This is a genomic window from Myxacorys sp. (assembly GCF_059501405.1).
Genome location: NZ_JCACCM010000069.1, coordinates 1 through 42,110, shown reverse-complemented (window position 1 = coordinate 42,110; position 42,110 = coordinate 1). Strand labels below are relative to the sequence as shown.

General features: G+C 47.5%; 36 protein-coding genes. 19 read left to right on the top strand and 17 right to left on the bottom strand.

The window, feature by feature from the left end; genetic code table 11:
* Together AC5I6P_RS06900 and AC5I6P_RS06895 are read left to right on the top strand one after the other, a co-directional pair.
* Positions 1–384 (top strand): DUF4870 domain-containing protein (locus tag AC5I6P_RS06900; RefSeq protein ID WP_495693012.1); only part of this gene is annotated, 384 nt, incomplete at its 5' end.
* Between the two features lie 64 nt (positions 385–448).
* Complete coding sequence (locus tag AC5I6P_RS06895; RefSeq protein ID WP_495693011.1) at positions 449–1,531, top strand: Gfo/Idh/MocA family protein; 1,083 nt, start codon at positions 449–451, stop codon at positions 1,529–1,531.
* A gap of 73 nt (positions 1,532–1,604) precedes the next feature.
* Here the strand turns inward: AC5I6P_RS06895 and AC5I6P_RS06890 are convergent, their stop codons facing one another.
* The 5 genes from AC5I6P_RS06890 to nei all read right to left on the bottom strand — a co-directional run bounded on the left by AC5I6P_RS06890 (position 1,605) and on the right by nei (position 8,388).
* On the bottom strand, positions 1,605–2,438 hold the full coding sequence (locus AC5I6P_RS06890) for a nitrate ABC transporter ATP-binding protein (RefSeq protein WP_495693010.1): 834 nt from the start codon (positions 2,436–2,438) through the stop codon (positions 1,605–1,607).
* Positions 2,439–2,521: 83 nt separating this feature from the next.
* Positions 2,522–4,678, bottom strand: coding sequence for an ABC transporter ATP-binding/substrate-binding protein (locus tag AC5I6P_RS06885; protein WP_495693009.1), 2,157 nt, complete (start codon positions 4,676–4,678; stop codon positions 2,522–2,524).
* Positions 4,639–5,472, bottom strand: coding sequence for a nitrate ABC transporter permease (gene ntrB / locus AC5I6P_RS06880; protein ID WP_495693008.1), 834 nt, complete (start codon positions 5,470–5,472; stop codon positions 4,639–4,641). Before ntrB ends, AC5I6P_RS06885 begins: the two co-directional genes overlap by 40 nt.
* 130 nt (positions 5,473–5,602) lie before the next feature.
* Positions 5,603–6,964 carry a CmpA/NrtA family ABC transporter substrate-binding protein gene (locus AC5I6P_RS06875; RefSeq protein ID WP_495693007.1) on the bottom strand — a complete coding sequence of 454 codons (1,362 nt, stop codon included), beginning with the start codon at positions 6,962–6,964 and terminating at the stop codon, positions 5,603–5,605.
* A 593-nt stretch (positions 6,965–7,557) separates the two neighbouring features.
* Complete coding sequence (gene nei / locus AC5I6P_RS06870; RefSeq protein ID WP_495693006.1) at positions 7,558–8,388, bottom strand: endonuclease VIII; 831 nt, start codon at positions 8,386–8,388, stop codon at positions 7,558–7,560.
* A 151-nt stretch (positions 8,389–8,539) separates the two neighbouring features.
* On the opposite strand from nei, the gene AC5I6P_RS06865 reads away from it, so the two are divergent.
* Positions 8,540–9,415, top strand: a complete 876-nt coding sequence (locus AC5I6P_RS06865) for a PHP domain-containing protein (RefSeq protein ID WP_495693005.1) — start codon at positions 8,540–8,542, stop codon at positions 9,413–9,415.
* A gap of 168 nt (positions 9,416–9,583) precedes the next feature.
* Positions 9,584–10,339, top strand: coding sequence for a class I SAM-dependent methyltransferase (locus AC5I6P_RS06860; RefSeq protein WP_495693004.1), 756 nt, complete (start codon positions 9,584–9,586; stop codon positions 10,337–10,339).
* Between the two features lie 359 nt (positions 10,340–10,698).
* On the opposite strand, the gene AC5I6P_RS06855 is transcribed toward AC5I6P_RS06860, so the two are convergent.
* The 3 genes from AC5I6P_RS06855 to AC5I6P_RS06845 all read right to left on the bottom strand — a co-directional run bounded on the left by AC5I6P_RS06855 (position 10,699) and on the right by AC5I6P_RS06845 (position 12,811).
* Positions 10,699–10,971: a MoaD/ThiS family protein gene (locus AC5I6P_RS06855; RefSeq protein ID WP_495693003.1), complete on the bottom strand. Its 273-nt coding sequence runs from the start codon at positions 10,969–10,971 to the stop codon at positions 10,699–10,701.
* A gap of 82 nt (positions 10,972–11,053) precedes the next feature.
* Positions 11,054–12,361, bottom strand: a complete 1,308-nt coding sequence (thrC, locus tag AC5I6P_RS06850; protein WP_495693002.1) for a threonine synthase — start codon at positions 12,359–12,361, stop codon at positions 11,054–11,056.
* Between the two features lie 195 nt (positions 12,362–12,556).
* Positions 12,557–12,811 carry a MoaD/ThiS family protein gene (locus AC5I6P_RS06845; protein WP_495693001.1) on the bottom strand — a complete coding sequence of 85 codons (255 nt, stop codon included), beginning with the start codon at positions 12,809–12,811 and terminating at the stop codon, positions 12,557–12,559.
* A gap of 296 nt (positions 12,812–13,107) precedes the next feature.
* Between AC5I6P_RS06845 and AC5I6P_RS06840 the strand changes: the two genes are divergently transcribed.
* Positions 13,108–13,386 carry a hypothetical protein gene (locus tag AC5I6P_RS06840; protein ID WP_495693000.1) on the top strand — a complete coding sequence of 93 codons (279 nt, stop codon included), beginning with the start codon at positions 13,108–13,110 and terminating at the stop codon, positions 13,384–13,386.
* 162 nt (positions 13,387–13,548) lie between these two features.
* Here AC5I6P_RS06840 and AC5I6P_RS06835 read toward each other — a convergent pair whose 3' ends face one another.
* Positions 13,549–14,187, bottom strand: a complete 639-nt coding sequence (locus tag AC5I6P_RS06835) for a Uma2 family endonuclease (protein ID WP_495692999.1) — start codon at positions 14,185–14,187, stop codon at positions 13,549–13,551.
* Between the two features lie 299 nt (positions 14,188–14,486).
* On the opposite strand from AC5I6P_RS06835, the gene sir reads away from it, so the two are divergent.
* The 4 genes from sir (at position 14,487) to AC5I6P_RS06815 (ending at position 18,905) form a co-directional block, all read left to right on the top strand.
* Positions 14,487–16,244: a sulfite reductase, ferredoxin dependent gene (gene sir / locus AC5I6P_RS06830; protein WP_495692998.1), complete on the top strand. Its 1,758-nt coding sequence runs from the start codon at positions 14,487–14,489 to the stop codon at positions 16,242–16,244.
* 86 nt (positions 16,245–16,330) lie between these two features.
* Positions 16,331–16,969 (top strand): Uma2 family endonuclease, encoded by a 639-nt coding sequence (locus AC5I6P_RS06825; protein ID WP_495692997.1) that lies wholly within the window; start codon positions 16,331–16,333, stop codon positions 16,967–16,969.
* A 14-nt stretch (positions 16,970–16,983) separates the two neighbouring features.
* A complete protein-coding gene (locus AC5I6P_RS06820) occupies positions 16,984–17,703 on the top strand; it encodes a 16S rRNA (uracil(1498)-N(3))-methyltransferase (RefSeq protein ID WP_495692996.1) in 720 nt (239 codons plus the stop codon).
* Between the two features lie 107 nt (positions 17,704–17,810).
* Positions 17,811–18,905: a tetratricopeptide repeat protein gene (locus AC5I6P_RS06815; protein ID WP_495692995.1), complete on the top strand. Its 1,095-nt coding sequence runs from the start codon at positions 17,811–17,813 to the stop codon at positions 18,903–18,905.
* Between the two features lie 467 nt (positions 18,906–19,372).
* On the opposite strand, the gene AC5I6P_RS06810 is transcribed toward AC5I6P_RS06815, so the two are convergent.
* Positions 19,373–20,044: a peptidoglycan-binding domain-containing protein gene (locus AC5I6P_RS06810; protein WP_495692994.1), complete on the bottom strand. Its 672-nt coding sequence runs from the start codon at positions 20,042–20,044 to the stop codon at positions 19,373–19,375.
* 260 nt (positions 20,045–20,304) lie between these two features.
* Here AC5I6P_RS06810 and AC5I6P_RS06805 point away from each other — a divergent pair, with 260 nt between their 5' ends.
* The 3 genes from AC5I6P_RS06805 (at position 20,305) to AC5I6P_RS06795 (ending at position 25,811) form a co-directional block, all read left to right on the top strand.
* The gene (locus AC5I6P_RS06805; RefSeq protein WP_495692993.1) at positions 20,305–21,234 is read left to right on the top strand and encodes an ADP-ribosylglycohydrolase family protein; all 930 of its coding nucleotides are present in this window, start codon (positions 20,305–20,307) and stop codon (positions 21,232–21,234) included.
* 292 nt (positions 21,235–21,526) lie between these two features.
* Complete coding sequence (locus AC5I6P_RS06800) at positions 21,527–23,941, top strand: HD family phosphohydrolase (protein WP_495692992.1); 2,415 nt, start codon at positions 21,527–21,529, stop codon at positions 23,939–23,941.
* Between the two features lie 211 nt (positions 23,942–24,152).
* The gene (locus AC5I6P_RS06795) at positions 24,153–25,811 is read left to right on the top strand and encodes an alpha-amylase family glycosyl hydrolase (protein WP_495692991.1); all 1,659 of its coding nucleotides are present in this window, start codon (positions 24,153–24,155) and stop codon (positions 25,809–25,811) included.
* Positions 25,812–26,009: 198 nt separating this feature from the next.
* Here AC5I6P_RS06795 and AC5I6P_RS06790 read toward each other — a convergent pair whose 3' ends face one another.
* The 4 genes from AC5I6P_RS06790 to AC5I6P_RS06775 all read right to left on the bottom strand — a co-directional run bounded on the left by AC5I6P_RS06790 (position 26,010) and on the right by AC5I6P_RS06775 (position 31,770).
* Complete coding sequence (locus AC5I6P_RS06790; RefSeq protein WP_495692990.1) at positions 26,010–27,461, bottom strand: glycosyltransferase family 4 protein; 1,452 nt, start codon at positions 27,459–27,461, stop codon at positions 26,010–26,012.
* 267 nt (positions 27,462–27,728) lie between these two features.
* The gene (locus AC5I6P_RS06785) at positions 27,729–28,814 is read right to left on the bottom strand and encodes a glycosyltransferase family 4 protein (RefSeq protein ID WP_495692989.1); all 1,086 of its coding nucleotides are present in this window, start codon (positions 28,812–28,814) and stop codon (positions 27,729–27,731) included.
* Between the two features lie 755 nt (positions 28,815–29,569).
* Positions 29,570–30,154 (bottom strand): PEP-CTERM sorting domain-containing protein, encoded by a 585-nt coding sequence (locus AC5I6P_RS06780; RefSeq protein ID WP_495692988.1) that lies wholly within the window; start codon positions 30,152–30,154, stop codon positions 29,570–29,572.
* 329 nt (positions 30,155–30,483) lie between these two features.
* Positions 30,484–31,770 carry a sensor histidine kinase gene (locus AC5I6P_RS06775; protein WP_495692987.1) on the bottom strand — a complete coding sequence of 429 codons (1,287 nt, stop codon included), beginning with the start codon at positions 31,768–31,770 and terminating at the stop codon, positions 30,484–30,486.
* A gap of 281 nt (positions 31,771–32,051) precedes the next feature.
* On the opposite strand from AC5I6P_RS06775, the gene AC5I6P_RS06770 reads away from it, so the two are divergent.
* Both AC5I6P_RS06770 and AC5I6P_RS06765 read left to right on the top strand, forming a co-directional pair.
* Positions 32,052–33,392 (top strand): TrkH family potassium uptake protein, encoded by a 1,341-nt coding sequence (locus tag AC5I6P_RS06770; RefSeq protein WP_495692986.1) that lies wholly within the window; start codon positions 32,052–32,054, stop codon positions 33,390–33,392.
* Positions 33,393–33,496: 104 nt separating this feature from the next.
* Positions 33,497–34,198 carry a potassium channel family protein gene (locus tag AC5I6P_RS06765; RefSeq protein WP_495692985.1) on the top strand — a complete coding sequence of 234 codons (702 nt, stop codon included), beginning with the start codon at positions 33,497–33,499 and terminating at the stop codon, positions 34,196–34,198.
* Between the two features lie 62 nt (positions 34,199–34,260).
* Here the strand turns inward: AC5I6P_RS06765 and AC5I6P_RS06760 are convergent, their stop codons facing one another.
* The 3 genes from AC5I6P_RS06760 to AC5I6P_RS06750 all read right to left on the bottom strand — a co-directional run bounded on the left by AC5I6P_RS06760 (position 34,261) and on the right by AC5I6P_RS06750 (position 36,904).
* Positions 34,261–34,539: a hypothetical protein gene (locus AC5I6P_RS06760; RefSeq protein WP_495692984.1), complete on the bottom strand. Its 279-nt coding sequence runs from the start codon at positions 34,537–34,539 to the stop codon at positions 34,261–34,263.
* Positions 34,540–34,902: 363 nt separating this feature from the next.
* Positions 34,903–36,252: a DUF3370 domain-containing protein gene (locus AC5I6P_RS06755; protein ID WP_495692983.1), complete on the bottom strand. Its 1,350-nt coding sequence runs from the start codon at positions 36,250–36,252 to the stop codon at positions 34,903–34,905.
* A 97-nt stretch (positions 36,253–36,349) separates the two neighbouring features.
* Entirely contained in the window at positions 36,350–36,904 is a 555-nt protein-coding gene (locus AC5I6P_RS06750) for a pyroglutamyl-peptidase I family protein (protein ID WP_495692982.1), read from the bottom strand.
* A 71-nt stretch (positions 36,905–36,975) separates the two neighbouring features.
* On the opposite strand from AC5I6P_RS06750, the gene hisH reads away from it, so the two are divergent.
* From hisH to tftA, 5 genes are all read left to right on the top strand, one after another.
* Positions 36,976–37,617 (top strand): imidazole glycerol phosphate synthase subunit HisH, encoded by a 642-nt coding sequence (gene hisH / locus AC5I6P_RS06745; protein ID WP_495692981.1) that lies wholly within the window; start codon positions 36,976–36,978, stop codon positions 37,615–37,617.
* Positions 37,618–37,699: 82 nt separating this feature from the next.
* Positions 37,700–38,062, top strand: coding sequence for a Spx/MgsR family RNA polymerase-binding regulatory protein (locus AC5I6P_RS06740; protein ID WP_495692980.1), 363 nt, complete (start codon positions 37,700–37,702; stop codon positions 38,060–38,062).
* A 35-nt stretch (positions 38,063–38,097) separates the two neighbouring features.
* Entirely contained in the window at positions 38,098–38,460 is a 363-nt protein-coding gene (locus AC5I6P_RS06735; protein WP_495692979.1) for a DUF2237 family protein, read from the top strand.
* Between the two features lie 572 nt (positions 38,461–39,032).
* Positions 39,033–40,259, top strand: a complete 1,227-nt coding sequence (locus AC5I6P_RS06730; protein WP_495692978.1) for a class I SAM-dependent methyltransferase — start codon at positions 39,033–39,035, stop codon at positions 40,257–40,259.
* Between the two features lie 248 nt (positions 40,260–40,507).
* On the top strand, positions 40,508–42,010 hold the full coding sequence (gene tftA / locus AC5I6P_RS06725) for a hormogonium tapered terminus morphoprotein TftA (RefSeq protein WP_495692977.1): 1,503 nt from the start codon (positions 40,508–40,510) through the stop codon (positions 42,008–42,010).
* Positions 42,011–42,110 lie beyond the last annotated feature (100 nt).

Below are 42,110 nucleotides of genomic sequence, written 5' to 3'. Positions count from 1 at the left end.
GAAAGCCTCTTGTTGTCTGGCTTCGACTACTGCCTATTTCCGATTAAGTCTATTGTGTGGCGTAGCGGGCGCGATCGCCATCCATTTATTGATCAGCAGGGACGCGAAATAATGAATTTTCTGATTTCAATGACGCTCTATGGCATTGCTGCTGGTGTTTTACCCGCGTTCTTGTTTTTTGCAACATGTAGTGTATTTATTTACACAAATGCTAATGCCACTAATACATTTGAGAACGCGTTGATATGGATAGGTTATACATTCTTAATTGGTGTTGCCATATTCGTTGTCTTTCAGGTTGTTATTACTATCTTCGCTGCGATTAAAGCGTCCAGAGGGCAGTCTTACCGCTATCCTTTCTCGCTAAGATTTCTAGGCAGTTAATCAGTATAATAAACCTAACTTAATTCAACCCGTCTTCCACACCAGTCTTCCACACTATTGATTTATGTCTGACATTCGAGTTGCGATCGCAGGAACAGGGTTCGGTCAAAAAGTCCACATTCCAGGCTTTCAAGCCCAGTCGCGGACGCGTGTAGTAGCGGTCTACCATCGGGATTTAGAGAAGGCGAAGGCGATCGCTCAAACACACAATATTGCTTATGCTAGTCAAACGCTAGAAGACATGGTTGCGCGATCGGATGTCGATGCGGTCAGTATCTCAACGCCGCCATTTTTGCATTATGAGATGGCGAAAACAGTATTGAATGCTGGAAAGCACTTGTTATTAGAGAAACCGACAACGCTAAACTACACAGAGGCAAAAGAGCTTTATAACTTGGCGCTCAAGCAGCGAATAGCGACCAGCATGACCTTTGAGTTTCGCTTTGTTCCGGCATGGCAGCATTTAGCAGAGCTTCTGTCTCAAGGATATGTCGGACAAAAACGACTGATCAAAATTGATTGGCTGGTGTCAAGTCGAGCCGATGCCAGCCGCCCGTGGAATTGGTATGCTCGCAAGGATCAAGGTGGTGGTGCGCTGGGCGCGATCGGGTCTCATGCATTTGACTATGTTGCGTGGCTATTCGGTTCGGTGAGGCGGCTCTCAGCCCACCTCAGCACCTCGATTTCAGCCCGCCCTGATCCAACGACTGGAGAACTGAAACCCGTCGATTCGGACGATACCTGCACCATCATGCTGGAATTAGCAGATGGAACGCCCTGTCAAATTTGCCTCAGTTCTGTCACAACCCAAGGGCGCGGGCATTGGGTCGAAGTGTATGGCGATCGCGGCGCGCTTGTTTTGGGCAGCGACAATCAGAAAGACTATGTTCACGGTTTTAAGCTGTGGGGAAGTCAAGGCGGAAAAGAGCTGACCGAACTCGACATTCCCAAGCGATTGGCATTTCCTCAAGTGTTTCCTGATGGACGCATTGCCCCATTCATTCGCGTGGTCGATCAGTGGGTGCTAAGCATTGACCGACAAGAAACGTTGCCGCCGTCGCTGAAAGAAGGCGTATACACTCAACTGCTCATGGATTTAGCGCACGAATCGAATGAAACGGGAACGTGGGTGACGGTTCCAAGCTAAATCCAAGTCAATTGCAAAGCCAATGTTTACAAGTGGCGTTCAGCAGTTGTGCGGCTATTTGCTCAAGATGACGCTATTCATCATCATGAGCAAAGCGATTGTAAAGGAAATCTAGAGCATGGTTGCGGAGTTTGTAATACTCCGGCGTTTCCATCATCCGGGTCCGATTGCGAGGACGTCGGAACGGAATTTCCATTACTTCTCCGATCGCGGCAGCAGGCCCGTTGGTCATCATGACTAATTTATCTGCCAGAAATAACGCCTCATCAATGTCGTGCGTGATCATCAACACGGTGCATTTGTGGGTGTTCCAAATTTTTAGCAGTTCTTCCTGTAATTCTTCTTTGGTAATCGCGTCTAATGCGCCGAAAGGCTCGTCTAAGATCAGAACTTCTGGACAGAGAGCCAGGGCACGGGCGATCGCCACCCGTTGCTTCATCCCACCCGAAATCTGAGGCGGCTTCTTCTCCATCGCGTCGGCTAGTCCCACCATTGCCAAAAACTCTTTGACGATTTGGGTTTTCTCGGATTTAGATTTTTGGGGATAAACAACATTAACGCCCAAGTAAACGTTCTCAAAAACGGTGAGCCAGGGCAGTAAGGCATAGCCTTGAAACACGACCATGCGATCGGGACCCGGTTTCTCAATTGGTTTACCTTGTAACAGAACCCTTCCGGTGGTGGGTTTTGCAAATCCGCTCACCATATTGAGCAGGGTAGATTTGCCACAGCCAGAGTGCCCAATGACGCAAATGAATTCCCCTTGATTAACCGCAAGATTCACGTCTTTAAGAACCGTGTAATCACCAGTTTTGGTCGGGTAAACTTTGGAAACTTGGTCTACGACTAGGAAAGGAGCGGCCTCGTGTGAAAAGGAACGTTCTGCAGACTTGAGCGATGTAACCATTTGCGTTTGAGGGGGTTTAGTAGTTTGCAGGAATGGATCAGAATCAGAAGGAGTGAGCAGTCATGAATCAAGCGCAAGTAATTCTAGGCAGCCTGTATTCCTGGCGCTTTTAACGGCACATCAGCCATGTAAATGTCATGCTTGATTTGTAAATGATTCAGATAGGCGATCGGATCATCTGCTGTAAAGGTAGTGCCATCAAAGAAGTGAATCGGACCTCGGCTGTAGGAAATATCCAACTCCAATTCACGAGCCGCAATGCTAAACACACTCACCTTACAAATGCGCTCCAAAATTTCAACCCAGTTTCGGGGGAATGGCACCTCTCCCCAGCGAGCGAGTTGGGTCATAATCCACAGATGCTCGGTGCGGCTAGGACGATTCACGCCTGCGCCAAAGAACTGATGGTGGGCATACTCGCGCGGCGAAGGATGCAGTCCACAGGTGTTATGACTGCCATCACCAAGGTCAATGTATTCCATCTCACAATCGAGATACTCTGGACGAGACAGAATCATCCGAACTTCTTCTTGATTCGCTGGATTGGCGCAGTACGCACAAGCTTCAAGCAGTGCTTTCACCAATGCAATGTGAGTATTCGGGTAGGCATTTGCCCAATCTTCGCGAACCCCCAAAACCTTGCCAGGATGACCATCCCAAATTTCCAGGTCGGTTGCGATCGTATATCCAATGTTGTCGATCGCAGCCCGCACATTCCAAGGTTCACCAATACAATAACCATCAATATTGCCAGCTTCCAAGTTTGCCACCATTTGAGCAGGCGGAATCGTGGAGACCGTGACATCTTTATTTGGGTCAATGCCGCCCGCCGCTAACCAATAGCGCAGCAACAGATTGTGCATCGAAGCCGGATGAACCGCCCCAAAAGTATGCTGACGATCGCGGCTTTCTAGGAGCATCCGTCTTAAGTCAGCCAGGGTGATAATTCCTTGTTCGTAGAACCGCTTGTCGAGTGTAATGGCGTTGCCGTTGCGGGTCATCGTTAAGGCACTGACAACCGGCAACGGTTCCCCATTTAAACCACCTGCGGTCAACCAAACTGGCATTCCAGAAGGCATTTGCGCTGCATCAAGGTAGCTGCCCGCAATCCCATCCTGAATTCCGCGCCAACTGGACTCTCGCACCAAATTCACAGCATCCAATCCGTGATGCTCAAAGAATCCCTTTTCCTTCGCGATCACGACCGGAGCCGCTGCCGTTAAGGGCACAAATCCGATTTCGAGATTGATTTTCTCTAAACCGTGGCGTGCAATCGCCGTAGTTTTTCTGGCTCTCAACTTCTTGATCTGCTTTTGTTGATTCAAGAAATAAATGATTTCACTTCGGTAACTGTAGTAATTAGGATGATTGATCACTTCCATGCGTTTTCGCGGACGCGGCAGATCGACGTCCATGATCTGCCCAATTTTAGATTGAGGTCCGTTCGTCAGCATGACGATGCGATCGCTGAGCAATAGGGCTTCATCCACATCGTGCGTCACCATAATTGCGGTGATATGGCTCTCTTCGCAGATTTTCATCAGTTGCTCTTGCAGGTTTCCGCGAGTGAGCGCATCCAATGCTCCAAAGGGTTCGTCTAACAGTAAGAGCTTGGGACGAGTAGCCAGGGCACGTGCGATCGCCACCCGCTGTTTCATTCCACCCGATAACTGATCCGGTGGTTTATCTACTGCATGGCGAAGCCCAACGAGATCAATATTGCGTTCAATAATCTCATTTCGTTCTGCCACTGATAGATTGCTCAACACATTATTTACAGCTAATGCAATGTTTTGGCGAACGGTCATCCAAGGGAGTAGAGAATAGTTTTGAAATACAACCATGCGATCGGGGCCTGGACGCAGGATTTCTTCACCTTGAAGCATCACTAATCCATCCGTGGGCAAATCCAATCCTGCAACCATATTTAGCAGGGTGGATTTACCGCAACCAGAGTGCCCAATCAGTGAAATGAATTCGCCTTTTTGAATTTGTAGATCAATTCCTTTGAGAGCAACATATTGCCCACCATTTTCTAAGGAGAAGGTCTTCTCAAGACTCTCAACTGTTACAAAAGAAGTCATGATGGATTGCCGAATGAAGAACAGAACAGGACGTAAATCAGTAATGACAATGTTGAGTGGAATGCCGATGTTGCGCGGGATGCCAATATTGAGTGAAATGGTGCTGAGTGAAATGATTATCGCTGGCTCTGCGGCAAAATCAAGGTCTGCACCCATGCCATCAGGCTATCGAGCAACCACCCGACTAAACCGATATAGACCAGGGACACGATAATCTCACTAATCTGACTGTTTTGATAGGCGTTCCAGATAAAGAACCCAATTCCGACAATTCCAGACATCACAATCTCTGCGGCAATAATCGCTAGCCATGACAACCCGATTGCAATCCGTAACCCTGTGAAAATATAAGGCAACGCGGACGGAATCAAAATTTTGAAGAAGTACTCCGTTCTCGGGAGTTGCAAAACTTGAGCCACGTTGTTGAAATCTTGGGGAATCTGCCGGACGCCAACTGCCGTGTTAATCAAAATCGGCCAAATCGCAGTAATGAAGATTACGAACAAAGCGGCAGGCTGATTCTGTTTTAATGCAGCAAGTGCGATCGGTACCCAGGCAAGCGGCGGAACGGTGCGTAAAATGTTGAAAATTGGATCAAGTCCTTTCGACAAGCGCTTGTTCAAGCCCACTAAGATTCCGAGCCCAATGCCCACAACAGCAGCAAACGAATAGCCGATCGCAACCCGTTGCAAACTGCTAAGAACTTGCCAAAATAAGCCCTTATTCGTGCCGCCGAAGTCGAAGAACGGATACAAAATCAAGACCCACGTTTCTTGAACAACTTTAATCGGTCCTGGCAAGTCGGTTGGCAAAATCATCGTCAGAAGTTGCCAAATTAACAGCAGAACTAAGATTGTTCCAAGCGGTGTTGCAATATCGTCAAGCCGTTGTTTTAGCTTCTTGTCGAGAATAAAGGACGGTTTGTTGAATTGCTTCCGAGCAATAGTCATGATTTTTTACTCCTATTAACTGCATAATCATGGATATGTTTGAGAGCGAATTGCAATAATTGCCAGATTTTCGCTTACCTTGCGTTAGTTTTCATGCTTCTTTATCTACTAACGTCTTATGCTCAAATCTCTAAGCTTTCTTGATCTTCAAACTATTTAGATAAGCTTGAGGATTTTCTGGATCAAACTTGACCCCATCAAAAAATTCTTCAACGCCACGAGAGGTGCTGCTTGGAATATCAGAAGCTGCAAGGCCCAACTCCTGTGCTGCTTGCTTCCAGAGGTCTTCTCGGTTGACTTGATCAATCAATCTCTTAGCATTGGTCAACGTTTCTTTGGGCAAGAAGTTCCAACGAACGCTCTCAGTCAAAAACCAAAGGTCATGGCTCTTATAAGGATAGGAAACACTGCCTTTGCTATCCTTCCAGTACAGTACCGCCATCGAGCGATCGTCGATCGTTCGTTCTCCTAGGTTGTACTTACCCATTAATGGCTCAGCTATAACTGCTTCTGGCATGTTGAAATATTCTCGTCCAGCCAAGATTTTAGCCATTTCTGCACGATTGTTAAAATCATCACACCACTGTTGTGCTTCCATGATTGCTTTCAGAATCGCTTTCGTAGCTTTGGGATGGCTATCTACCCAATCTTTTCGCATTGCAAAGTATTCTTCGGGATGCGCTTTCCAAATTTCAGCCGTGAGGGCTGCAACAAATCCTGTCTTATCTGCAACAATTCTGGCAGGCCAAGGATCGCCCGTGCTAAATGCATCCATTGCTCCCCGCTTCATATCGGCAACGGTTTGCGCTGTCGGAACGGTCAACAATTCCACATCGGTATCTGGGTCAATGCCTCCTGCTGCTAACCAATATCGAATCCAAAATTCTTGGTTGGCGCGAGGAAACGTATAGGCGGCTTTGAATTGTCCGCCTTGGGACTTTAGACCGCTAAAGAAGGCCGTTTGATCCGCTAGCTTTAACCCAATGTTTTTACCAATGTGCTTGCTTGCGATCGCAATTCCATTTCCTTGAGTATTCAATTGCGCTAACACAAACATGGGAATCTTAACGTTATCGGTAATGATTCCTTCCGAGATCAGATACGGCATTGGCATTTGCCACTGACCTCCATCAATTCCGCCTCCAGATGCACCAATTTTGACATTATCACGAGCAGCGCCCCAGTTCGCTTGCTTATCTAAAGCAATTTCTCCCATGCCATGTTTAGCAAAAAATCCTTTCTCTTTCGCAATGATTAAAGGAGCAGATTCCACGATGGGAAAATAGCCTAATTTAGCAGTTTTAACTTCCGGTTCTTGCCCTGCTTTTACACCAGAATCTGCATCTGCAACAGGAGCTGCTTGGGTTCTACCTCCCACTAGTTCAGCAGGCGGATTACCTAGACAACCTTTCAAGAAAATTGAAGATGCAGTGGTTGCACCTGCTGTATAGAGAAAGCGCCGCCGGGACATGGCAGACGAAAAGCGTTCCATTTCTAACTCCTAACTACAATATCGGTAGTGAACAGATTGATTGCTGATTAAAGACAATCAAATTTCGCTCAGCAAATCGCTTATAAAAACGCGTTTTCAAGCGGATTTGCTGAATGTGAAATATTTAAAACACGAAAGTCTGATTCGTCAGAGTAATGCATCTCAACGACGCTCACTCCAGCTCAAAATACCGGGCAGAAGATGACAAGAAGTTAATAGATTAAGGGAGTTAATAGATTAAGGATTAACGCCCTTAAATTTTGCAAAGAATAGACCAGCACTGGCAGTCATTGCTTGAGACTGTTAACACGTTCAGCTAATGAAATTAACTGATTTGTTAAAAATCAAGATACTCTGAATTTCTCTGAAAAGTCCAGCTATCTGGTGGTCGTTAAGACAAGATTTCTCAAATCCACTACATAGACTAAGCTCTATGAATATTTAGATTTGGATAGAAAACGTTGCCACAACAGCACTTTGCAGAAGCACCATAACACCGCTTTATAGAGGTCATCAATTAATTCTAAATCTGCGGGCAACTATATCTTCAGAGCCATTTAAGATTCACAGTATCTAATTTAGATGCGTTTACCCTACTGCCAGGTCAACATTTGACAGTGCGGACAGTAGTAGAGCCGTCGTCCCGCCAAGATCTCTTTTGCGATCGCAGTGCCACAAACAAAACAGGGTCTACCTTCACGATTAAAAACATAGTGACGGTAATCGCTTCGTTTATATCCCTGTGACTTTAACTGCAATGCTAATTCTAAATTATTAGTAATGCCTTTAGTTTGATAAGACTGATAAGTAACAGATAGCACAGCTGATGCTAACGCACGAATTTGTGCAACAGAACAATCAATCGGACGTAACATCGGATAAACTCTGGCAACAAACAAGATTTCGCTACGAAGATAATTGCCCAATCCACCTAAAAAATGCTGATCTAAGAGCAATGACGGCAACTGACGCCGATAAAACCGCTTCTCCAAAAACCGCAACTCAAGCTGTTCAATAGTCACTGCTTGATCCAGCACATCCACTTCGATTCGACTCAAAAATGAATGATGAGGTAAGTCTTCTTCCCGCAAAACCTCAATATCTGACGCGCTATATAGCAGTGCCGATTTTTTAGCGGTATGAATGGCAAGCCGAAGCTGCCGATTGGTCTTAGGGTAAGAGCGCAATCGCCGCACAAACCATTTTCCGTAAAGCTGGTTGTGGCTGTAAATGTAAAGCTGATTCGAGAAGCACATCAGCATTCCCTTACCGCGAGTCTTCACAGCCGTCACCCGCTCACCCACAAATGCTTCTTCATAAGGTTTGAGATGCTCAAACGCGAAAAATAGGTCTATGATGGGTTGATCGAGGAGTGCAATTGCGATCGTGTCTGCCGCCAGCCGAATTTCAGGACCTTCGGGCATAAATAGTAGGAGTGAGGGATGTAATAGAGAGCATTGCCCCACTTCCACGCAGGACGATTACGAGAACCCTACACAAAGATCAGCGCTCTCAAGATCATTATCCTATTTCATCCCTCATCTCTCATCCCTCGATTTGCGTTAGCCTATACCCATGTTAGAACTTCACTGTCACACAACCTTTTCCGATGGAACGCTAACGCCAACAGAGTTGGTAGACGCGGCGGTAAAAGCAGGTGTTAAGGCATTGGCAATTACCGATCATGATACAGTTTCCGGTTGGGATGAAGCGCTGAATGCCGCTCCTGCCGAATTAGAGATCGTACCGGGACTAGAACTCAGCACCGTGTATAACGAGCGATCGCTTCATGTTCTGGGCTTTTATCCCGATCGAGAACAGTTAATTCCGCCCTTAGCTCAACGACTAGAAGGGCGTAAGCGTCGCGCTCAAGCCATGCTAAACAAGCTGGCTGACTTAGGCTATCCGTTGGAATTGCCTGATATGGGAGAAGGCATGGCTCCCGGGCGTCCACACATTGCCACCATGATGGTCAAAGCGGGGTATGTCGAATCTTCGCGGGATGCCTTTGATCGCTTCTTAGCCGACGACAAGCCTGCGTTTGTGCAGTACGAAAAATTTAGCACAGCAGAAGGAATTGGGCTTTTGCGATCGTGCGGTGCAGTGCCGGTTTGGGCACATCCCTATCTGTTTCGAGGGGGTAGGGTCGAAACGATACTGCCCGAGCTTGTAGACGCTGGGCTCATGGGCTTAGAAGTCTATCATCCAAGCCACACCCTATATCAGGTCGATAAACTGAAAACTTTGTGCCACGAGTATGGCTTACTAATGACCGGAGGCAGCGACTATCACGGTCCCAATCGGGAGACAAAACGCGATGAATACTGTGGGCTCAACCGTTTGCAGGTTCCGTTAGCGTTGCTAGAGCCGATCAAAATGGCAGCCGTGCGCTCTTCTGAAGCATTACATGACAAGTTGCAAGCCGCGATGCCATTGGGTGCGTTGACCTAAGGTTTGAACGTTTGCCAAAAAACTGAATAATTTCTCCGGATGCGCCGTCCCTCTCCAGGTATAGAGGAATGGTAGATGCACCCTGATGATTCACCCCTGGCTTCGCGGCTGGGGGCTTTTTGTAGGTTTATGGTTCAATGAGGGTGAACGCAAACGCCATCACACACTATGACGGCTCCTCTCCATCAGCTTGATCCACTCAATCGTTTCTCCGATCGCGCGGCGGACTACGTTAACCATCGTCCGAGTTACCCACCTGACGCGATCGCTCAAATTCTCTCTGGCTTAGGAGATCTATCTCAATTGGTCGTGGCCGATATTAGCGCGGGAACCGGAATTTCATCGCGCTTGTTTGGTGAGCGCGGTTGCCGCGTTTGGGCAATTGAGCCAAATGCCGCGATGCAAGCCGCAGCCGAACCTCATCTTAATGTCGAGTATCGCTTAGGAACCGCAGAACAAACGGGCCTAGCGGATCAGTCCGTCAATCTAGTAACGTGTTTTCAAGCGTTTCACTGGTTTAATCCAGAAGTGGCTCTGACCGAATTTCATCGCATTCTTAAACCATCTGGGCGGTTAGCATTAGCGTGGAATGGTCGCGATCGCAGCGATCCATTTACCAACGAATTTGGTGAACTCATGCGCCAGGTTTCAGACAAGCATCCCGCTCTCGATCGCTCTGAAAGCTTCCCCGACCATTCACTCTTTCCAACCGTGCAAGACTACAGATTTACCATCACACAAGTTCATGATTTAGCAGGATTGATTGGTAATGCAAAGAGCCGATCTTATGTTCCTCGCGCAGGAGCGGCGTATGAGAAACTGCTGAACGACCTAAAGGCATTGTACGATCGCTACGCAGACCCTCAAGGGCGAGTATTTCTGAAGTACCAGACCACTGTGTTCATTGGCGATCTACCCCAGTAACCTTTCAGGTTAGAGAAGATATAGGTTAGGGAAGACAAACATGGTGACTTCACTCATCAAAAGGTCGAATCTGGAAACTTGGGTATTGAATTCACACAACCTACACATAACCTACTAACCCTTATCCTGACAGTGAAATCTTGGGTGAAATGCGCGGATCGCACTCTTATTCATGACATCTTTAGTACAGGCAAATGCGGACATGCCGCCCGTATTTGCTTTTATATATCTCCCGGCTCTTGTCTTAGAAGAAGCTTCTCAAACCCGCCTTGGTCTCCGTGGTTCTACAGCCAGCAAAAATCCCTCCATCTTTACTTCAAAAGTGGAGGGATTTTTGGTTCGACAAGAAACAACTCGGACTAGCCGCCCGCGATCGCAGGAATGATACTCACTTCATCCCCGTCGTTCAGCTTAGTGTTCTCGTTCTCAAGAAATCGAATGTCTTCGCTGTTGACGTAGAAGTTCACAAAGCGGCGGAGTTTGCCTTGGTCATCGCACAACCGCGCTTTGATACCAGGGCAACTGCTTTCTAGAGATTCTAGCAACTCAGAAATATTGCTACCGTTGCAATCTACAACGGCTTGATCGTTCGTTAGCTTTTGAAGGGGTGTCGGAATCAGAACTTTGACCATAACTAGGAGGAATGAAAGATTGAATTACAGAAATTGAATCATACCGGATGAAGCTGCCAGAAATTTCTTCATCCCGTCATCTCTAGACTAAAACTTGCTGCCACTCCAGGCGGTCTAAGGTGCGCGATCGCTCTAAGGCACGCTCGAAGCTCTCAAGTTTTGGCTCGATGGTCAAAGGTTCGCCGATATAGCCCTGAATGGCCTCTTGAGTTTTCAGACCATTACCCGTGATGTAGACAACTGTGGTTTCATCAGGATTGATTTTGCCCGCTTCTACCAATTTTTTAAGGGTTGCGATCGTGGTTCCGCCTGCGGTTTCGGTGAAGATGCCTTCGGTTTCAGCCAATAGCTTCATTGCGTCGATAATCTCGGCATCCGTAACAGATTCAATGTTGCCGTTCGTCTTTTGAGCAATATCGATCGCATAAACTCCGTCTGCCGGATTGCCAATGGCGAGAGACTTGGCGATCGTATTTGGCTTAACTGGAGAAATAAAGTCGCGCCCTTCGCTAAATGCTTGGGCAATCGGAGAGCAGCCTTCCGCCTGAGCGCCGCTAAACCGAACGGGCTTCTCATCCACTAAGCCAACTTTGACAAACTCTTGGAATCCTTTGTAGATCTTGGTAAATAACGAACCCGACGCCAACGGTGCAACGATGTGATCGGGAAGTTGCCAGCCCAATTGCTCAATCACTTCATAGCCCAGCGTCTTAGAGCCTTCAGAATAATAAGGACGCAGATTAATGTTGACAAAGCCCCAACCGTGAGTGTTGGCCACTTCAGAACAGAGGCGATTCACCTGATCGTAGTTGCCGTGAACGGCCATTAGCGTTGGATTATAAATCAGCGTCCCCAACACCTTTCCCGCTTCTAGATCAGACGGAATGAACACACAACAATCGAGACCGGCATGAGCCGCGATCGCGGCTGTTGAGTTTGCCAAGTTTCCAGTACTAGCACAAGAAACCGTGGTGAAGCCTAACTCTCGTGCGCGGGTTAGCGCAACCGACACAACCCGATCCTTAAAACTGAGGGTCGGCATGTTCACCGCGTCATTTTTGATGTAAAGCTTCTTCAACCCCAACCGCCGAGCCAGACGATTTGCTTGCAGCAGAGGAGTCATGCCCGTTCCGACGTCGATCGGGTTCTCGCTAGTTACAGGCAGGAAGGGACGATAGCGCCAAATCGAGTGAGGACCCGCTTGAATCGTTTCGCGGGTCACTGTGCGCCGCAAGAAGTCATAGTCATACTTCACTTCCAGCGGGCCAAAACACAATTCACAAACGTGGGTCGCCTTCGGTTCGTACTCTGCACCGCACTCTTTACACTGGAGTGCCTGAAATGCGGTCGTTACGCTGTTTATCGCCTTGTCTTGTGTTGCCTGGGCCATGACTGAAAATTCCTTCTTACAAACGCTTTGTTTCTGTGATTTTGCCGAATCCTAACACGGCAAAAATACTGAGTCAAATAAAGCCGACTTTTTTTGTCGGGATTGAATCAGCATAGATCACAGACGCTTTTGAGATGGACTTTTGATATGAAGTTGTCAGGAGAGAACTCTATATAGCAATGCGATCGCCCCTTTTTACCCTCCGCTCACTGGTGGAATGAACACCACTTCGTCTCCCGACTGCAAAACAGTATCAGATTGAACAAACTGAAAATTGACACCGAAGCGAGTGATATCGCGCCATTGAGCTAATTCGGGGCGATCGCGGATCAAGCGATCGCACACTGTCTCGACTGTGCTTCCTTCTGGAAGGTCGAACTGAAGTTCTGGAACGCCGTAAGCATCTTGATAGGCGGCAAACAGTTTGACCGTGATTGTAATGACAGACATAAGAATTGGGTACGCACTTAACTTAAATGAGGGCGACAGTAAAAATGAGAGGCTACTGTTTGTGATTTGAAAACTTTGTTGATTGAAGACAATGTTGAGCGAGCGTTTGACTGACCTAAATGCGGGTAAAATGCCTTCCGATAACAACTACTGTTACTGGGATTGATAGTTCTGATAACAGCATCAAAATTTGAAAAATATCTTCCTAGTTTTTCATAAAAACCAGACGTTAGAGTGACAGCTTTTTAGGGCGCGATGAGTACGCTATAAGTATTGTCCCTTCTTTTCCTAAGACGATGGATGCAGCTAGAAGCCCGTCCCAACGGATTGATTACCTATTGCGTAAGGCTGACTATGTGAACTGGCATCGTCAGCAGAGTAATCAGCAGATTTTGCGATCGCAGCAGGGATTTAGTGAGATCACGCCGTCACGTCCTCAACCCTGTCAAGGCTGCGCTAACTATCACGGCATTAGCTACGGGTACACCCGTTGCAATCGGGCAATGCTGGTTTGTGGCTTTCATCCTTATGGCTGGCAACTAGAGTCAGACTGTCCAGATTGGGAAAGTAGTTGAAAGAAGCAATTCTACGATCTGCGCCACTAAGTTCCGCAGCTTGCTAATTTTAGAGAACGTCATTTGGGTCAACGCCTGTGACCTTAAATAGTCCATCAGCTTTTCTTTCTGCTGGCGTTCTGCTTCAGCACGCTGGCGTTCCTCCTCAATCAGTTCTACTGCCTAGGGGAGCAACCGCTCTGTCGCGTCCCACCAGCGTAGCCAATAGCCTGTTAGCCCTTCTTTTGTGCCGCGCCAAGTGCCCAAAAACAAGTTCATTGACGGCACCCAATGGCGACCATTCGAGTTTGGAAGTTGCAGTTCGTAGCGATCGTTCTGAAGTTGATAGAACTCCAGCAATCCCACCTCTGGGTCAAAGATGACATAGAGCGGAACTTTGAGAATCTGCTCGTAGAAAAACCACTTTCCAGGCGGATAAGTGCGTTTGAAGGAATATTCTCCGCCCTCGGTTTCTGATAAAAACTCGATAACGATCGCAGGCACGTCTCCTTCAGCATGCGGAGTGTAGCTTCTGCGAATTTTTGGCGTTGCAAGTGGTGACACAGAAGGCACGTAAAGCCAGTCAGGAGCTTTGACCACAATTTGGTCATTCACCGTCGCACAAAGTCCAAAATTTGAAACGATCAGCATCTGCGGCTGAATGAACCCATCGAGTTCTAAACTTTCTCGCAGTGCCCTGGCCAAGAGGGGCTGTCCTTCATTGTCCACGGGATCATCCTCTAACACAAAATCGCTGGGCAAGGGTTCCCAAGTGATTACGAGTTCATTGAACGGCTTTGCTGCACGAGTTTGAGTTGCCATTGCTCTCACCCTTTTTGAAGCGTTTTCATTTTAGTGGGTTGAGACTAGAACATTTGATTTCAACTTGAAAGCGTTCTTTTGTCTTAATTTCGTATGAGGAATGTCAGGTTTAGAATAAGGATGACAACCTTGAAATGTTTTGTAAGAATATTCGGTCAGCAAGAAACGGATGTTAGACTGAAGGCATTCATCATAATTCCGACCGATTTACCGGGAATAGGTTTTGTCTTGGTAATGGGCAATCTGCTAGTTTGGTTGCCCATTACCAATTGTTGTCTCTAAGCGATCGCAGCAGATTCATGGTTATTTCTTCACAGCCGACATCCACCGACCGCAAGCTTTCTAAAGTAGAAGGCATCAAAGACCGCAGTAATCTGCTGCGGGAACCTATGGCATCTGAAGTGTTGCTCGACACGACCCACTTCACAGAAGATTCCATTCAACTGCTCAAGTTTCACGGCTCGTATCAGCAAGACAATCGGGATAACCGTGTCCGAGGGCAGGAAAAGGACTACTCGATGATGCTAAGGACTCGCACGCCCGGAGGGTTTGTGCCACCGCAGCTTTATCTGACGCTCGATCGCCTGTCGGATCAGTACGGCAACCACACGATGCGGATTACGACGCGGCAAGCGTTTCAGCTTCACGGCATTCTCAAGAAGAATTTGAAGCAGACGATCGCCGAGATTGTTCACAACATGGGATCGACCTTGACCGCGTGCGGTGATGTGAACCGCAACGTCATGTCTCCGGCTGCACCATACCGCAATCGCCCGGAGTATGATCTCGCTCGCACCTATGCGAACAATGTCGCAGATCTGCTTACACCGCAGTCGGGCGCATATTACGAAATCTGGCTGGATGGAGAGAAAGTCGTTTCTGGAGAAGAAGATCCGGAAGTCGTTGCCGCACGGAAGCGCAATATCAACGGCAGCAATGTAGAGGGTTCGATCGAACCAATCTATGGTCCTCACTACCTGCCGCGCAAGTTCAAAATTTGCGTCACGGTTCCGGGCGATAACTCAGTCGATCTGTTCTCGCAAGATCTCAGTCTTGTGGTGTTGACGAACGAGCAAGGTGAGCTTGAAGGCTTCAATGTATTTGCAGGTGGTGGTCTAGGGCGGACTCACAATAAAGAAGAAACCTTTCCGCGCCTCGCTGATCCGATCGGATATGTTGATAAAGCCGATGTGTATGATTTGGTGAAAGCGATCGTCGCCACTCAGCGTGACTATGGCGATCGCTGCGATCGGCGTCACTCGCGTATGAAATACCTAGTCGAAGAGTGGGGCGTTGAAAAATTCCGCGCCAAGGTTGAAGAGTATTTTGGTCAGAAAATTGAGCCTTCCAAGCCATTACCTCAGTGGAAATATCTTGACTTTTTGGGTTGGCAACAGCAAGGCGATGGCAAGCTGTTCTTAGGACTTGCGGTTCAGAACGGTCGGATCAAAGACGAAGGAGATTTCAAACTCAAGAGCGCTCTAAAGCGAATTGTTGAGCGATTTAATCTACCGCTCAAGTTAACGCCGAGCCAAGATGTGATTCTGTTTGATATTGATCCGGCAGATAAAAGCAAGATTCAAGCGATTCTCGATCGCGCGAAAGTTATTCGTCCCACCAAAATCGATCCGTTAGCCCGCTACTCGATGGCATGTCCGGCGTTGCCAACTTGCGGACTGGCAACAACCGAAGCGGAGCGCGTCAGTCCGAGTATTCTGGCTCGGGTGCGATCGCTATTAGATAAAGTCGGCTTGCCGAATGAGCATTTCTTCCTGCGGATGACGGGTTGTCCAAACGGATGTGCGCGCCCATATTTGGCAGAATTAGGGCTTGTTGGCAACGGCCCGAACACTTACCAAGTGTGGATGGGTGCAGCTCCCAATCAGACCCGGTTGGCAAAAGTGTATCTAGAAAAATTGAACATTGATGATCTAGAAACGGTGCTTGAGCCTGTGTTTACCTACTTTAAGAAAGAGCGTCAATTGGGTGAAAGTTTCGGTGATTTCTGCGATCGCGTTGGTCTTGATGCGATTCATCAATTCGCCTCAACCTATTGATGTCAATTTGATTTTCTGCTGCATAAATGAGGGCGTCTACAAACGCCCTTTTTTGGCATTATGGCAATAGCGTAATCGTGGCTTTTATGACTGCTACTTCGATCAACCTCCAGCTAGCGCCCGGTCAGAAAGTAACGCTCCAACCTGTGTCGTGGCAGAGGTTTGAAGAGATTTTGGATGAACTTAGCGATCGTCGATCGTCACGGGTTGCCTACGCAGATGGAATTCTAGAGATTATGGCTCCTTTGCCAGAACATGAGCGCTCAAAAGTCGCTATTTCAGATTTGGTCAAAATCGTGCTGCGGTTGCAAAAGCGACGCTGGGAGCCGCTTGGCTCTACAACATTTAAGCGCGAGGGAATGGCAGCAGGCATTGAACCGGACGATTGCTTTTATATTCAAAATTACCAAGCCGTAATCGGTAAGGATCGGATAGATCTATCGGTTGATCCACCGCCTGATTTAGCGATCGAAACGGATGTTACATCTAAAACAGAACGGAATGCTTATGAAGCGTTAGGCGTGCCAGAATTGTGGATTTACAGTAGCGGAATGTTGTCAATCAACATTTTGGATCAAGGCCAATACGTTGAATCTCAATCGAGCTTGATTTTTCCTGAGATTGCGATCGCAGCTCTAATTCCGCAATATTTACAACGCGCTAAAGAAGTTGGCGTCAGTCAATCACTTGAAGAATTCGAGATGTTGCTTCAGAACTCGATTTAGGACAGGAGAAAAGCTTGGCTCAGCTACAACGGTTAGTGTTCACCGCCTCGCAATTACATGCTTCGATCGTCATTCTTACACCCGAGCAGCAGCATTATTTAAGTCGTGTGTTGAGATTAAAATCGGGCGATCGCTTCATTGCAATGGATGGACACGGCAACAGTTGGTTCGCTCAATTGCAGGGCGATCAAGCCACCCTGACCGAACCTGTTGTTTTTGAATCTGAAGTCCCGATCGCGGTGACGTTGATGTTAGCGTTACCCAAAACTGGTTTGGATGATGTCATTCGGCAAGTCACCGAATTGGGCGTCGCGTGTGTTGTGCCTATTATCAGCGATCGTACACTGCTTAATCCTAGCTCTAACAAACTAGAACGTTGGCGTCGCATCGCTCAAGAAGCCGCTGAACAATCTGAGCGGCAATTTGTGCCAACAATTCTCGATCCGCTATCTTTTGCAGCCGCGCTAGAAACAGTCGAAGCAGAGCAACGCTTGATTTGTCTGGCAAGAGGAACGCCACCGCATCTGCTTCAGTGCGTGTCTGCGGCCCGCTCAACTTGTGTTGCCATCGGCTGTGAAGGCGGCTGGACAGAAGTGGAAGAAATGAGCGCGATCGCACACGACTATCAGCCTGTTTCATTGGGTCGGCGCATTCTTCGAGCCGTGACAGCACCAGTGGCAGTCATGTCCATGATTGCAGGAGCAGTTGAAATAGGGATGAGGGATGAGAGATGAAACGATGAAGAATAAGATTAACTGAAATGAACGGGGGAGATTTTTGGGAAAGCTGAAGTTGTAGGGAGACGCTAGAACTCCTCATCCTTCATCCCTCATCTCTTCCCATGCTGGATCAAATCGCTGCGGCCTTCGATCGCCAAGAATATAAAACGGCGGCTCAATTGCTGAAAACTTTTCTAAAAGAGTCTCCTCAAAATCCGTGGGGACGGTTCTATCGCGGTCGATTGTATGAAGCGTATGGAAACTGGGAGGGCGCAAAAGAAATTTATCAGCACGTCTTGCGCGACGTTCTCAATCCTAAAATTGCGCTTCAAACCAGACAAGCGCTTCAGCGAATTCATGACCTAGAACAAGCAAAGCATCAAGCCGCGATCGCAGAAGCAACGGCTAATCCTGAGAACGCTGAACTAGGAATGCTGGTGCTTGAAGCCATGCCCCCAGAGGCTAAATCGAAAGCCGCGATCGCATTTGCTCAGATTATGAAGATCGACGCCTACACTGCCCGTTTGCAGTTGCCAAACAAAGGCTGGAAACTCTACCGCATTGGCGCGATCGGAGAACTGAGGCTTTACGGACAACAACTCCAAGCAGCAAACATTCCTAGCTTTTGGGCAACCGTGACCGACATTCAAACTCGCTCAGTATTTCAGGTCCATAGTTTTCAAGAATATGAGCCTCACGCCCTTGCCCTGTGCGAAAACGAACATGGGCAACTAGGTACACTCAAATTCGACTGGTCAGAAGTCAGTCAGCGCGTGGAAGGAATGCTACCGATCTATGAACGGGTGGTGGACATTACCCCGCGTGAAGGGATTCAGCGTCAGCGCAAAGAACAAACTCAAGATTTTGCTCGCATCTGTGACCTCCATTTACCTGAAAGAGGCTGCATTCTGAGGCTTTGCGATTGGAAGTACAACTTTGATCAGGGTATCGAGTTCGCCGCTTTAGGAGAGAACGTGATTGAGCTAGATCAAGCCGTCAATCGCATTCATTGGAATAGCTTAACTTCGTTTTTGAGTCAGATATTGCCCAGCCAACCCGTTTGGTCAGAATTCACGAGTTTTGCAGAAACAGTAATCGATTTTCCAGTATTGCTGCAAAAGTTACCGTCCAACATTCATCTATTTGGGCAAGACATTAGCCTCTGGAATTCAGCGTTTCATCTCTATAGCAATCTTGCAGCCGTTCGTCGCACCTAAGCTCTTGTAAAAGATTCTAAAACAAAGATCCTAAAAACTATTGAAGGGTTCGACCGATACGGCGAACCCTTAGAACAGTAGTTTTGTTGGATTGTAGCTGGTTCAATGAATAACGTTCAATCACTAACTAAGGTGGACTACTTCGCTACAGAATTCATCGGGTAGTGATGTTCCAGCCTGTTCAGACTGTAGTTTTAGCTAGACGTTTTTTCCTAAGCGATCAGAATGTGGAGTGTAAGGTTAAGAACTGTCTAACGCTAAGAATCAGTGATGTCACTACCAGAATCGACCGTTGCGATTTGATTAAAGCAGGAGGCACAAGCCTTAATCTAAGAATGTTTGAGAAGCAAGTTGGCTTCCTGTGTGCCTGCATTTAAAGTAGCATTCGGCTAAGCTGCGATCGCGCTTGTTTCACCAAAGTTAACATCTGTTTATCTGCCGCAACGATCGGCCAACAAGCTTATGATCTAGCGGCGGAGTGCCTCCCATGTAGAGGGACCGACAATACCATCCGGATCAAGGTCAAATCGGCGCTGAGCCTCTTCTACTGCCGATAGAGTTTCATCTCCAAATACTCCATCGACCTCGCCACTAAACGCGCCAATCGCCCTTAGTCTTGACTGCAAGCCAATCACTGCTGCACCCCTCGCTCCCTTTCTCAGAATTGGATAAGGCTCATAATCAGAACCCGCTGGAGCTGGCAAATTTGGAACTGACGAATTCGGAAATTGAGATGGAGCCGGGAGCGCACTAATAGAGGTCGGCGGAAACAGTTTGTCCCAGGTTGCCTGCCCAACAATGCCATCTTGATCTAGACTAGCCGCTTGCTGAAACCGAGTCACTGCTTCTGCTGTACCATCTCCAAACACGCCATCTACATTGCCGTTAAAGAATCCGAGCAACTTTAGAGTCGCTTGCAATTCAGTCACCTCTGCTCCTTGGCTGCCTTCTCTTAGTAGCGATCGCGTCACGCCTCCGGTTTGGCTCAGCGCTATGGTTGGCACTAGACAGGTTGGCACTAGACAACTGATGGTGAGTACCCCGACTAATAGACTGTAACGCCGCCACACTGAACCTTTCGGTGTGGCGTTACGTCTTCGAGCTACAGACATTGCGGGCAATTTTCGCGGGAAGTCCATCTAATTTAACCTCAGCCAATGGAAGAACATGAGAAACCGATTACGGTTGCGATCTCTTTAGGATGCGCCCAATTATAGAGGGTAAAATCCAAATATAGCGCATTGTTTCCAATAAATTAGCCAAGAACTACCACATATTGAGATTGCCATATTGAAATTTTGGGTGTCTAGGGATTCAGTTTTATCAGTGAAGAGCAGCCGCGAAATCAATCAAATCGGCGAAGATTGAACTACAACAGTTACGGTAGAGCGCTTTAATCATGCAGTATGGGCTTCTCAAACGGTTTCAGGCAACCCTGCTCGGAGCCGCGATCGGCGAAACAGTCGGGCAGCAGATCTCATCCACATCTCGTCTGGCAACGTCAGCCTCCAAACAGGTTTGCGCCACGAAGTCCAATCAATCGCTGATTCCTGTAACTCGCTTTTATGCCGAGTCGTTGATTACCCCGCAGCGTGTCGAGCAGCCGTCTGATCCGATCTTTCAGATGCCGCTTAACACTGCCGAAGCCGCGATCGCGCTTCTTCCCGTCTTTCTGTTTTTTCACGAGGACACCCGGAAACTGCGGCAAAATGTGCAAGAGGTGCTGAAGGTTTGGCAAACCGAGCAACCGTCGTTGCCCTATTTGCTTGCGATCGCACACACTATTGCTCAAGCGCTGCTAGAAACGCTGAAAGCACCAACTTGCATTCCTGAAATAGTGGCGGTGAGCGGAATTGAGCAAGGGTCAATGCTGGGATTAGCACCAGAGGCACACGTTTCAAAAGAAACACTCCAGCAGGTTCAAACCCTGTTGGCCCAACCCATAGGTTTGGAGGACGCCGTAGCTTCAATTCTGGCGGTTCAGGCTAATTCAGCCAGGCCTTCAGACGCTTGTGTTGCGATCGCGCTCTACTGTTTCTTGAGTACGATCGGAGACTTTCGGCTTTCAGTCTTGCGGGCAGCCCAAGCCGCCTACGAAGCTCCGATCGTCTGTAGCCTTACAGGGGCAATGTCCGGGGCGTACAACAGTATGATTGGAATCCCCGTTGAGTGGCGACTCAGCACAGGCGATACTCAACAAGCGACGCTGCACCTAGCAACCCAACTCTTGGCTCAGTGGTCTGGAGTTCATGACCTTAAGCGGGCTACTTCGACTACACTGCCGTTGGTTGCTGCGCCGCATGTGATCCGCGTTGGTCACAAATCTTGAAACAAAGCTCGTTTTTTGAGCGCCGTTTCTATAATGAAGCGAACGACGAACTTAAAGATAAATGTGAGATGAACGTGGTGTTGAAGAATCGTTAAGGAATTGAGACCTGACGTTTGGTTGCGGAGTCTTGGTATCAGAAATGCATCTAGGAAGCGCATCGATTTTTATTTTTTCTATAGAAACTTGTTATCTATAAAAAACATTGAAGGAGTCAATCCATTTCTACTGCCTTAGCCTTGGCGTCATCACTTCCATTCGGACTAATATTCATTAACGTGAGACGTTTGCGACTATGCGATCTTTTTGGTTATTGACTCGACAACTCCAACAAGCGTGCAGTGATTGCGGTCTACACCTGCATCGCGCCGTTTCGGTGGATCAAATACAGTATTTACTGGTTTCTATCACGTCGTTCAGTCGGGTGAAGACGCTTCGCAAACGATTGAGAAAAGCTGGCGTCCCTTCTAGAATTCCTCAAAGATTGGCAGAGCCGATCGCGCTGACCCTCGCCGCTTTATCCCTCACGAGTGCCTTGGGCTATGGCTTTTACAATCAGCCTCAACTTAGCGTCGGTAAATTTGCCCCTCAGACGATTGAAGCGCCAGCCGATGCCACAGTAGAAGATAAACAGGCGACGGAAGAAAAACGGAAAGCCGCTCGAACCGATGCAATGGCGGTTTGGATGGTAAATTCGGCAACGACTGAACAGATTCGGCAGGAGTTACAGGCCGTCTTAGCGAAGGGGAATCAACTAAGACAACAAGTAGGAACGCTGCCTGCCGATACGCAGTTGCTCTCAGAAGCGACTCAGAAATACCTACGCCGTGCCGAGGAGTGGGAATGGCAACGGATTTTAGCCCTGTCTGGGCAACCTGCCGCTCAAAAAGACGCCACACTCTTTAGCGATCCGGCTCAGCTCAGCGCGATCGCAGAGCTACAGCAACATCGCACGGTTGAGAAGACTTTTTCAATGCTGGTGAGCCAAATTACTCAAGCGCGGCAGCAGTATGTTATGACCCTTAACACACTGCAAACACCAGTAATGCAATCTGTGTATGACTTTTCGGTTCTAGACATTCCAGAACCAACGTGGCAGAAGATGCAGAATGAAGTGATTCAAATCAGCAATCGCATGCTGACGCAAGGCATTCCGCCGGGCTTGCCCCCGAGTCAGTTAGAAGCGGCGATCAATTTGAATCTAGAGATTGCGACGCCGCCAGAAACAAAAGCGATCGCGGCCAAACTTCTGTTAACCACCCTGAAACCCAACCTAGCGAAAGACGAAGAACAATCGCGAGTTCAAGCTGAAAAAGCGGCGCAAGACGTTCCGTTAGAACAGATCGCTGTGCATCGAGGCGAGGTAATTGCAGAGGTCGGAGAACCAATTAGCCGTCAAGATTTCTTAATCCTGGATTATTTCCAGTTGAGTCGTCGAGAAACAAATTGGGTCGGCTTGGTCAGTTTTGGATTTCTCGTAAGCGGAGCAGTAGTTTTGTTCTGGCAGATTGAGCAGCGATTCCATTCGGAAGGGTTGCGTCCTCGCGATTATGGGCTGGTCTGGCTTATGACGGTCAGTACGCCAGTGATCGTGCTATTGGGCATTCCTGCAACCAATCTACCCGCGATCGCGCTGTTGATGAGTACGTTCTACGGCCCGTTGTTAGCGGTTCCCCTGGTTGGATTTTTGAGTGGGCTGATGCCGCTTGGAATGACAATCGGCGTGAGTCAATGGCTACCTTGCGCCGCCGGAGGATTGGTAGCCGCGATTTTCGGCAGACGGATGCGATCGCGCGAAGAATTAGCATGGCTGGGGTTAGCGATCGGATTGATTCAAGGCACGCTCTATTTACTGATCGGAGCCGTTTCTGGCGTCGTGTGGTATGGTCTCATCCGGCAGGCGGCGATCTATGCATTGCTAGGGTTAGCGTGGAGCATTGCGGCAAGCGGAATTAGTCCCTATTTGGAACATGCGTTTGATTTGGTGACGACGATCCGATTGGTCGAACTAGCCAATCCCAATCGTCCGTTACTCAAACGACTTGCTGCCGAAACGCCCGGAACGTTCCAACATACGTTATTTGTGGCGAATTTAGCAGAAGCGGCTGCTCGTGAATTAGGCTGTCATGTCGAACTGGTCAGAACAGGCACGCTTTATCACGACATCGGGAAGATGCATGATCCGCTCGGTTTTATCGAAAATCAGATGGGCGGAATTAACAAACACGATTTGATCAATGACCCGTGGAGCAGCGCCTGTATTATCAAAAAACACGTGACCGAGGGGTTGGTCATGGCGCGAAAGGCGCGGTTGCCGAAAGCGGTGCAAGCATTTATTCCTGAGCATCAAGGCACGATGACGATCGCATACTTTTACCACCAAGCCAAAGAACGGGCAAAAGCCGACCACACCATTACCGTGAATGAAGCAGATTTTCGCTACGACGGGCCTGCGCCGCAGTCGCGGGAAACAGCACTGCTGATGTTAGCAGACTCGGCGGAAGCGGCACTACGATCGCTGAAAGAGGCGACACCTGAAGAGGCGTTGAATATGATCAATAAAATTTTGGGTGCCCGTTGGAAAGATGGTCAGTTAGACGATTCTGGGCTGACTCGCGAAGATATGTCTAAAATTGCTGAAGTGTTTGTGCGAGTGTGGCAGCAGTCTAATCACCAGCGAATTGCTTATCCAAAGGCTTGCAAATTGTAGAGAGGATGAGCGTGCTATTGAGCTTTCGCGTTTAGCAATTTTAGCTGCCCATTGAGAAATATTTTGACTTCTTCTAACTTGATTTCTATCTAAAGAGATAATGAATTTAGTCTCGTCAAGGTCTGAAGCCAGATACACGAATCTATATTTGCATCAGACAATGCACACGATTCCCTCTGAGTATAAGTAAAATCAAACTATCAAAGGTTCTATGGCAAGTCCTATCGAATTCAACTTGTTTGCTCCCTACAACAAGGGAGCTGCGATCGTAGGTTCTTTTTCCGATTGGCAAGAGATTCCAATGCAGAAGGGAAAAGATGGATATTTTCGAGTAACGGTCGATTTAGAGGATGGGACTTACCAGTACAAATTTCGCGTGCAGTCGAAAAGCTGGTTTTTTGAAGCCGATCAATGGGTTGATGTCACCGATCCTTACGCAACTAACATTGATGGTCAAAGTGCAAGCGAAAATTCTATCGCGCTGATTAAAGATGGTAATCGCATCGTCGATACTTACGTTTGGAAAAACGATGGTCATCCGTTGCCTGCCGATCGCGAACTGGTGATCTACGAAATGCACATCGCCGATTTTTCTGGCGGTGAAGATGATCCTAAAGTTCGCGGACGCTACGTAGATGCGATCGCAAAGCTCGATTATCTATCCGAGTTAGGTGTGAATGCGATCGAGCTAATGCCGGTCAAGGAGTACCCCGGTGATTATAGTTGGGGATATAATCCGCGCCACTTTTTTGCAACAGAATCGAGCTATGGCGAAACCGCTGATCTAAAGCGCTTTGTAGATGAATGCCACGGTCGCGGTATCCGCGTCATCATGGATGGAATTTACAATCATTCTGAATCTTCTTCGCCGCTCACACAGATTGATCATGACTATTGGTATCATCATGAGCCACGCGACCCCGATAACAACTGGGGACCTGAATTTAACTATGAATTCCACGATGAGAACTTAGATACTTTTCCGGCTCGTCGTTTTGTTGGCGATACCGTTCGCTATTGGGTTTCCGAATTTCATCTCGACGGCATTCGCTATGATGCGGCTCGGCAAATTGCCAATTATGATTTTCTGCATTGGATTGTGCAACAAGCCAAAGAAGCGGCGGGTGAAAAACCGTTTTATAACATTGCTGAACATATTCCCGAAACTACTAGCATTACCAATATCGATGGCCCGATGGACGGTTGCTGGCACGATAGCTTCTATCACTGCTTGCTAGAACACATGACGGGCGAGACGTTTGATTTGGATCGGCTTAAGGACGCGATCGATTGCAAACGCCAAGGCTTCATGGGCGCAACCAATGTCGTCAACTACCTGACCAATCATGATCACAGTCATGTGATGGCAGAGTTGGGCGATCGCCAAATTCTAGATGAAGCTGCCTTTCAACGCGCAAAGCTCGGAGCCGCTGTCCTCATGACGGCTGTGGGTGTGCCTCTAATTTGGATGGGAGAAGAATTTGGTGAGTACAAGCACAAAACCCAAGAGCAAGCCAAGATTGATTGGACGTTGTTGGGGGGTGATCTCAATCGTGGACTGTTTGAGTATTACAAAGGTCTAATTTTATTGCGGAAGGAAAATCACGCGCTCTATACCGAGAATGTAACGTTCTTCCACGAGAATTCAGACGGCAAGGTGCTGGCATACACGCGGTGGAATGATGAAGGCTCGCGGGTAGTGGTGGTGGCCAATTTCTCGGAGCAGTTCCTAGCGGGATACACCGTGGCTGATTTTCCAGAGAATGGAACCTGGCACGAGTGGACGGGAAACTATGATGTCGAGGTGAACGACAATGCTCTGACGACCGACCTAGGAGCGTTTGAAGCAAAGGTGTTTGTTTGGCAATAAGACGCGGATTGGCAACGGATTTGATAGTGGATGTAAAGGAACAGATAGGTTCGTCTATTCCATTTACTCAGTGAATCTGTTGCCACTTTAAGTCAAAATCAATTGCCTCTTTTGTTGTACAAAAATCTCCGCTTCCTTGAAGGAAGCGGAGATTTTTGTACGCAGTTTTTGGGATTCACGTATTTATTTACAGTCCAACTACGACACCTTGGTCAAACTCTTTGACGAAGCTGTTGTCGCAGTTGTTGAAATCGTTTTGCGCGATGATGCGGCGGTTTCGTCTGGGTTAGGCGGTGCACTAATGACAAGCTGATTGGATGAACTGCTGTCACTCATGATCGACTGAGCCAGCATCCGTCGATATAAATCACTCAATTGAGCTGCTACTCCTGTCCAGCTAAAATTTTGTTGCACTCGTTCGCAGGCGCGTTTTCTTAACTTCCTTGCCCACAGTTCATCCGTTAAAATGCGCTCAATTGCTGTAGCAAAGGCAACCTCATTTTGGGGCGGAACGAGCAATCCTGTCTCTTCAGAAACAACGCTAAACTTCAGCCCACCCACATTAGAGGCAACAACCGGAGTGCCGCACGCCATTGCTTCGATCGCAACTAATCCAAACGGCTCGTAGTGACTTGGAATCACGCAGACGTCGGCTGCCGTGTAATAAAGCGGTAAGAGATCGTGTCCGACTCTTCCCGCAAAAGTAGTGTGATCTGCCAATCCTAATTGGTTAACGAGTTGCTCAATGCGTTGGCGTTCCTGTCCATCCGATTTTGTTGGATCGCTACCACCGACGATCACTAAACGTAGATTAGAGGCGTCTACAGCATTTTGTTTGATTGATCCAGCCGCTCTCACGAACGTTTCGATTCCTTTGCGCGGATCGAAACGGCCCACATACAGCATGACCTCATCGGTCGGATTTAAGCCAAGCTGAATCCGGGCGTCTGCTTTTGGAATGGCGTGGAATCGACTCACATCGGTTCCGCACGGAATCACTTCGATGTGTCCCAAACTGGAAACGAGCGATCGCAGCATCTCGGCTTCTTGAGGACTGGTTGCAACTGTGCAGTGCGCTTGTTCCAGAATTGCCTTTTCAACTGCTAATCGAGTATCAGCGATCGCAGGACGATCGGGAACCGCCTCATACTTCACAGCACCGAGAGAATGATAGGTATTAATCAGCTGAACGTTATGGGTCTTTTGCACTTCTAACCCAACCCAAGCTGACATCCAATAGTTGGTGTGAATTAATGGATAGTGATGCTTGGCTTGATACTTCTGGAACTCCTCAACAAACTGCGGCATGTACTCAAACAAGCGATCGCGCGGGATAAATTCTTCCGGTCCAGCGCTCAACCGAATCGTGCGGCAATATGGATTGTGTTGCACGATCGTTGGATCGTCTGCATTCGCTTTGCGGGTAAACATATCCACTTGCCAACCCAGCTTCGAGAGGGCTTCACCCACTTGCCGCACATACACGTTCTGGCCGCCTGCCTCTTCTTTTCCAATCTCAGCAGCCGGATCGCCATGATCCGAGATCAGTGCGATCGCCTGCCGACTGGGCGTGTTTGATCGGGACGTAAAGAATGTCGATCGCAACCCTGTAGAACCATCATTTAATGACTTTCCGTTCACAAATACCATAACGTTCACCTCATGAAGACAAAGTAGAGGCGCTAGGAGAGGGCACAAAGCCGCTACACCTCCTGCCTCACCTGAACAAAACACGGGTCATCGAACTTCTTGCAACCGTAGGTCAGCAGCAGATTTTAAGCAAACGGGGCTGTCTATTGGCCTTGTCTAACTAATGTTTCCGCCCGTCTGCCCTGCCGATTGCAAGCCGTCTATCGGAGCGCCAGAAGATTCCCTAAAAATGAGGATAAAAAAAGGCGGATGCCTAGACCCACCTTCTTAATTCCGTTGATCTGACAGTGCACTCAAACTCAATAAACGACCATTGTGTTTAAAGCGTTCACCAACTAACTGACGATAAACCGCCTCATAACCATTGGTCATGCGCTCGACGCTAAAGTTGTCAACCACGTGCTGACGACAGACGGCCCGATCAAGACTCGAAACTTGATCAAGGGCAGCAATGCAGTCATCAATTGACTCACACAAAAATCCACTCTTGCCGTGAGCAATGACTTCTGGGGCAGATCCCAAATTCATTCCAACCACAGGCGTTCCCGATGCCATCGATTCCACCATGACCAAGCCGAACGGTTCGCGCCAAGTAATCGGGAAGAGGGTCGCATAAGCGTTACCCATCAATGTGTTTTTTTGAATGTGGTTAGCTTCACCTAAATATTGAATTTGTTCACCGTCAATATGGGGTTTAAGTTCGGTTTCATAAAATTCTTCATCAACAATATCTACTTTTCCTGCCATCTTGAGCCGCCAGCCAGTACGCTTGGCAATCTCGATCGCAATATGTGGACCTTTCTCAGGCGACAACCGACCTAAAAAGGCAAGATAGGGAGGATCAGAGGGTTTGGAATAGAATTTATAGCTGTCTACATCAATCCCGTTGTAAACCGTTGAAACACAATTAAGATTTAGGCGAGCCTCTCGCTGTGCATCTGAGATGCTCACAAAGGGCTGAGTGCGAGCATAAGCGTAAATTTTCTCATTGTCCGAACTGAATACGCCATGTAGCGTATGAACGGTCGGAGTTTTCGTAAATTTTGCGTAGGGCAAAGCAGAACACCCCATGTGAGAATGAATTACATCAAACTCATGGGCACGCTCATAAACCTGCGTCAATTGCAGCATTTCATAAATTTGATACTCCTTTACGAGTGGATCAAGACGCACTGCACGAGCGTGAACTGATTCAAGTTTCGCGAGGGTGAGCGAATCGCCAGTTGCAAACAGCGTCACTTCATGTCCGCGTCGCACTAACTCATCGGTTAGCAAACTTACCACCAGTTCGATGCCGCCATAAGCTGGGGGGGGAACCCGCTCCCACAATGGGGCAACTTGAGCAATCCGCATATAAACCTCCTACAAGGTTAATGGTTCGGTAGCCTCATCACGAGTGAAAGCTTTACTTGCTAGATGCAGCAAGGTAGCTAAGCAATATCTACGGGAGAATCTGTTTTTTGCCAAGACGGAAATTTCGACTTGACATTTTAGACTTTACCTTTGTTCCTACGCTCGTAATATATAGAAGGCTACAAAATTGCATATGCAAAAGTACCGACCTGCTGATAGATTTACAGGGCGCTGCTAGACTGATTTTTTGGAGGCGCATCTCAGTCTAAATAGGTATTTCTATCGCCTTAAAGGCAGATTTATGTGTTCTCGAATTCAACCGTACTTCTACGTGTTCGGTTATTACACCTTTGAAGGGGGAACAGAGGGAGCAGATTTAAGTGCATCTTTGCGATTCTTCCGAAATTGCATTTTGCCTTTGTAATTTTTCTACTTCCACAACAAAACAAATAGTTTTGTTGTGGAAGTAGAAAAATTACCCAAGCTCTTCTATCCAAACTCTATAGATTTCGCTCTATAGACTCCCTTGGTAGATCCCACTATAAGTCCGTACGTTAGCGCAAAAAGAAACCGTTAGGCGATAAATCTGAGCAAATTAACAGAAACTTTGTCAACGTTGGTCAATTTAGCTCATACAAGCTACGTCAGTTAGAGCGCATTAGCAGTGGGTTAACCCGTTTTGTAGCAGACTTCAAGGTCGTCTCCTTGGCCCGTTCGAGTGGTCCCTGCGTTGCTCTAAGGGAACCATCTTCTGCTCAGCGTCTTATTCTTTTTCTCATCCGCCAAACCATACCACTCGCGATCGCAGCACCCAAAAAAGTACTGGGTTCTGGAACTGGGGTACTACTCGTATCTTGGTAAGGCAAAGCATCACCGTGAAGTGCTTCTCGGGTTCGCAATCCTGGTCTGCCGGCGATTCCATCGTCGATCGCGATTCCTTCACCATTAAAGTCCGGTGGGAACTCTATATCGAGGGTGAGATTGTTTCGCTCGGTGGGAAACTCAAAGAGTAGGCGGATTGCAAAAGGGTCACGAGAATGGGTGCCACTTGCAACTCCTGGACTTCGTGAAACAGTAGGTGAACTAGTAGCCAAAACAGTTCCCGCTGGGTTGCGCAGATTGATTTGCCAGTCAGAAAAATTAATCACTTGTTCGTATTTTGGAGGAAGACCTTCAGCCGAGTAAGTGCCATCAAATGAACCCCCGACAAATGGAGCCAGATCAGGATATAGCTGAAGAAAGTCGGGTGAGCGTGGAGCTGAGAACTTTCCTGAGAGGTTGAAGTCAGCAGCACGGACGGGCGCGATCGCTAAGGTGGTCAGCGCTGCGAAAGCAGCCATGCTAGAGATAAGAGATTGCGGCAAATGTTGTAATTGCAATGTTGTTCCTCCGCGCTGGTAGAGTTTGCACTGGGACTTTGCACTGAGAGTTAGAGAGTTGAAGTTGAAATTGCGAGAGTTAAAATTTCAGCACCAATCAGACTTGTTAGGTTTGCTGCGTTCCCTCTCAGATCTGTTGCACGAGAACCAATTAGTGTGTTCAAGCATTGGCTACTAATGTTGAGAGATTTGCCTCATCAGAATGTATGCCTAAAGGCGGAACTATCTAAAAGATTTATGACCTAAATAAATTGAAGATCCGTTAGCTAAAATAAGGGAAATTAGCTTAATTAAGGTGGATCTTGTGCTGTTTGCGGTAGCGTTACGGTTACGGTTGTGCCTTGATTTGTTTTACTTTCAATTTGAATGTGTCCGTGATGATTTTCCACAATGGCATGAGCGATCGCTAATCCCAACCCCGAGCCGCCCGTTGCTTTTGTTCTTGCCGAATCAACCCGATAGAACCGATCAAACAACTTCGGCAGCGCCTCTTCAGCAATGCCAACTCCGGTATCAATCACTTTGACTTGCAGGACAGAACCATTAGAGCGCTTCGGACGAGTTACATTTAGTGCAACCGTTCCGCCTTTGGGTGTGTATTGCACCGCGTTGCTGATTAGATTTGTAAATAGACGAGATAGCTGATCGCGATCGCATTGCGTCATCCAGTCAGCTTCATCTTTGAGATCGAGCGAGAGTGCGATCGCTTTTTCTTCCGCCACTGTTTCTTGTTCTTCTAACACTTCTGCTAACAAATCACTCAGATCAACCGTTGTCCAATGGGGTTGGACAATTCCACTATCTTGTCTAGCAAGAAACAATAGATCATCTACTAGTTTCCCTAAGCGTCTTGTTAGGCGTTCTACTACCTGTAGATGATGACGTTGACTTTGCGGATCAGGGTTTGGATCAGAAAGTGCAACTTGAACATTGGTCTGAATGACTGCGATCGGGTTTCTCAACTCATGAGAGGCATCGGCTGTAAATTGTTTTAACTGTTGGTACGATTCTCGAATCGGCTGCATCGCAATGCCGGACAAAAACCAACCAATTGCAGCAACAATGCCGATCATCATCGTGGTTCCAATACTCAGATCGAAGACGAGTTGACGAACAGGTTTGGTCACTTCAAACCAAGGGTGACTCACCCGCAAATAGCCCAATACTTGCCGCCCAATCTGCACTCGCTGCGTTACCTGACGCAGCAATTGCGTTTCGGAGACATGAACCGTCTCACCTGTAGTATTGACATGTAACGGAACGAAAATCGGCTCTGCAAATGTAGACCACAACGTTTCTCCGATAGGACTAATCCATTCCAAATCGATGTGATCATCTTCTAAAGCAATGGCATTATCCCGAAAACTTTCTTCTACATTGACGCGAATCTGAGTGCCTTCTGGTTGAATCACCAGCGATCGCTGGACGACTTCTACAACGTGATCTAAGGTGTCATCAATACGCTCAATCAAGGTGCTGCGAACATAGAAGTAAACTCCGCTTGCAAAAACGAGCAGAAGTACCGCCGTAATAGTGGTATACCAGAGTGCGAGACGGCGACGGGTCGTTTGAAACATCAGGGTTAGCAAGATTCGAGGTCTAGCCTCTATTACACCTCTATTATTACAACTTTAGATCTTGCCCTATTTTTAATCATTTCAGAGGTAGCACATCGGGCAAATGCCTTCGCTAAGAACAAAGGAAAATCAAAAGTTCATTTACTACATCTGTTATCGCATTTGCTGCCAGTTGAGAGCTGTTTCTGGACTAAAGAACTGAAGAATGCACACTGTGATAGCGTTATCTTTGAGATCTATTTTGATGATCTATCGGACTGTCTCAACTAATATCACTCCTCATGACTGTCTCGCGTACCATCTGTCTGGGCTTCTTAATGGTGATTACGACTGGCACATTGCTCCTCATGTTGCCTTTCTCGACTACTAATGGCTCTTCGAATTCCCCTATCATTGCCCTATTTACCGCTACTTCCGCAGTGTGTGTGACCGGGCTCTCAATTGTTGATGTCGGGAAGTTTTACTCGTTCTGGGGACAGTTGTTTATTGTCCTCTTAGTGCAAATTGGCGGCTTGGGGTACATGACGGCAACTACCGTCTTGCTGTTAGTTTTGAGAAGACGATTGGGATTGCGAGATAAAATTGCCGTTCAGCAATCGTTGGATGTAGAAGGATTGTCTGGACTAGCAGGGTTGATACAGTCGATCATCGCCACGACCCTGTTTATTGAAATCACGGGCGTTCTGCTGCTGATGCCGATTTTTCTGCCCCAATTTCGCGATCGCCCCGCTTTAGCCTTGTGGCAATCGATCTTTCACAGCGTCAACAGCTTTAACAATGCAGGCTTTAGCCTATTTTCTGACAACTTGATTCAGTATGCCAGCAATCCTGGGTTGGTTGCGATCGTTACCGGGCTGATTATTCTTGGGGGCATCGGCTATCAAGTGATTATGGAGGCCTATTTGTGGGGGCGCGATCGCTTCAAGCGGTTGCCTTGTAAACCAGTCTTTTCGCTCAACTTCAAAGTCGCCACTAGTACAACCCTGTTTCTATTAGTAACGGGCACCGTTGCCATCTTCATGACCGAGTTTCGCAATTTCCAAACGCTAGGAAGCATGGATTTATCGGGAAAAGTCTTGGCGGCTTGGTTTCAAGCGGTGGTCCCACGAACAGCCGGTTTCAATACGATTGACATTACTAAGATGACGAGCGCAGGATTATGCATCACAATCTTGCTGATGTTTATTGGCACAAATCCGGGCAGTACGGGCGGCGGCATCAAAACAACCACACTACGAGTGCTGGTGAACTGTACCAAAGCTGTATTGCAAGGCAAAGAAGAGGTGCTGTGCTATCATCGCCAGATTCCGACTGCCTTGATTTTTAAAGCGATCGCAGTGTTGATGGGATCAACTGCAACGGTGCTGATCGCGACGATTTTAATTACCTTAACTGACCCTGGGGTTGACTTTATTCGCATTGTGTTTGAGGTTGTTTCTGCCTTTGCAACGGTAGGGCTTTCGGCAATTGGAACCGCAAATCTATCGGTTCCAGGGCAACTGGTGCTTGTTCTAGTGATGTATGTCGGCCGGGTTGGAGTCTTGCTGCTGGTAGGCGCAATTTTAGGCGACTCTAAACCTAGCTTTGTAAACTATCCTGAAGAAAATTTGCTTGTCGGTTGACCCATTCAAACTATGATTGGATCTACCCCTGTTATCTGTCGGTCGCCTCACCTTGTTGACGTGTCCTTCGGTAACGGTTACCCATCGTTGGCTTGGAGAAGGTTGTGAATCTGTCTTCACTCAGTTTCTTTCATAATCTGCGCTCCGATCGTCGGAATCAGCAGTTTGCTGTGGTTGGTCTAGGACGATTTGGGCGTGCTGTCTGTGGCACGCTGCATAGGGCCGGGCATGAAGTTCTGGCAGTTGATACCGATATGAGTCGAGTCGATCAGGCATTGTCTGATCGGATTGTCACCCACGCAAGGCAAATCGATTCGACTCAGCCTGCTGCGTTGAGAGAAGCTGGACTTTTTGAGCAAGATACGGTGATTGTGGCGATCGGAAACTATGTGCAGGAGAGCATCATCACAACGCTCAACCTAAAAGAAGGGGGCGTTCCTCATGTAGTGGCTAAAGCCTCATCAGAGATTCACGAGAAGGTGCTTAAGAAAGTCGGCGCCGATCATGTGGTTTTTCCAGAGCATGAAATGGGGCACAACTTGGCGCGAGCGCTGACAAAACCTGGCATTCTAGAGCGGTTTGATCTCGATCCAGAACATAGCATCGTTGAACTGATTATTCCTGAAAGTTTTAGTGGCAAAACGATCGCAGAACTAAAGCTTCGATCGCGCTATCGGCTGAACTTACTTGCCTTTAGTCATGACAGCAAATTTATCATCAATCCTGAGCCTGACACTAAGCTTCCTAGAGGGACGGCGATCGTCGTGATTGGGGCGAATGAGGACATTGACCAGCTTCCTGTTTAAGGGGATGAGGGAGGTCTTCGACTATTATTTGGACACCTTCTGTTTGGATACGTTCTGACGGCCTACAGGCTTACGAGGGACGGATTGATTACGGTCAGTACGGTCGCAATTCGTTGATTGGCAGATTGTGTAAAGTGGCCATCGCCAACAAAGTTACTCAGATTTGAGGCAGGCGCGATCGCATGCGTACTGACATAGGGAATGGCTTCTTGACCTAACCGGGGCAACAGCACTTGAATCAAATGATCCTCGTAACCTTTATCGTTTAGCACCACCACAATCGGGAATTTACCGTCTTGACGAGCTGTTGCCGCAAAGTCACTCACCATCGCTTGCAGCACAGATACCTCCTCTTAGCAAAGCCTTTATCAGAGTGAATTCCATTCTCTAGACGATCAAGATGTCGCTGTGCCCAAGCTCGTCGCACTAACCGTACGATCGCAGAGTGATCGAGCCAGTTCTTCTCAAATAAATTTCGATGAATGGGACGATCAGTATTAAAAATCAGTATTAAAAAGTAGCTGGCGTGCGTTTTTGAACAAAAACTAGTTGTTCAATTGTGTCAGAGTTTGCAAGATAAGCAAATTTTCATTTAGTTTTTGGTACTCTACGCAACAACTAGTTCTGAACGATTTTTGAGCATTAAAAATCGCTGGACACGGACTAACGGACTTCAATCTGCCGAATTCAAACTGCTATGGTAACTAGTTGAGTGTTTTGACCGTTAGAACATGTGGTGGTGTTGCATCAGGAGGATAAATGTAGTCAAACTGCACCAAACGCTGCTCATTTGGTTTTAACTGCAGCGTGACTAAGGGTTCGCCTTGTTGTCCACGTTTTTGCACCAAATGAATGTAGCGCGTCTGCGGTAAACCTTGATCGGTGTTGTAGCGTAGCCGCACTGTTCCTCGAAAAGAGGTCTGGTTGCCAGGAGGCTGCAAAAAGCGGACTCCTGCTTTTGTGTCTTCACGTTTTAGCGGCGTTTCAAATGCGATCGCAACCCGTTGAGGCTGATTGGTCGAATTTTGCAGAGGCAAGCTCAGTCGATACTCAATGGCATAATTGCCATGAGCTTGATAAGCCGTGTCAGGATAGCGCTTCACCATCTCAGCGTTTTGATTTTGTCCTGTCCCCAACGTTCCTTTATGTAGCGTACTCAAACCGTAAGAGAACGCCTCTCCCGCCTTTGGAATGCTGAGAGAACGGCTCCCCGGATCAACCACTTGAGCCGTCCATTGAGAACCCACCGCCACGCCTGCGACTCGTCCATAAATCACTGCTCCACTTTTCGCATCGAGCGGCGTCGGCGTTTTATCTCTTGGACTTGCCACATCACCTGTATTGAGCAAGGTTTGCCACTCCTCTAAGGTTGGCGATCGCTCAGCGCCAGTGGTGTCGGTTTTAGCAAACATACCCAAACTTGCCACATACACCGAACCTGTGCTGCGTAAACGCATCAACGTCGATCGCCCATTGATCGGCGGCGTCAGACCCTTTACCGGAATCGGCAAATTCAAAATCATGCGACTTTGCCCTGGCGGAATCACCAGTTGCGCCGGAAAAATGTTTTGCCGTTGCCCGCGTAATACTTCCCCAACCGCTCGCCCGCCTGGCCCTGCAAACACCTTGCCATCTTGATTGTCTTGATACGCAGGCATGGGAAGAAAGGGCGCATCTGGCTGGCTCAAATAGCTGGCGGCTTGCAGAACATCGATCGTGACGGGCTGCGTTCCCGGATTGTTGATCAAAATGCCGAGATAGAGGGAGCGCAGATTGCTCGGATCGCTCACTGCATTTGCAATGTGATGAGCGAAAATGTCAAACCGTCCGTTAAAAGCTTGATCGAGATGAGCAGAGGGAACGCGCTTTCCGGTGGGAGGAAGTGTAGAGAGTAAAATCCCTTCGGTCTGCACGACTTCTGGACTGTTGCTATTAAACACCAGTGTCGAATCGAGTTGACCCGGCAGCGATCGCACCGCTTGGGGTTGGACAATTTCTTGAGGAGTCGGAGCCGGGGTTGCTTGTGCCAAGGTCAACGGAAGGAATAAAACCATTACGAAGCGCGGAAGTCCGGTAAAGGGAGCGAAACTGATCATATCGGTTTAGAGACAGTGAGAGAGCATTCTGGTCATAGAAATCAACAGATTTCTTTCATCTTTGCTCTAGAAGTAGAAGCTGACGCTTGCTGTTTTGCACGATCGCCAAGAAGTCGTGAATCACAGTTTCAAGATTGTCATCTGTTAATACTGGAACGTGAATAAACAGACAACGATAGTTGGGATTCTGTTCCTGGCTGTGTTTGAGTACCGAGTAGTAAAGATAATTGCACACAAAGTTACCCGCATCGTGACTAACACGAGTGGCGACTTCTTGGGAAATGTGAGGCGGACAACGTGTGCCTTCAAGCAACATCTCTAAATCCAACTCAATATTCCATGTTTCACCTAGATGGGTTCCGGTTGACTCGACCGATAGAAAGGGCCGCGACTCTGCCATGCCGCAGCAAATCACAAGCTCTGGCTCCAACTTGGTGATCTGATCGATGACTGTTTGAGGGGCAACCTCAAAATCAACTAGAATCTTTTTGAGAAAATAACAATCGTCGCACAACACCTTTCGCTCAATCAGCGCGTTTAACAAATCATCAGACGAATTGGATTGCTGATGCGCTTCCCAAGTATCGAAGGATGTCAATAAAATTTTCATTTGTGGTGCTGGCTATACCCACTACAATTTACCCACTACAATTTTAAGTACTGCCACTAAGGATTGAAGCTATGTCAACGATCGCCGTGATTGACTACGATATGGGAAATCTCCACTCGGCGTGTAAAGGGTTAGAACGGGCAGGCGCAACGCCCACCGTAACAGATTCTGCGCGGGAGATTGAACGGGCAGATGCAGTAGTGCTTCCGGGAGTTGGCTCGTTTGATCCAGCGGTGCAGCACCTGCGATCGCGCCAATTAGAACAGCCGATTAAAGCCGCGATCGCAAGCGGTAAACCTTTCTTGGGCATTTGTCTCGGCTTACAAATTTTGTTTGACTCTAGTGAAGAAGGAACAGAGCCAGGACTGGGAATTATTCCAGGTGTTGTGCGACGATTTCGTCCAGAACCGGGGATCACGATTCCGCACATGGGGTGGAACCAGCTAGAGTTTACTCGCCCAGAGAGCCCGCTTTGGCGAAAGCTCTCAAGCTCATCTTGGGTCTATTTTGTGCATTCATATTATGTTGACCCGCTCAATGCAGATGTGACAGCAGCGACGATTACTCACGGAACTCAGACGATTACAGCCGCCATTTCAAAGGATAATCTGATGGCGGTTCAGTTTCACCCAGAAAAATCATCAACGGCAGGATTAGACATTCTGTCAAACTTTGTAGAACTGGTGCAGAAGCGTCCTGCGATCGCGGTGTGAGAGGATTGAAGAGAACTGCGAATGAGCGATCGCAAAGTGAGTTAAAAATCAATTCACGATGTCATGAGAGGGATCGTTAGAAGTGTCATTAGAAGTTTACGGAATTCCAACGTGCAGTACGTGTAAGAAAGCGCTGCAATGGCTGCAAACTAACGAAGTAGAGTACAAGTTTGTCAACACAAAAGACCATCCACCGACTCGCGAAATGATTGCAAACTGGGTGGAGACGTTTGGCACTAAGCCGATGCGAAATACGTCTGGACAATCCTATCGAGCGTTGAGCGACGAGAAACAAAGCTGGACAGACGAGCAGTGGATCAACGCCTTTTCAGCGGATGCGATGCTGCTCAAACGTCCACTTTTTGTCAAAGATGGAGCGGCGGTATTGGTCGGATTTAGAGCATCGGAGGACGAACTCCGGCAGACATTAGATCTAGATATTTGATCTACAGTAAACGAAATGCATTCTACAAAAAACTCATGACTTCAGGAAAAAATGTTCTCGGTGGTACGTTAGAAGTCTGCTGCACCTCTCCAATGACGGGCTACTACCGAGACGGAGTATGCAGCACAGGTGCAGGGGATGTTGGAATTCACGTGGTCTGCGCTCAAGTGACCCAAGAATTTTTAGAATTTAGCCGCTCCCGTGGAAACGACTTAATTACACCAAGGTCAAATTTTCCAGGGCTTAAACCTGGCGATCGCTGGTGTCTCTGTGCCTCGCGATGGAAGGAAGCATTTGACGCAGGCGTTGCGCCTCCAGTGGTGTTGGAATCGACCCATGCGGCTGCTATCGAATACATGTCACTGAGCGAATTGAAGCAACATGCGATCGCACCATAACATTTACCCTCACAAGTATAGAGGTTCCGTTCTATAAATTAGTTTTTATCTATCCAATGATAGACGTTGAGAAAGAAGTGTTCATTTAAGTTTACCTTCAGGTGATAAGGCAACAGTTTTACCAACTTCTGCTTATCGCATTTGTAGCGGTTGCTCAACGTTTAACCTGTAGGAGCCAGAATGATCGTCATTGAACGAAGTCGGCAACCACAATATCATCAAAGTTTTGCTCCCCTGAAGCTTGCAGAAAGAACTTCTTTCAAGGAATACCAAGCTGCGGTAACTCCACCGTGAATTTTTCCTTTTTATTTTTGAACGTTAAGTTGATGTTGGCATTGCCCTAGTCAACTTGAGCAAATTTGTTTTTTGTATTATAAAAGATTGCTGTACAAGCCAAGGCTGTGCAGCCTAAATTACACTTGTAAGCAATCAAGTGTCAGCAATCAAAGATTGAATTTCAAACTTAATCGAACAGCATCAAGATTACAAGCAGCCTCAACGGTGCTTAGTTTTCGGGCGCATGTTCACAGACAACTGTAACAATGTTTTCTTATCTTTTGAGGAGATAACTAATGACGATCGCAGATATTGTTTCTCTTCCGATTCTGAGCCACCAGAAGTTGGAAAGCCGCTGTCCCGTTTGTGTCTGCCTAACCCAGATCACAACGATCGCAGACATTCCGGCTATTCCTGTTAATAGCTTGTTGCTTTACACCACTCGATCGCAAGCGCTGAGTGCCCAGCGTTGTGCAATGCACTTGGGCTTCTGCGAAAATTGTGGTCATGCTTTTAATCTTAAATTCGATTCCAGCTTAATGGAATACAGCCAGCACTATGATAACTCGCTACATTTCTCACAGCGTTTTCAACAATATGCTGAAACTTTATCGCATCGACTAATCGAGCGACATCAACTTCGTCATAAAACTGTAGTTGAGATTGGTTGTGGTAAAGGCGATTTTATTAAGCTCTTTTGTCAACTTGGCAACAACTCTGGCATTGGTTTTGATCCAAGTTACGAGCCAGCACCCAATCAATCTGAGACTGAAAATCAGGTTGAATTTATTCAAGATTTTTATTCTGAGCATTACGCCAGCTACGATGCAGACTTGATTATTTGTCGGCAGGTGTTAGAACATATTTTGGATTTAACAACTTTCCTTAAAGAATTAAGACGAACGATTGAGCAACGGTCAGATACGGTTTTGTATTTTGAAGTGCCTAATATGTCGTTTATGATGCAGGAACTTGATATTTGGAATATCTTTTACGAACATTATTCTTACTTCACTTACAGTTCACTTGCTTACTTATTTGCCAATTGCGGTTTTATTGTGCATGAGATTGGCGAGTCATTTGGGCGTCAGTTTCTCTACATTGAAGCTAAACCTGCTGAAGAACCGCGTCATCTATCCTCTGTTCCTTGGATCGATCCAACCCAAACGCGAAATGACGTTGCAGGATTTGCTGAGCGGTATCACGATCGCATTGAGACCTGGCGAAATCAATTTAAGCAAATCAAACGTTCAGGTAAAAAAGCAGTTGTTTGGGGAGCAGGAGCAAGGGGTGTAACCTTCTTGAACACGCTAGGAGATGAAGCGCATGTCGAATATGTTGTGGATATTAATCCTCGTAAGCAAGGCAAATACGTTGCAGGAACAGGTCAGCAGATTGTTTCTCCCGAGTTTCTAAAAGACTACCAGCCCGACATTGTAATTCTCATGAATCCAAATTATCTGAGTGAGATTCAAGCTCAGGTTGCAGATTTGGATTTAGCACCGGGCTTTCTTTGCGCTTAATCTACTGCGTTTAATTCACTGTGGACGTTAGTCCCGAGCCATTCTTCTATCTAGAAGAATTACAGAAACCCCATCCTGTAAGCGGATGGGGTATTTTATTGAGTCTTCAATTGCACTAATTCTCTGGATAGGCCAACAACTCTGCGTACCCAGAGAATTGGTGTTGATTAAAGTCGAGTTGGAAAAAATCCAGAAGTGTGGCTCTACCAAGGTAATAGAAGATATGCCGACACCGTAGAGTACACACGATGGTTCTCGATCCGATTCCCTGCCCGACTTGCAATGGTACAGACGTTGTTCAACCGAGTAAAAAAGTTCAACCGAGTAAAAAAACAATCGCTATTCAAAAGCAACCGAGTCGAAACACTATTACTCCAGAAAAGCTGACAGATGTAATGTTCCGCGCGGAGCAAACAGACGCTAAAATCACTCGCAGCGAAACCCTAGAGGTGGGACGCGTCTTTCTCTTCACAAATTCTGTAGGACCTGCAAATCAACCAATTGAGGCGGCATTGGTTCTGATTCAGAATCTAGTGGCGGAGCGGTTAAGGGCAGAAGGGTTTACCGTTTTAGAAGTTCCGCGTGGGCTAGAATTGGCAGAGGCGATCGCGTGGATCAATCAGCGTGCGGTTCAAGGAGATGTTGCACTGTCGATTCAGACGGATGCGTTTTTTAATCCGGATGCGCGGGGTGCGAGTGCATTTTACATTGTGGGCAATCGAGAACGGCAGCAGCAAGCCCAACGGCTCCTGCAACAACTGGTCAGAGATGTTGCAGGATTGGCGAATCGAGGTGCAAGACCGGATACCGAAACAGCGTTGGGGTATCTAACATTTACACGGCAAGTCAGGATTCCCTCGATCGTTCTCACGGTTGGCTTTAAAACGAGTCCCAGCGATCGCGCCCTTATTCTGCGGAATCCCCAAGAAGTTGCTCAAGGCATTGTGAACGGATTAGCCGTTTGGAGCCGTGCATTGTCTGCACTTGCTCGTGTTTATTCACCAGTCAACGTTAGTGTGAATGGCTTAGTTAATGATCAGCAAGGCATTATCGTTAATGGTAACGCTTATATTCCGGTTAACAGTATTGCTCAATTAAAAGTCAACTTAGCGAAAATTCCGAATGCGAGACGGATTAACTATAGAAACACGACTTATATTCGAGCGATCGATTTACGAGGAGCAGACGTTTTCGTTGGTTGGATTCCAACAGCTCGCACGGTGGTTCTAGGAACGGCTCCGCGCCTTGCTCTCGACAAAATCGAACAAATTATAGGACGGGGGTATCTGTCGCGAAAGGCTCTAAAAGCGCTTCTCAAAAAGGTAAATCCGCAGGTATTGGAACAGTTTCCTGAGATTGTCGAACTGTACTTGGAGGAAGCCGCGATCGAAGGTGTCAATCCAGATATTGCTTTTGCCCAAGCTTTGCTCGAAACAAACTTTTTTCGCTTTAGCGGCAATATTCAGCCGAGCCAAAATAACTTTGGTGCGTTGAGATCGGTTGGCGGACTTGAAGCGGCCTCTTTTCCCAGTGCCCGCCTGGGGGTACGCGCACATATTCAACAGCTTAAAACCTATGCCAGTCTTGAACCCTTGGCTCAAGAAGTTGTGACTCCACGGTTTCGCTTTGTGATCCGAGGTTCTGCTCCCCGAGTTAGATTACTGAGTGGGCGCTACTCCGCCGATCCGATGTATGGAGAAAGAATTTTGGCGATCGTGAGACAGCTTTACCAGTCGGCAGGTTTACTTTGATTGGGATTCGATAAAGCCAAAACAACTCAACACAAACTACTCACGACGGTAATGTCAGGTTAACCGGAATGTAGAATAATCGTACTGGTTCAACGTTGAT

Excerpts from the sequence above, each read along its gene's own strand:
- AC5I6P_RS06800 (WP_495692992.1), top strand. The coding sequence starts at position 21,527 with ATGCGATCTTTTTGGTTATTGACTCGACAACTCCAACAAGCGTGCAGT.
- AC5I6P_RS06735 (WP_495692979.1), top strand. The coding sequence starts at position 38,098 with ATGACTTCAGGAAAAAATGTTCTCGGTGGTACGTTAGAAGTCTGCTGC.
- AC5I6P_RS06770 (WP_495692986.1), top strand. The coding sequence starts at position 32,052 with ATGACTGTCTCGCGTACCATCTGTCTGGGCTTCTTAATGGTGATTACG.
- sir (WP_495692998.1), top strand. The coding sequence starts at position 14,487 with ATGGTTATTTCTTCACAGCCGACATCCACCGACCGCAAGCTTTCTAAA.
- AC5I6P_RS06780 (WP_495692988.1), bottom strand. The coding sequence starts at position 30,154 with ATGGCTGCTTTCGCAGCGCTGACCACCTTAGCGATCGCGCCCGTCCGT.
- AC5I6P_RS06790 (WP_495692990.1), bottom strand. The coding sequence starts at position 27,461 with ATGGTATTTGTGAACGGAAAGTCATTAAATGATGGTTCTACAGGGTTG.
- AC5I6P_RS06860 (WP_495693004.1), top strand. The coding sequence starts at position 9,584 with ATGACGGCTCCTCTCCATCAGCTTGATCCACTCAATCGTTTCTCCGAT.
- hisH (WP_495692981.1), top strand. The coding sequence starts at position 36,976 with ATGTCAACGATCGCCGTGATTGACTACGATATGGGAAATCTCCACTCG.
- ntrB (WP_495693008.1), bottom strand. The coding sequence starts at position 5,472 with ATGACTATTGCTCGGAAGCAATTCAACAAACCGTCCTTTATTCTCGAC.
- AC5I6P_RS06855 (WP_495693003.1), bottom strand. The coding sequence starts at position 10,971 with ATGGTCAAAGTTCTGATTCCGACACCCCTTCAAAAGCTAACGAACGAT.
- AC5I6P_RS06775 (WP_495692987.1), bottom strand. The coding sequence starts at position 31,770 with ATGTTTCAAACGACCCGTCGCCGTCTCGCACTCTGGTATACCACTATT.
- AC5I6P_RS06835 (WP_495692999.1), bottom strand. The coding sequence starts at position 14,187 with ATGGCAACTCAAACTCGTGCAGCAAAGCCGTTCAATGAACTCGTAATC.
- AC5I6P_RS06875 (WP_495693007.1), bottom strand. The coding sequence starts at position 6,964 with ATGGAACGCTTTTCGTCTGCCATGTCCCGGCGGCGCTTTCTCTATACA.
- AC5I6P_RS06895 (WP_495693011.1), top strand. The coding sequence starts at position 449 with ATGTCTGACATTCGAGTTGCGATCGCAGGAACAGGGTTCGGTCAAAAA.
- AC5I6P_RS06810 (WP_495692994.1), bottom strand. The coding sequence starts at position 20,044 with ATGGACTTCCCGCGAAAATTGCCCGCAATGTCTGTAGCTCGAAGACGT.
- AC5I6P_RS06750 (WP_495692982.1), bottom strand. The coding sequence starts at position 36,904 with ATGAAAATTTTATTGACATCCTTCGATACTTGGGAAGCGCATCAGCAA.
- AC5I6P_RS06890 (WP_495693010.1), bottom strand. The coding sequence starts at position 2,438 with ATGGTTACATCGCTCAAGTCTGCAGAACGTTCCTTTTCACACGAGGCC.
- AC5I6P_RS06815 (WP_495692995.1), top strand. The coding sequence starts at position 17,811 with ATGCTGGATCAAATCGCTGCGGCCTTCGATCGCCAAGAATATAAAACG.
- AC5I6P_RS06865 (WP_495693005.1), top strand. The coding sequence starts at position 8,540 with ATGTTAGAACTTCACTGTCACACAACCTTTTCCGATGGAACGCTAACG.
- thrC (WP_495693002.1), bottom strand. The coding sequence starts at position 12,361 with ATGGCCCAGGCAACACAAGACAAGGCGATAAACAGCGTAACGACCGCA.
- AC5I6P_RS06755 (WP_495692983.1), bottom strand. The coding sequence starts at position 36,252 with ATGGTTTTATTCCTTCCGTTGACCTTGGCACAAGCAACCCCGGCTCCG.
- nei (WP_495693006.1), bottom strand. The coding sequence starts at position 8,388 with ATGCCCGAAGGTCCTGAAATTCGGCTGGCGGCAGACACGATCGCAATT.
- tftA (WP_495692977.1), top strand. The coding sequence starts at position 40,508 with ATGGTTCTCGATCCGATTCCCTGCCCGACTTGCAATGGTACAGACGTT.
- AC5I6P_RS06840 (WP_495693000.1), top strand. The coding sequence starts at position 13,108 with ATGGATGCAGCTAGAAGCCCGTCCCAACGGATTGATTACCTATTGCGT.
- AC5I6P_RS06795 (WP_495692991.1), top strand. The coding sequence starts at position 24,153 with ATGGCAAGTCCTATCGAATTCAACTTGTTTGCTCCCTACAACAAGGGA.
- AC5I6P_RS06730 (WP_495692978.1), top strand. The coding sequence starts at position 39,033 with ATGACGATCGCAGATATTGTTTCTCTTCCGATTCTGAGCCACCAGAAG.
- AC5I6P_RS06825 (WP_495692997.1), top strand. The coding sequence starts at position 16,331 with ATGACTGCTACTTCGATCAACCTCCAGCTAGCGCCCGGTCAGAAAGTA.
- AC5I6P_RS06885 (WP_495693009.1), bottom strand. The coding sequence starts at position 4,678 with ATGGGTGCAGACCTTGATTTTGCCGCAGAGCCAGCGATAATCATTTCA.
- AC5I6P_RS06805 (WP_495692993.1), top strand. The coding sequence starts at position 20,305 with ATGCAGTATGGGCTTCTCAAACGGTTTCAGGCAACCCTGCTCGGAGCC.
- AC5I6P_RS06845 (WP_495693001.1), bottom strand. The coding sequence starts at position 12,811 with ATGTCTGTCATTACAATCACGGTCAAACTGTTTGCCGCCTATCAAGAT.
- AC5I6P_RS06785 (WP_495692989.1), bottom strand. The coding sequence starts at position 28,814 with ATGCGGATTGCTCAAGTTGCCCCATTGTGGGAGCGGGTTCCCCCCCCA.